Annotated in this window: 54 protein-coding genes, 1 tRNA gene and 1 pseudogene (1 of these 56 running past the window's edge); 39 read left to right on the top strand and 17 right to left on the bottom strand. The window is 62.4% G+C overall.

Features of this window, described 5'->3' with window-relative positions; all coding sequences use genetic code 11:
* Positions 1 to 54 precede the first annotated feature (54 nt).
* The 4 genes from KBX18_RS05505 to KBX18_RS05520 all read right to left on the bottom strand — a co-directional run bounded on the left by KBX18_RS05505 (position 55) and on the right by KBX18_RS05520 (position 3,106).
* On the bottom strand, positions 55 to 297 hold the full coding sequence (locus KBX18_RS05505; RefSeq protein WP_255995149.1) for a hypothetical protein: 243 nt from the start codon (positions 295 to 297) through the stop codon (positions 55 to 57).
* Positions 294 to 1,211, bottom strand: a complete 918-nt coding sequence (locus tag KBX18_RS05510; RefSeq protein ID WP_255995150.1) for an ABC transporter ATP-binding protein — start codon at positions 1,209 to 1,211, stop codon at positions 294 to 296. The genes KBX18_RS05505 and KBX18_RS05510 overlap by 4 nt, the downstream gene beginning before the upstream one ends.
* Before the next feature lie 81 nt (positions 1,212 to 1,292).
* Positions 1,293 to 1,979: a response regulator transcription factor gene (locus KBX18_RS05515; RefSeq protein WP_255995151.1), complete on the bottom strand. Its 687-nt coding sequence runs from the start codon at positions 1,977 to 1,979 to the stop codon at positions 1,293 to 1,295.
* Positions 1,979 to 3,106 (bottom strand): sensor histidine kinase, encoded by a 1,128-nt coding sequence (locus KBX18_RS05520; RefSeq protein WP_255995152.1) that lies wholly within the window; start codon positions 3,104 to 3,106, stop codon positions 1,979 to 1,981. The genes KBX18_RS05515 and KBX18_RS05520 overlap by 1 nt, the downstream gene beginning before the upstream one ends.
* A gap of 107 nt (positions 3,107 to 3,213) precedes the next feature.
* Between KBX18_RS05520 and mnmA the strand changes: the two genes are divergently transcribed.
* The 4 genes from mnmA (at position 3,214) to KBX18_RS05540 (ending at position 6,215) form a co-directional block, all read left to right on the top strand.
* Positions 3,214 to 4,299, top strand: coding sequence for a tRNA 2-thiouridine(34) synthase MnmA (mnmA, locus tag KBX18_RS05525; RefSeq protein ID WP_255995153.1), 1,086 nt, complete (start codon positions 3,214 to 3,216; stop codon positions 4,297 to 4,299).
* 38 nt (positions 4,300 to 4,337) lie between these two features.
* On the top strand, positions 4,338 to 4,835 hold the full coding sequence (locus KBX18_RS05530; RefSeq protein ID WP_255995154.1) for a hypothetical protein: 498 nt from the start codon (positions 4,338 to 4,340) through the stop codon (positions 4,833 to 4,835).
* Entirely contained in the window at positions 4,828 to 5,718 is an 891-nt protein-coding gene (locus KBX18_RS05535) for a methionine synthase (RefSeq protein WP_255995155.1), read from the top strand. Before KBX18_RS05530 ends, KBX18_RS05535 begins: the two co-directional genes overlap by 8 nt.
* A gap of 110 nt (positions 5,719 to 5,828) precedes the next feature.
* Positions 5,829 to 6,215, top strand: coding sequence for a hypothetical protein (locus KBX18_RS05540; protein ID WP_255995156.1), 387 nt, complete (start codon positions 5,829 to 5,831; stop codon positions 6,213 to 6,215).
* Here KBX18_RS05540 and KBX18_RS05545 read toward each other — a convergent pair.
* Positions 6,212 to 6,892, bottom strand: coding sequence for a 3'-5' exonuclease (locus KBX18_RS05545; RefSeq protein WP_040424511.1), 681 nt, complete (start codon positions 6,890 to 6,892; stop codon positions 6,212 to 6,214). The two genes, KBX18_RS05540 and KBX18_RS05545, sit on opposite strands and share 4 nt — an antisense overlap.
* A gap of 71 nt (positions 6,893 to 6,963) precedes the next feature.
* On the opposite strand from KBX18_RS05545, the gene KBX18_RS05550 reads away from it, so the two are divergent.
* The 6 genes from KBX18_RS05550 (at position 6,964) to KBX18_RS05575 (ending at position 11,691) form a co-directional block, all read left to right on the top strand.
* A complete protein-coding gene (locus tag KBX18_RS05550; RefSeq protein ID WP_005290490.1) occupies positions 6,964 to 7,722 on the top strand; it encodes a MerR family transcriptional regulator in 759 nt (252 codons plus the stop codon).
* Between the two features lie 22 nt (positions 7,723 to 7,744).
* On the top strand, positions 7,745 to 9,769 hold the full coding sequence (ligA, locus tag KBX18_RS05555; protein ID WP_255995157.1) for an NAD-dependent DNA ligase LigA: 2,025 nt from the start codon (positions 7,745 to 7,747) through the stop codon (positions 9,767 to 9,769).
* A 72-nt stretch (positions 9,770 to 9,841) separates the two neighbouring features.
* Positions 9,842 to 10,240: a hypothetical protein gene (locus KBX18_RS05560; RefSeq protein ID WP_156774838.1), complete on the top strand. Its 399-nt coding sequence runs from the start codon at positions 9,842 to 9,844 to the stop codon at positions 10,238 to 10,240.
* A gap of 198 nt (positions 10,241 to 10,438) precedes the next feature.
* The gene (locus tag KBX18_RS05565; protein WP_255995158.1) at positions 10,439 to 10,918 is read left to right on the top strand and encodes a hypothetical protein; all 480 of its coding nucleotides are present in this window, start codon (positions 10,439 to 10,441) and stop codon (positions 10,916 to 10,918) included.
* Between the two features lie 328 nt (positions 10,919 to 11,246).
* A complete protein-coding gene (locus tag KBX18_RS05570; RefSeq protein WP_156774837.1) occupies positions 11,247 to 11,420 on the top strand; it encodes a hypothetical protein in 174 nt (57 codons plus the stop codon).
* Positions 11,398 to 11,691 carry a hypothetical protein gene (locus tag KBX18_RS05575; RefSeq protein ID WP_255995159.1) on the top strand — a complete coding sequence of 98 codons (294 nt, stop codon included), beginning with the start codon at positions 11,398 to 11,400 and terminating at the stop codon, positions 11,689 to 11,691. Before KBX18_RS05570 ends, KBX18_RS05575 begins: the two co-directional genes overlap by 23 nt.
* Positions 11,692 to 11,703: 12 nt before the next feature.
* On the opposite strand, the gene KBX18_RS05580 is transcribed toward KBX18_RS05575, so the two are convergent.
* Positions 11,704 to 12,378 (bottom strand): amino acid-binding ACT domain protein, encoded by a 675-nt coding sequence (locus tag KBX18_RS05580; RefSeq protein ID WP_255995160.1) that lies wholly within the window; start codon positions 12,376 to 12,378, stop codon positions 11,704 to 11,706.
* 83 nt (positions 12,379 to 12,461) lie between these two features.
* Here KBX18_RS05580 and KBX18_RS05585 point away from each other — a divergent pair, with 83 nt between their 5' ends.
* The 7 genes from KBX18_RS05585 (at position 12,462) to KBX18_RS05615 (ending at position 19,309) form a co-directional block, all read left to right on the top strand.
* The gene (locus tag KBX18_RS05585; protein ID WP_255995161.1) at positions 12,462 to 13,601 is read left to right on the top strand and encodes a cytochrome P450; all 1,140 of its coding nucleotides are present in this window, start codon (positions 12,462 to 12,464) and stop codon (positions 13,599 to 13,601) included.
* Positions 13,602 to 13,668: 67 nt separating this feature from the next.
* Complete coding sequence (gene gatC, locus KBX18_RS05590) at positions 13,669 to 13,974, top strand: Asp-tRNA(Asn)/Glu-tRNA(Gln) amidotransferase subunit GatC (protein ID WP_255995163.1); 306 nt, start codon at positions 13,669 to 13,671, stop codon at positions 13,972 to 13,974.
* Positions 13,975 to 13,977: 3 nt separating this feature from the next.
* Positions 13,978 to 15,432 (top strand): Asp-tRNA(Asn)/Glu-tRNA(Gln) amidotransferase subunit GatA, encoded by a 1,455-nt coding sequence (gene gatA, locus KBX18_RS05595; protein WP_255995164.1) that lies wholly within the window; start codon positions 13,978 to 13,980, stop codon positions 15,430 to 15,432.
* 5 nt (positions 15,433 to 15,437) lie between these two features.
* Positions 15,438 to 16,739 carry an MFS transporter gene (locus tag KBX18_RS05600; protein ID WP_255995165.1) on the top strand — a complete coding sequence of 434 codons (1,302 nt, stop codon included), beginning with the start codon at positions 15,438 to 15,440 and terminating at the stop codon, positions 16,737 to 16,739.
* Between the two features lie 10 nt (positions 16,740 to 16,749).
* Positions 16,750 to 17,781 (top strand): 6-phosphofructokinase, encoded by a 1,032-nt coding sequence (locus KBX18_RS05605; protein ID WP_255995166.1) that lies wholly within the window; start codon positions 16,750 to 16,752, stop codon positions 17,779 to 17,781.
* Between the two features lie 20 nt (positions 17,782 to 17,801).
* Complete coding sequence (locus KBX18_RS05610) at positions 17,802 to 18,731, top strand: NAD-dependent epimerase/dehydratase family protein (RefSeq protein WP_255995167.1); 930 nt, start codon at positions 17,802 to 17,804, stop codon at positions 18,729 to 18,731.
* The gene (locus tag KBX18_RS05615; RefSeq protein ID WP_005290464.1) at positions 18,728 to 19,309 is read left to right on the top strand and encodes a GNAT family N-acetyltransferase; all 582 of its coding nucleotides are present in this window, start codon (positions 18,728 to 18,730) and stop codon (positions 19,307 to 19,309) included. Before KBX18_RS05610 ends, KBX18_RS05615 begins: the two co-directional genes overlap by 4 nt.
* On the opposite strand, the gene KBX18_RS05620 is transcribed toward KBX18_RS05615, so the two are convergent.
* The 4 genes from KBX18_RS05620 to nadA are packed head-to-tail and all read right to left on the bottom strand — an operon-like array spanning position 19,306 to position 22,629.
* Entirely contained in the window at positions 19,306 to 20,220 is a 915-nt protein-coding gene (locus KBX18_RS05620; protein ID WP_005290463.1) for a PrsW family glutamic-type intramembrane protease, read from the bottom strand. The genes KBX18_RS05615 and KBX18_RS05620 overlap by 4 nt on opposite strands.
* On the bottom strand, positions 20,220 to 20,780 hold the full coding sequence (locus tag KBX18_RS05625; protein WP_156774835.1) for a hypothetical protein: 561 nt from the start codon (positions 20,778 to 20,780) through the stop codon (positions 20,220 to 20,222). The genes KBX18_RS05620 and KBX18_RS05625 overlap by 1 nt, the downstream gene beginning before the upstream one ends.
* 36 nt (positions 20,781 to 20,816) lie before the next feature.
* Positions 20,817 to 21,668, bottom strand: coding sequence for a carboxylating nicotinate-nucleotide diphosphorylase (nadC, locus tag KBX18_RS05630; RefSeq protein WP_005290458.1), 852 nt, complete (start codon positions 21,666 to 21,668; stop codon positions 20,817 to 20,819).
* 7 nt (positions 21,669 to 21,675) lie between these two features.
* Positions 21,676 to 22,629: a quinolinate synthase NadA gene (nadA, locus tag KBX18_RS05635; protein WP_255995169.1), complete on the bottom strand. Its 954-nt coding sequence runs from the start codon at positions 22,627 to 22,629 to the stop codon at positions 21,676 to 21,678.
* A gap of 63 nt (positions 22,630 to 22,692) precedes the next feature.
* Between nadA and KBX18_RS05640 the strand changes: the two genes are divergently transcribed.
* The 4 genes from KBX18_RS05640 to KBX18_RS05655 are packed head-to-tail and all read left to right on the top strand — an operon-like array spanning position 22,693 to position 26,428.
* On the top strand, positions 22,693 to 23,205 hold the full coding sequence (locus KBX18_RS05640; protein WP_005290455.1) for a mismatch-specific DNA-glycosylase: 513 nt from the start codon (positions 22,693 to 22,695) through the stop codon (positions 23,203 to 23,205).
* A gap of 46 nt (positions 23,206 to 23,251) precedes the next feature.
* Positions 23,252 to 24,247 (top strand): bile acid:sodium symporter family protein, encoded by a 996-nt coding sequence (locus tag KBX18_RS05645; RefSeq protein WP_050748818.1) that lies wholly within the window; start codon positions 23,252 to 23,254, stop codon positions 24,245 to 24,247.
* A gap of 49 nt (positions 24,248 to 24,296) precedes the next feature.
* On the top strand, positions 24,297 to 25,796 hold the full coding sequence (gatB, locus tag KBX18_RS05650) for an Asp-tRNA(Asn)/Glu-tRNA(Gln) amidotransferase subunit GatB (RefSeq protein WP_255995170.1): 1,500 nt from the start codon (positions 24,297 to 24,299) through the stop codon (positions 25,794 to 25,796).
* 2 nt (positions 25,797 to 25,798) lie between these two features.
* On the top strand, positions 25,799 to 26,428 hold the full coding sequence (locus KBX18_RS05655) for a DUF6226 family protein (protein ID WP_005290449.1): 630 nt from the start codon (positions 25,799 to 25,801) through the stop codon (positions 26,426 to 26,428).
* Between the two features lie 42 nt (positions 26,429 to 26,470).
* Here the strand turns inward: KBX18_RS05655 and KBX18_RS05660 are convergent, their stop codons facing one another.
* Positions 26,471 to 27,874, bottom strand: coding sequence for a hypothetical protein (locus KBX18_RS05660; protein WP_005290447.1), 1,404 nt, complete (start codon positions 27,872 to 27,874; stop codon positions 26,471 to 26,473).
* Between the two features lie 69 nt (positions 27,875 to 27,943).
* Here KBX18_RS05660 and mgrA point away from each other — a divergent pair, with 69 nt between their 5' ends.
* Together mgrA and KBX18_RS05670 are read left to right on the top strand one after the other, a co-directional pair.
* A complete protein-coding gene (gene mgrA / locus KBX18_RS05665) occupies positions 27,944 to 29,011 on the top strand; it encodes an L-glyceraldehyde 3-phosphate reductase (RefSeq protein WP_005290445.1) in 1,068 nt (355 codons plus the stop codon).
* A 41-nt stretch (positions 29,012 to 29,052) separates the two neighbouring features.
* The gene (locus KBX18_RS05670; protein ID WP_255995171.1) at positions 29,053 to 29,880 is read left to right on the top strand and encodes a DoxX family protein; all 828 of its coding nucleotides are present in this window, start codon (positions 29,053 to 29,055) and stop codon (positions 29,878 to 29,880) included.
* Between the two features lie 264 nt (positions 29,881 to 30,144).
* On the opposite strand, the pseudogene KBX18_RS05675 reads toward KBX18_RS05670, so the two are convergent.
* From KBX18_RS05675 to KBX18_RS05690, 4 genes and pseudogenes are all read right to left on the bottom strand, one after another.
* Positions 30,145 to 30,987 (bottom strand): annotated as a pseudogene (locus KBX18_RS05675) (glycosyltransferase 87 family protein); the annotation flags it as partial.
* Between the two features lies 1 nt (position 30,988).
* Positions 30,989 to 32,842 carry a dihydroxy-acid dehydratase gene (ilvD, locus tag KBX18_RS05680; RefSeq protein WP_005290441.1) on the bottom strand — a complete coding sequence of 618 codons (1,854 nt, stop codon included), beginning with the start codon at positions 32,840 to 32,842 and terminating at the stop codon, positions 30,989 to 30,991.
* Between the two features lie 12 nt (positions 32,843 to 32,854).
* A complete protein-coding gene (locus KBX18_RS05685; RefSeq protein ID WP_255995172.1) occupies positions 32,855 to 33,340 on the bottom strand; it encodes a PH domain-containing protein in 486 nt (161 codons plus the stop codon).
* 64 nt (positions 33,341 to 33,404) lie between these two features.
* Positions 33,405 to 34,883: a mechanosensitive ion channel family protein gene (locus tag KBX18_RS05690; protein WP_005290437.1), complete on the bottom strand. Its 1,479-nt coding sequence runs from the start codon at positions 34,881 to 34,883 to the stop codon at positions 33,405 to 33,407.
* 254 nt (positions 34,884 to 35,137) lie between these two features.
* Between KBX18_RS05690 and KBX18_RS05695 the strand changes: the two genes are divergently transcribed.
* The 3 genes from KBX18_RS05695 (at position 35,138) to ilvC (ending at position 38,539) form a co-directional block, all read left to right on the top strand.
* The gene (locus KBX18_RS05695; protein ID WP_370687226.1) at positions 35,138 to 36,931 is read left to right on the top strand and encodes an acetolactate synthase large subunit; all 1,794 of its coding nucleotides are present in this window, start codon (positions 35,138 to 35,140) and stop codon (positions 36,929 to 36,931) included.
* Between the two features lie 2 nt (positions 36,932 to 36,933).
* Entirely contained in the window at positions 36,934 to 37,461 is a 528-nt protein-coding gene (gene ilvN / locus KBX18_RS05700; protein ID WP_005290434.1) for an acetolactate synthase small subunit, read from the top strand.
* Positions 37,462 to 37,522: 61 nt separating this feature from the next.
* Positions 37,523 to 38,539 carry a ketol-acid reductoisomerase gene (ilvC, locus tag KBX18_RS05705; protein WP_005290432.1) on the top strand — a complete coding sequence of 339 codons (1,017 nt, stop codon included), beginning with the start codon at positions 37,523 to 37,525 and terminating at the stop codon, positions 38,537 to 38,539.
* 129 nt (positions 38,540 to 38,668) lie between these two features.
* Here ilvC and KBX18_RS05710 read toward each other — a convergent pair whose 3' ends face one another.
* A complete protein-coding gene (locus KBX18_RS05710) occupies positions 38,669 to 39,268 on the bottom strand; it encodes a hypothetical protein (RefSeq protein ID WP_255995174.1) in 600 nt (199 codons plus the stop codon).
* Positions 39,269 to 39,540: 272 nt separating this feature from the next.
* On the opposite strand from KBX18_RS05710, the gene KBX18_RS05715 reads away from it, so the two are divergent.
* From KBX18_RS05715 to KBX18_RS05765, 11 genes are all read left to right on the top strand, one after another.
* Positions 39,541 to 40,404: a cation diffusion facilitator family transporter gene (locus KBX18_RS05715; RefSeq protein WP_005290428.1), complete on the top strand. Its 864-nt coding sequence runs from the start codon at positions 39,541 to 39,543 to the stop codon at positions 40,402 to 40,404.
* A gap of 15 nt (positions 40,405 to 40,419) precedes the next feature.
* Complete coding sequence (locus KBX18_RS05720) at positions 40,420 to 42,168, top strand: DUF262 domain-containing protein (protein WP_005290426.1); 1,749 nt, start codon at positions 40,420 to 40,422, stop codon at positions 42,166 to 42,168.
* Positions 42,165 to 43,082, top strand: a complete 918-nt coding sequence (locus KBX18_RS05725) for a hypothetical protein (protein WP_005290424.1) — start codon at positions 42,165 to 42,167, stop codon at positions 43,080 to 43,082. The genes KBX18_RS05720 and KBX18_RS05725 overlap by 4 nt, the downstream gene beginning before the upstream one ends.
* A gap of 41 nt (positions 43,083 to 43,123) precedes the next feature.
* A complete protein-coding gene (gene serA, locus KBX18_RS05730) occupies positions 43,124 to 44,707 on the top strand; it encodes a phosphoglycerate dehydrogenase (RefSeq protein ID WP_255995175.1) in 1,584 nt (527 codons plus the stop codon).
* A 214-nt stretch (positions 44,708 to 44,921) separates the two neighbouring features.
* The gene (locus tag KBX18_RS05735; protein WP_370687227.1) at positions 44,922 to 47,177 is read left to right on the top strand and encodes a carbon starvation CstA family protein; all 2,256 of its coding nucleotides are present in this window, start codon (positions 44,922 to 44,924) and stop codon (positions 47,175 to 47,177) included.
* Positions 47,177 to 47,380: a YbdD/YjiX family protein gene (locus tag KBX18_RS05740; RefSeq protein ID WP_255995177.1), complete on the top strand. Its 204-nt coding sequence runs from the start codon at positions 47,177 to 47,179 to the stop codon at positions 47,378 to 47,380. The genes KBX18_RS05735 and KBX18_RS05740 overlap by 1 nt, the downstream gene beginning before the upstream one ends.
* Before the next feature lie 10 nt (positions 47,381 to 47,390).
* Positions 47,391 to 48,407: a 3-isopropylmalate dehydrogenase gene (locus KBX18_RS05745; RefSeq protein WP_005290415.1), complete on the top strand. Its 1,017-nt coding sequence runs from the start codon at positions 47,391 to 47,393 to the stop codon at positions 48,405 to 48,407.
* A 10-nt stretch (positions 48,408 to 48,417) separates the two neighbouring features.
* Entirely contained in the window at positions 48,418 to 49,917 is a 1,500-nt protein-coding gene (locus tag KBX18_RS05750; RefSeq protein WP_255995178.1) for a cell wall-binding repeat-containing protein, read from the top strand.
* 46 nt (positions 49,918 to 49,963) lie between these two features.
* Positions 49,964 to 51,814 (top strand): DUF294 nucleotidyltransferase-like domain-containing protein, encoded by a 1,851-nt coding sequence (locus tag KBX18_RS05755; RefSeq protein ID WP_255995179.1) that lies wholly within the window; start codon positions 49,964 to 49,966, stop codon positions 51,812 to 51,814.
* Positions 51,815 to 52,399: an exonuclease domain-containing protein gene (locus tag KBX18_RS05760; protein WP_005290409.1), complete on the top strand. Its 585-nt coding sequence runs from the start codon at positions 51,815 to 51,817 to the stop codon at positions 52,397 to 52,399.
* A gap of 34 nt (positions 52,400 to 52,433) precedes the next feature.
* Complete coding sequence (locus KBX18_RS05765) at positions 52,434 to 53,225, top strand: fumarylacetoacetate hydrolase family protein (RefSeq protein WP_255995180.1); 792 nt, start codon at positions 52,434 to 52,436, stop codon at positions 53,223 to 53,225.
* A gap of 16 nt (positions 53,226 to 53,241) precedes the next feature.
* On the opposite strand, the gene KBX18_RS05770 is transcribed toward KBX18_RS05765, so the two are convergent.
* Complete coding sequence (locus KBX18_RS05770) at positions 53,242 to 54,357, bottom strand: isochorismate synthase MenF (protein ID WP_255995181.1); 1,116 nt, start codon at positions 54,355 to 54,357, stop codon at positions 53,242 to 53,244.
* 249 nt (positions 54,358 to 54,606) lie between these two features.
* Between KBX18_RS05770 and gltX the strand changes: the two genes are divergently transcribed.
* Both gltX and KBX18_RS05780 read left to right on the top strand, forming a co-directional pair.
* Positions 54,607 to 56,094, top strand: coding sequence for a glutamate--tRNA ligase (gene gltX / locus KBX18_RS05775; RefSeq protein ID WP_255995182.1), 1,488 nt, complete (start codon positions 54,607 to 54,609; stop codon positions 56,092 to 56,094).
* Between the two features lie 118 nt (positions 56,095 to 56,212).
* Positions 56,213 to 56,228 (top strand) — tRNA-Gln (locus KBX18_RS05780); it runs 56 nt beyond the window's last position.

The following is a 56,228-nucleotide window of genomic DNA, read 5'->3' on the forward strand; positions in this document are numbered from 1 at the left end:
CACGCTTCCTAACAATGCGCTAGAGTAAAGCCAATAATTTCACCCCCACGGTGTCTACTTTCCGGGGGCCGGGCCCCGGCTGGCAATGAGGGCAAGCTGTAGCGGGGACATCAGCGACAGCGAGATGGCAAGGACGACCAGGTGGCTGCCCCAAGCATTGTCGGGAAAGGCTGAGAAGTAGCCCACGGACTTTTCGGCGAAGAGATTTATGCAGGAGAAGAGCAGGACTGCAATAGATGTCAGCAATCCAAGCAGGATCACTTTCGTGCGTCGCAGTTTCGCGATTTCAACCATCATGCGCTCAACCCCTCCGTTCCGGTTAGTCCAATGAAGACTTCCTCCAAACTGCGGCGTTTACGAACAACTTGGTAAAGCGGCACACCGTTGCTGACAAGCCGGGCGCAGATTTCGGCAACTTGTTGGTCGGTTACCCCGGCGAGTTCAATCCCGTTGTCACCGCGCACCGGTCGGAACGCGGCCAGAAGATCTGCGGCGATGTCCTCGGATGGGGTTTGGATGAAGAGGTCGGGCAGTTGAGCGTTGTAAAGCTGCTCTTGCGAACCTTGGAAGATGAGCCTGCCACGGTCGATGATGGTCAAATTCGTCGCCATCTTTTCTATTTCCGAAAGTAGGTGGCTGGAAACGAGCACCGTGCGGCCTTCATCTCGGGCAAGGCTGACAATGAGTTGACGGATCTCCTCGATGCCGGCGGGGTCGAGACCATTGGTGGGTTCGTCGAGTATGAGAAGCTGCGGGTCCCGAACGAGCGCCATCGCAATTCCGAGACGCTGTTTCATGCCGAGCGAATAGTTCTTCACTAGCTTGTCCATGTGCTTGCCCAGACGCACGAGTTCGATTGCACGCTGCGTGTGAACTGGATCGGCCTCGAACAGGCGGGTGGCGATCTGGATGTTCTCACCGCCTGTGAGGTGCGGATACGCCGAGGGCGCCTCAATTAGAGAGCCGACACCGCGGAGAACCTGCTGCTGCGTTTGTCGATTCATCGGCTGTCCGTGGATCTTGATTTCACCGCTAGTTGGAGTGACAAGTCCGAGAAGCATCTTCATGGTCGTGGATTTGCCGGAGCCATTCGGGCCAAGCAGACCGTGCACGGTGCCAGCTGTCACGTTGAGATTGAGGGAGTCAACGACAGTCGTGGAACCGTAGGTCTTTGTTAACCCCTGTGTTGCAATGATCGATGATGTATCCATGCCCTCAAGGCTTCCGCAGGACAGGGGCTGTGCGCGTCGGCGCGGGGCACGATCTTCTGCGTGATACCCGGGTATGAGGGCTTAGGAATCTAGCAAATCGGAGCGCGAGACCAACCCGGTCCGGTAGGCAAAGAGTGCGGCATGCACGCGGTCACGCGAATGCGTCTTCATTAAGACACGGCCAACGTGCGTTTTCACCGTCGGCATGGAGATGAACAGTCTTTCTGCGATTTCCGTGTTGGTCCATCCGCGTCCCACCGCGATGAGGATCTCGTGCTCCCGCTCGGTCAACTCCTCAATGGCGTGACGGTCGGCTGTGGAGAGCGGAATGTTTTCAGCTGGGGCTTCGCTAAGCTTCGCGACGATCCGGTTGGTCGCCCGCGGCGAAATCACAGCATCACCTGTGGCGACGGTGCGTATGGCGTCGAGAAGTGTTTCGGGCTCCGCATCCTTGAGCAGAAAACCGCTGGCGCCGGCGGCGAGTCCGCCCATGACATAATCCTCATCGTCGAAGGTGGTGAGGATAATGACCTTGGCACCGGGAAAGCGTTTCAAAAGCTGGCGGGTCCCAGAAATGCCGTCGAGAACAGGCATCTGCACATCCATGAGCACGATGTCCACCGGACGTTCGCTCATCGCGGCCAGCGCTTCCTCGCCGTTACCGGCGATCCATTGGACATCCATGTCTGGTTGCGAGTTCACGACATTGCGGATGCCATGGAGGAACAGTGCTTGGTCATCGACGAGGCCAATGGAATGAATCTTCATCAGCGCACCTCGCTGGTGATGCTCAGAGGCAGTCGAGCGTTCATCACCCACGTGTTGCCACCGGCAGGGGCGGAACTGAGGGAGCCGTTGATTAATGACGCGCGTTCGCGCATGCCAGGCAAGCCATGCCCGGGGCCGGGTCGCGCTCCCGGCGCGAACCGGTTGTCCACGCGAATGTCCACCTCGTCAGCGGCCCATGACACAGTCAGGTGTGCGTGCCCGTCGCCGTGTTTGAGCGCATTGGTCAGCGCTTCTTGCACGATGCGGTGCACCGTCAGTGAAGTAGCGGGATCGAGTCGAGTGGGTTGTTCGCCACTGACATTCACGCTGACGTCGAGGCCGCCGGCGCGGCTGGTTGTGACGAGTTCATCGATGTCGAGCTTCGTCGATAACGGCGTAAGCGGGCGGGGATCTGGATCGCGCAACAGCCCCACTACTCCGCGCATCTGACGCAGTGACTCGCGACTGACAGTGCTGATAGTGCGCAGCGCACCGTCCCGGTCGGAACCGTAGAGTGCGCCGTCGGCTTGCGCCACAATGACGGTGAGTGAATGGGTCACAACGTCGTGGATCTCCCGGGCGAGGTGAGCGCGCTGCTCCGCTGAGGCGCGTTCGAATTCATCGCGCTGGCGTTCGAGCTGGAACTGCATGTCCTTTTCTGCGGTCTCTATCGCGCGGCGTCGGAGCTCGCCCATGAGTAGTCCGACGACCAGTAGAGTCACGCTCCATGCGATGTAGGGCAGGCGCTGCGAGAATGGCATCGCGACGAGTGGTGCGGAGATGAACGTCGTAGCTATAACTACCCCGCTAAGCAGAGCCACCGTGGCGAAGTCGCGAAGGGGCGAAGATGGGTGGCGACGTGCGATATAAGCCGTGAAGACTACAACCGACACTGTTCCAATCGGCAGTTCGGGTTGGAATGCGCACGCTGCGAGCAAGATGATCGCGACACCAATTGTGAGCAGAGGCCACCGCCATCGTGTAAACGGTGCGGTCGCCGCGCACACAGCGAGCGCACCATCGATGATGCTCGGGCCGTTAGTAAGAGGGCCTATCTGGCCGAAGGTGACAAGCAGTAAAGCCAGCCCGACATCGCGCAGGCTCACATGGCTCGACTGGATCTTCATGACTTACCACCGTAACTTCCGTCTGCGCCGAATACGTCGTACCCGGGCACCACTTCGCCGATTCAGCCGTTTCGTCTCCACGACGTGGGGGACTACACTCTCGCACCGTGCGAGTTTTGGCAGCAATGAGCGGCGGCGTCGATTCCTCTGTGGCGGCGGCGCGGCTTGTCGACGCCGGACACGATGTCGTCGGTGTCCACCTTGCGCTGTCGAAGGATGCGCAGCAGACCCGTGAGTCCGCCCGGGGATGCTGCTCGCTGGAGGACTCTGCCGATGCGCGCCGCGTGTGCGACAAGCTGGGCATCCCGTTCTACGTGTGGGATTTCTCCGACCGCTTCAAAGAAGACGTCATCGACGACTTCGTCGACAGCTACGCCCGCGGCGAGACACCGAACCCGTGTCTGCGCTGCAACGAGAAGATCAAGTTCGCGGCCCTGCTTGAGCGCGCTGTGCAGCTCGGCTTCGACGCGATCGCGACAGGGCACTACGCACTCATTGACGATGCCGGGAACCTGCGCCGGTCCATCGATCCCCAGAAGGACCAGTCCTACGTCCTCGGCGTGATGACACGCGACGAGCTAGACCGCTGCATCTTCCCGGTCGGCGACACCGAGAAGCCCCAGATCCGCGAGGAAGCGGCCGCCCACGGCTTTTCGACGGCGGCAAAGCCCGACTCCTACGACATCTGCTTCATCCCCGACGGAAACACCCAGGCCTTCCTCGGCCGATCCATTGGCATGCGCCCCGGCATGATCGTCGACGAGTCGGGTGCGGAACTCAAGGAGCACGACGGCGCTTTCCAGTACACGATTGGCCAGCGCAAGGGCCTGAACATCCGCGTTCCCGCTGCCGATGGCCAGCCGCGCTACGTCACTGATATCGACGCCGCGACCGGCACAGTCACTGTCGGCCCGCGTGCCGCGCTCGACGTGCGCACGATTCACGCCGACCGACTGAAAATCCTGCACGAGGCGATGGCCGGCACCTTCGAGGCACTCGTGCAGATCCGCGCGCATGGGGGAGTCGTGTCCTGCACCGCCCATGTTGACCTGGACGCTGACACGATGACCCTCGAGCTGGCCGAGCCGCTCTCTGGCGTGGCACGCGGCCAGGCCGCCGTGCTCTATCTGCCGGATCCCGACGGCGAGGGCGATGTCGTGCTCGGGTCCGGCACGATCTGCGGTACCGAGTAGGTCCGGGGCTGCTCTTCAGCTCCGCTATCCTCACTAACGTGGACAAGCACCTCATCTGGATCAACCCCCTTTCTCTTCCGTGGCGCCTGGGCCTGCTGGGGGCACTCGTGCTCATCGCGGGCGGGGTCATCGGACTCATGGCGACGCAGGGGTTACCAACGGTCATCGGTATCCTCCTTTTGCTTGTCATCGCCGTGGTCACCACGGTGGTGCATCGCATCGGCACCTTCCTCCACGTTGACGGGGACGTGCTGCGGTTCGGCCGTTACCCGCGCCCCCAGGACGAGATTCCGCTCACCCGCATCAAGGGCGCACGAGTAGAAGACCTCCCCGCAGATGAACGAGTGACCAGGCCGTGGGGGACTCTCGCGCCCGACGCGTCGACGACGCTTGTCGACGTCAACCGCTCCACCCGCGCCGTCGTGCTTTCCCTTCGTGATGGGCGCACCGTCAAGATCGGTGTCGGCAGCCACAGCCCCAGCGCCGAAGATTTCGTAGCTGGCTTGCGGGAGCAGAACAGGAGCATCCATGGCTGATCATGCCGATGCCGCTCCCACAGCCTTCGGACTGGGCCCTGTCCCCGGCACCGACCTCGTCGCCGCGGCAGACGTGGTGCTGTCCGAAAGCCCGCTGCCGCACATTCCCCACCTCCCGGAGCGCGGAGCCGGATCTGATGTCATCGGCCGTACTGCCGCGTTGCTTCCCCTCAACGTCGACATTGGTCCGCGCAGTTGGCAGATTCACGCCCGCCCGCAGATTGCGACCATGCGCGCCCGCGACCAGTGGAAGCGCGATCTCGACCTGCTTGAGGAACTGTGGGCGGGCAAAGTGCCGGAGCTCAAAATCCAGCTGGTTGGCCCATGGTCGCTTGCCGCTGAGATTGAGATGCCGAACGGGCATCGCATGATCACGGATCACGGGGCTCTCCGCGACATCACTGACGCGCTGGTGGAGGCTGTGGGGGAGCACAGACGGGACGTCGAAAAGCGCATGGGTGCAACGACTGTCTTGCAGCTCGATGAGCCGAAGCTCGACGCGGTGGTGCGCGGTGCGTTGCAGGGAACGACGGACTATGAGGACATCCCGCCGGTGAGTGAAGACGACGTCCTCGAACGCTTGGGGGTGTTCGGTCCGCACCTGCTCAACGCGTCGCGGCCAATGTACGGCGCGGATTGGTTCACCGTTGGGCGTGCGGTGGATGCGGACGGGCTGGGCGAAGCGCTCGACCGCGGCGCCCGGACTGCGTTCCCGGTGATGGAACCGAACGACGTCTTCGCGCTCTTCGACCGGATGCAGCTCGACCCAGTGCAGCACGGGTTCGACGTGTACGCCGAGCCTGCCCCAACCTTGCTGGCCACTGCCCACAACTATCGCGCTGCGGTGGAGATGGTGGAGGCTCTGGCCCCAAGATCTAGTTGACGTAGGTGCCGCGGAAACGTCGTAAAAGACCAGGTCATAGTTGCATGACGTGGCAATGATGCAATCTAGATCTCGGGCAGGTTCCGTCGTTGACCGGTAGTCTGACTTCCATGAGCGAGGCAAAGCTTTCGTGGGAAAAGAGCCAGAATCACATGTGGGTGCTCGCGCTTATGGCGGTGCCGCTATTTTTCGTCTTCGGGGAGTTGCTTGATAGCTACATCATTGCTTTTCCCATCGCAATGGGTTTTGCGTTGCCGTTCTTCTTCTTGGGTTCTACCCGTTATGCGCGGCTCGATGCCACAACCTTGAGCTACAGCAACGGTAGCGAGGAGAAGACCCGTCCGGTGGAGGACATCGCCCGGATCACCCAGGAACCGATGTCTGGGTCGCTGGTTTTCGAGTTCACTGACGGCACGAGCGACTACGTCGAAAACGGCGGTGACGAACAGGGCGTCAGTGAGTTCGTCGGTAAGGCGCAGCAGTACCTAGGCACCTAGCTGAGCATCGGCCACGCTGTGGTGATGCCCTTGGTGTCCCGCCCGCGCGATTCGCAGAATTTGCGGAACTCGGTCTGGATTTCGAAGTGCTGCACGGCCTGGAATTCCATGAGTTCGTCGAGTTCCATCTGGGACAGCTGCGGCCAGACCTTGTTCACCTGTTTCCACGCGATGCGCGCGGCAGCGGTAGCATCCGACGTCGCCTCGTGCGCGTTGTCTAAGCGCACCCCGTAGAACTCCGACAACGCACCCAAGTTTCGCTTACCGCCCTTGCGGTAACGGTCCATCGCGCGGTCAATGAGCAGTGGGTCGAACACCGGCCCCGTCACCGTGAAATCGCCGGTGAGCGCGCGCAGCACGGACAGGTCATAGGGCGCATTGAAGACGACCAAGGTCAAGCCTTCATCCCACGCTTGCTTGATCGCGGCTACCGTCTCCTGGAGCACGTCGTCATGGGGCCGCCCCTCAGCGCGTGCTTTTTCCGTGGTGATGCCGTGGATGCGCGCCGCCTGCTCCGGGATGTCTACACCTGGGTCGGCGAGGGTCTCGGTGGCGGTCATGGAAGAGCCGTCGATACGCACCAGCGCTGAGGTGACAATTCTCGCTTCGCGCGGGTTCGCGGACGTGGTCTCCAAATCAAAGGAGAGCATGCGCGAGGCGTTGAAGGTGGCAGCCATGCCCATCATTCTAATGAGCATATGGACAACCCCATTGACCTTGCCCCAAGGTCAAGGTTCACACTTGTCGTATGAGCTACTCCATCAGCGAAGTCGCAGACATTGTGGGCGTGAGCGCGAAGGCCTTGCGCCACTGGGAGAGCCTCGGACTGCTCGCTCCAGAGCGCACGAGTGCCGGCTACCGCGAGTACTCCGACGCGGACATCGAACGCGCGGCCGCAATCGCGCTCTACCGCGGTGTCGGCATCGCGCTCGAGAGCATCGCAATGCTTATCGACGCCCCCGCCCACACCCTTCACACTGCGCTCCTGAAACATCGTGACGTGCTGGGTGGGCAGCTCAGCGCCATGCGTGAGCAGATCGCTGCAGTGGACAAGTTGATTGCGCAATCTGAGAACGGGACCGTCGACATGGACGCCATCAAGGCGTACCTCGGGGAGAAAATGCCCGAGTACCAGGAGGAGGCAGAGCAGCGCTGGGGTGACACGGCCGAGTGGGCTCAGTCCCAGGAGGTGTTGGCCGGCATGGGGGAGGAGGACTTCGCCCGTCTGCAGCGCGAGCAGGAAGAATTCGCAGCTGACCTTGTCGCCGCCCGCGATGGCGGGGTCGCGCCGGGATCCGCGCAAGCGCGGCAGATCGTCGACCGACACCGGGCAATGATCGGCCAGTGGTACGAGGCGACACCGTCGCGCCAACTCATCCTCGCGCGGATGTACGTGGCCGACGCACGCTTCCACGACGCCTACGCAGGCGCGCAGGACTTTCTTCTCGAGCTGGTCGAGGCGCAGGCTGCTGCGGAAGGCGTTGACGTTAACGACCCTCAGTGGTGAGTCATCTCTACACTTGAATTCCGTGACTGAAGCTCAAGTTAGTGAAGACCTGCTGCGCCAGTGGAACGAGCTGGCGAAGGAGGTCCGCCACCACCGCGATCTCTACTACAACGGCGACCCCGTGATCACGGACGCGGAGTTCGACGAGATGTTCCGCCGGCTGCAGCAGCTGGAGGAGGATCACCCGGAGCTCGCTGTGCCTGACTCGCCGACAAAGGAAGTCGGCGCGGCACCCACGAGCACGGCATTCGAGGATGTCGAGCACCTTGAGCCGATGATGAGCTTGGACAATGTGTTCTCCGCTGAGGAATTGGCCGACTGGTTGACCAAGACCCCAGGGCCGTATCTCACTGAGCTGAAGATCGACGGTGTGTCCATTGACTTGGTCTACGAAAACGGCCAACTCACCCGTGCTGCCACTCGCGGCGATGGCCGGGTGGGGGAGAACATCACCGCTAACGCCCGCGTCATCGACGACATTCCGCACGAGCTCACCGGTGACTTCCCGGCATTGTTGGAGGTCCGCGGTGAGGTGTTCATCCGCCCGGAGGACTTCCCGGAGCTCAACGAGCTGCGCCAGAAAGAGGGCGGCAAGCCTTTTGCCAACCCCCGCAACACGGCAGCCGGCGGCCTGCGGCAGAAGGATCCGGAGAAGGTCCGCAACCGTAAGCTGCGCATGATCTGCCACGGCATCGGCGCCCGCGAGGGGGTTGAGTTCTCCTCGCAGCATGATGCCTACGAGAAGCTCGCGGCGTGGGGTTTGCCCGTCAGTGAGTACACCAAGCGCGCAGAGTCTGCCGAGGAAGTGCAGAAAACTGTCGAGTACTGGGCCGATCACCGCCACGACGCGATCCACGAGATGGACGGCTTGGTGATCAAGGTCGACGATCTAGCTGCGCAGCGCCAGCTCGGCTTTACTTCCCGCGCCCCGCGCTGGGCGATCGCCTACAAGTACCCGCCGGAAGAGGTGACCACAAAACTCAAGGACATCGCCGTGTCCGTTGGCCGCACCGGCCGCGCTACGCCGTTCGCGGTGCTCGAGCCGGTGTTTGTGTCCGGATCGACGGTATCCATGGCCACGCTGCACAACCAGCACGAGGTCAAGCGCAAGGGCGTGCTGATCGGCGACACCGTCGTCGTCCGCAAGGCTGGGGAGATCATCCCGGAGGTCCTTGGCCCTGTCGCTGACCTGCGTGACGGCACTGAGAAGGAGTTCGTCTTCCCGGAGAATTGCCCGGTGTGTGGCACGAAGCTTGCTCCCGCCAAGGAAGGCGATGCTGACTGGCGCTGCCCGAACACCCGCTCGTGTCCCGCTCAGCTCGGCCAACGCTTGGAGTACCTCGCGTCCCGCGGCGCGTTCGACATTGAGGCTCTCGGCGAGAAGGGTGCGCAAGACCTCATCGCTTCGGGCGTGCTTATCGACGAAGGCGACCTTTTCACCCTCACCGAATCCGACCTTGAGAAGTCCTCGGTGTACACCACCAAGGCCGGCACAGTGAACGCTTCCGGCAAGAAGCTGCTGGCCAATCTCGAGCAGGCCAAGGAAAAAGAGCTGTGGCGTGTCCTCGTCGCGTTGTCGATCCGCCACGTCGGTCCGACAGCTGCCCGGGCGCTCGCATCGCGCTACGGAAGCATGGAAAAGCTTTTCGACGCTTCCGTCGACGACCTCGCCGACACGGACGGCGTGGGCAGCATCATCGCCGAGTCCTTCAAGGAATGGTTCGAGGTCGACTGGCACTGCGACATTGTGCGCAAGTGGGAGGCCGCCGGAGTGAACATGGAGGACGAAGCCTCCGATCTCGAGCAGACTCTCGAGGGGTTGACGGTTGTGGTGACTGGATCGCTGGAGAACTTCAGTCGCGACGGTGCGAAAGAAGCGATCCTCTCGCGCGGCGGCAAGGCGGCCGGCTCCGTGTCGAAGAAGACTGACTACGTAGTGGTCGGGGAGAACGCGGGGTCCAAGGAGACAAAGGCGCGGGACCTTGGCATCACAATCCTCGACGAAGATCAGTTCCGGACACTCCTTGAGACCGGTGATGCAGAATAGCAAGGAGTAAATAATTGTGGCGAATAAGTGTTTCTGTTGTTGAAGTGACAAGTGTCTGGTAATTTCATGGGCATGAAGAAGAAGTTGCTTTCCCTTGTCATTGCTGGATCTCTCGCGACTGGAGCAGCGGTCTCGGTTCCGGAAGCCGATGCCCAAGCTCAAAGTAGCCTCGGTATCGCCCTCGCTGTCATTGCCGGAACTGCCGCAGTCGTCGGATTGGGAGTCGCTGCCTCGTCCGCCATGGATAACACTGCGGTGCCGCCGCAGCCAGAGCCCGAGCAGCCTCCGGTGCCGGAGGAACCGGTCGAGGAACAGCCTGCCGTTGAGCAACCCGCTGTCGGGCAGCCCGTTGTCGAGCAGCCTGTCGCCCCCGCTCAGCCTGCGGCGCCAATTGAAACTCCGCGTCAGCCCGTGCAGTCTGTTCAATCTGGCGCGACCGAGAAGACCCCCTTGGTTCCCGCCTACATCTAAACCGTATCGAGGTTAGTTAAAGGGCCCGGCTCCGGACTATCCGTACCTGGCCTTTCTGGCGCACTCGACGCACTCTGGCGAAATCTTGCAAATCGCTGAGTAAATGTTGATGAGCTGTTGACCGTCTGATAGATTCTGGATCGTTTAAAAGGAAACCTTCCACATCACGCACGCCCGATTAAGGGATTAAGGAATGAGATGAGAAATAAACTCGTTGCCGCCACCGTCGCTTGCACTTTGTGTCTGGGTAGCGTCGCAAACGTCGCTGCTGCTCCAGAGAGTCACGCCGACTCTCGCCGCATTGGTGTAATCATTGGTATCACCGCCGGCGCCCTGGCTCTCGCTGGATCCAGCTTCGCCGCGGGTGCCGCTTTGAGCTCTGAAGGTGGCTTCGAGCCGCCGCAGCCGCCTCAGCTGCCGCAACCGCCTCAGCTGCCGCAGCCAGCACCGGCCCCTGCGCCCGAGGAGGTGCCCGCACCCGCTCCGGAGCAGGCCCCGGCGCCTGCTCCGGAAGATGCCCCAGCGCCCGCGCCTGCGGATGCGCTTCAGCCGGCACAGCCTGTACAGCATCCCGCAGAAGCGCCGGCTCCGGCACAGGCGGAGGCACCCCGGCAGGAAATCGCATCCGTGAAGTCCGGTGCGACGGAACTTGCGCCGGGTATCGCCCGCTTCATCTAAGGCATTACCCAAAGGGGGATCGGGGCGGACGTGCTCGTTCGCCCCGGTGGTTTTCTGTCCGCCGCAGTTCCAAGCGCGCTTCGGCGCGCTTTTTGTTTATTTGCTGATTGTTACGCGACGATTCCTTACTTGTCGAGTGTGGAACATCAAAATTCTGACAGATCGGAAACGGATTCTATTGGCGTGGAACGCCGAGAACCGAGGGATCGTTTAGAGGCAGTCGAAACACGCGTCGCCGCGTTCGAATCAGTTGCGCCCCGTCACACGTCCTCCGGAGACTTCTGGGGCGTGGACGGCATCGAGTCCTTGAACCGGTCCAACGCGCCAAATGAAACGAGCCTCGGTTCCGTCGTCTTTGGGGGTTCTGTATGTCTTGGGCCGCGAGTGCTCCTACCAGTGGGAGCGCGGCGCTGACTCACTCATCGGTCACGGTTGGGACGAATCTGTCGAACGCATCGCCGCCATTACGCATCCCGTCCGTGGTGCGATCCTGCGTCGTTAGTTCCGCCGGTGCCGGCTACCACCACGTCGGCTCGCTTCATGACACTGGCTGGATCGCAAAGCTTGACGGTCGCTACGAAGTCCGCCGCTCCCGCGTTATCTCCCTGCTGACCATGAGCAACGTCATTCTCGTCGTCTGTCTTTTGGCGCGAAGAGCGAGCTGGAATGGCGATGTCCCAGTGTTCATTTGGTGGTTGCTGGCTGCGTGGTCCGCTGTACTCGTCGGCATACAAGCTTCGCGATGGGGTAAGGCGGGCGTCTGCCTTAAGTAGACGTAGCTTGCGCTAGCGGACGAGTGCCCCCACAATCGCCCCGAGGTCCCCAATGTGTGTCACCTCGGAGGCGAGGAAGTCCGGCCCGCCAGTGCGGCCGATGACAAGGAAAAGGCCCGACGATGCCAGCGGCGTGATTGCCAAGGTGGAGTCCAGCAGCCACCAGGATTCGGGTACCCACGTGTCGATGTCGTCGCGGAGGATGCGGGCCTCGGGTGCGTCGATAAGCGCAGGCACAGAGCCGTCGTCCCCGGGAGCTGCCTGAGAGCCGGCAACGCGCTCTATTCCGTCCTCGGTCTCGCGCAGCACGACGGCCCACGAAGACGTCAACGCCTGCGGCATGACGGAAACGAGTTCCTCCATGGCTTGCGGGAGGTTGTGGACTTGTCCTGCGACGCGCGCGAGCATTTCCACCTGACCGCGGCGATCGACGCGTCCCGTGAATGGGCGAATGGAATCGACCTCAACGCCGTCGAGAGCAGCTGCGGCAGTAATGATCGAGTCGACCATGCCGCCGGTGGGAAGATCTACGACGATATCGTCGGTGACCACCGGCTGGCCGTCCGCGTAGGTGGACTCCACGATATCCACGGATTTGATGTTCGCATCGGCCATGCCGAAAGCCTCTGCCAGCTCGCCGAGGCTGCCAGGGGTATCGGGGAGGACGACGCGGATTAGGTAGGACATGGCCTCATTTATATCAACTCGCAAAATCGTGGGCGGGCGTACGATCGAGATTGAGACACACTCAACCGCATGAGAGGTACAAGATGCAGCCCCACGAACTGCACGAATCGACGCTTGCAGGAACCGAACCCCGACAATATGCAGACGCCCTCCACAGTGCTGGGAACAAATTGGCGAAGGACGGCGATGAGGTCGTTGTCGCCGGCCACGACCTCGCCCGCGAAGTCGCTGAGAATCCCGAACATTACTCATCCGCAGTGTCGCGCTTCATGCAGCTGCCCAACGGGCTCGACGGCGAGCAGCACGCTAAAGTCCGCGCAATGATCGAGCGCTACCTGGATGCCCCTGCAGTCGAAGGGCTCGAACCCGTTCTGCGGGAGATCGCACGCGAGATCATCAATGATGCGCTCGCGCACGGCACTGCAGATGCGGTAGGAGACCTGGGCACGCAGTACGCAGTGCGCGCGATGACGGCCTGGCTTGGATGGCCTTCTGCAGTCAACGACGAGCTCGTCGTATGGGTGGCAGATAACAACGCTGCCACCCGCTCCGGGCAACTCGAGCGCACGGCCGAAGTCGCACGGCGTTTCGATGACATTATTCGTTCCGTCGTCGAACCGTTGCGAGAGAATCCCGATGATTCTGTGACCTCACGCCTTGTTCACGACGAGAGTTTGGGGCGCCCGCTGGAGTTCGAGGAGGTCGTCTCCGTGCTCCGCAACTGGACGGCTGGCGATCTGAGCTCTATGGCCTACTGCATAGGGGTTATCGTGGAGGCCCTCCTCGCCCGCCCAAAGTTGCAGGAGCGTCTGCGTCAGGGTGTTTCTCGCGTCGAGTTCACCGCGATGGTCGATGAGATGCTTCGCGCAGACTCCCCGTTTGTGAGCAACCGCCGCGTCACCACGTGCCCGGTCTCCCTTGGCGGGGTCGATCTTCCTGAGGGGCAGCGCGTGCGCATTCACTGGACTGCCGCGAACCGCGACCCCGAGACTTTCTCTGACGTTGACGGCTTCGACCCCGAGGCGAACGCGGGGGAGAATCTGGTGTGGGGTGCTGGACCGCACGCCTGCCCCGGCAAGGAGCTTTCGGTGGTGGAGCTACAGGCGTTGATTGAGGAGCTGTGCGCCACGGCGGAGCTTTCGCCAGCAGGCGAGGGGGAGCGGGAGGTTCACCCGGTGGGCGGATGGGCATCGCTTCAGGTGCGGCTTACCGCTCGCGGATGATGAACCCAGCTTGACGTAAGATGAGGCGCGTTAACCACAACCCGAAGATTGAAGAAGGTGGGACAACGTGGCTGAAGCCTCAGGAATTTCCCGCGACGAGGTCGCAGGCATCGCGCGTCTGGCACGCATCGCCGTGAGCGAGGAAGAACTGGATCAGCTAGCAGGCCAGCTGGACACCATTGTGGAAGCCGTGTCAGCAGTGCAGGCCGTGGACACTGAGGGCGTGGAGCCGATGAGCCACCCGCACTCCATCGACGCGGGCATGCGCCCCGACATTGTGCGCCCCACCCTGACTCAAGAGCAGGCACTCGACCAGGCGCCAGAGGTCGAAGAAGACCGCTTCATGGTTCCGCAGATTCTGGGGGAGGAGTAAACAATGGCGAACTGGACCGAACTGTCCGCACACGAACTGGCAGAAAAGATCCAAGCTGGTGAGGTGACCTCCCACGAGATCACGCAAGCGTTCCTGGACAAGATCGCTCAGACTGACGGCGACATCGGCGCCTTCCTGCACATCGGGGCAGAAGAAGCATTGCAGGTCGCTGATGAGGTCGACGCGCAGGTCGCCGCCGGTAAAGAACCTGCCTCCCCGCTGGCTGGCGTGCCGCTGGCGCTGAAAGACCTGTTTGTCACCACCGACGCTCCCACAACTGCGGCCTCGAAGATGCTCGAGGGCTACATGAGCCCGTACGACGCCACGATCGTGACCAAGATCCGCGAGGCAAAGATCCCGATCCTGGGCAAGACGAACCTCGACGAGTTCGCCATGGGCTCCTCGACCGAGAACTCCGCGTACAAGATCACCCGCAACCCGCACGATTTGGAGCGTACTCCGGGCGGTTCCGGTGGTGGCACGGCTGCGGCTCTGGCCGCCAACCAGGCTCCGCTGGGCATCGGCACCGACACCGGCGGCTCGATCCGCCAGCCGGCATCGCTGACCGGCACAGTGGGCGTGAAGCCTACCTACGGTGCTGTGTCCCGTTACGGCATGATTGCTAACGCTTCCTCCCTGGACCAGTGCGGCCCATGCGCCAACTCTGTTCTCGATGCCGCGCTGCTGCACGAGGTCATTGCTGGCCACGACGAGTATGACGCGACCAGCGTGGACAAGGACGTGGCCTCCGTGGTCGAGGCTGCCCGTGAGGGCGCATCCGGCGACCTGTCTGGTGTCAAGGTTGGCCGTGTCAAGCAATTCGGCGGCGAGGGGACTCAGACTGGTGTCGTCGAGGCTATTGACGCTGCGTTCGCTCAACTGGAGAAGCAGGGCGCGGAGATCATTGAGGTTGATTGCCCGAACTTCGAGCACGTCATGGGCGCGTACTACATCATCCAGACCTCCGAGGTCTCGTCGAACCTGGCACGTTTCGACGGCATGCGGTACGGCCAGCGCAAGGGTGAAGGATCCGCCGAGGAGGTCATGGCGCGCACCCGCGGCGACGGCTTCGGCGACGAGGTCAAGCGCCGTATCATTCTGGGCACCTACGCACTGTCGGTCGGTTACTACGATGCCTACTACCTGCAGGCCCAGCGCATTCGCACGCTTGTTGCGCAGGATTTCCAGAAGGCCTTCGAACAGGTCGACGTGATTGCCGGCCCGGCCACCCCGACGACAGCTTTCAAGCTCGGTGACAAAGTGGATGACCCGCTGGCGATGTACAACTTCGACCTGTTCACTTTGCCGCTCAACCTCGCGGGCCTGCCCGGCATGAGCGTGCCTGCCGGCACCGCCTCCGACACCGGCCTGCCGGTGGGCCTCCAGCTCATTGCGCCGGCCTTCGCCGATGAGCGCCTCTACCGCGTCGGCGCCGCTTTTGAGGCCGGCAGGGCGTAGGTTTCTTGCACGGTTCGCGGCCCTGGTTCGCGCTGTCGGCGCTGACGATCGGGTACTTCCTGATCATGTTCGATCAGGGCCTCATGCCGGTGATCACACCGCACCTTCCGGCTGAAGTGTCCGGCGCGGTGTGGCTCACCAGCATCTACCTGTTGTGCACGGTCGTGCCGATGCCGGTGACTGGCAGGCTGGGGGATAAGTACGGCCAGCGCACTGTCTACCTCGCCGGGTTGGGCACGTTCGCGGCCAGTCTGGTGCTCGCAGCGGTGTCATGGTCGTGGCCGGTCATTGTGATCGCCCGTGCGCTGCAAGGCCTTGGTTCCGCGATCTTCCTGCCACAGGCATTCGGCTTGATCAATCGCATTTTCCCTTCCGACGGTAGGGGCAAGGCGTTCGGGTTTTGGGGCGTTGTCGGCTCGGTCGGATCGCTGCTTGGCCCTATTGTTGGCGGAGTTTTCGTAGGCAGTTTCGGTTGGCGCTCAACCTTCATCCTGCAGGCCGGCATTGCCGGGGTTGGCCTCGTCCTAGCCGCCTTCTGGCTTCCGCGTCTCGCTCCAACTTCCGTACTCATTCCCGTCGGTGCCGCGGCGATGTCCTTTGTCGGCCTTGGCGCGTTGGTGTACGGCATCCAGTTCGGTTCGTGGATCCCGCTGGTCGGCGGTGCGATCGTGGTGCTTTTGCTGGTGCGAACATCGTCATTTGTTCCCCGTGAGCTCTACCGCGACCGCAACTTCGTCCTGGGCACCTCTGCCATTGTCGCCATGGGTTTCGCGGTCGCGGCGATGTTCATCCCGGTCATGTACTGGCTGCAAACCGTCGCAGGTGTCAGTGCACAGACCGCCGGCCTACTCACGGCCCCGATGTCGGTGGTGGCCATGCTGCTCACCCCGTGGGCCGGAGCGCTGTCAGACAAAATCAGCGCCAGACTTTTGTGCACTGCGGGCTTTGCGACGATGGTGGCCGCTCTCATCATCGCCTGGTCCATCACAGTTTCTGCTGCCGACTACCGTTGGTTCGCGCTTGTGACCGCGCTGTTGGGACTTGGCAGCGCCTTCGTCTGGGCGCCCAATGCCACCACGACGATGCGCAATGTGCCGGATTACGCCGCCGGGGCGGCCAGCGGGGTGTACAACACGCTGCGCCAGATCGGCAGCGTCGTCGGCGTGGCGTTGACCGGCGCAGTCCTTGCCTCCGGCCAGGTCGCTTCTACCGCTGGACCTGCGATCTTGCTGTCGGCGATCGTGCTGGCCATCGGGGCGGCCGCGTCGGTCTTTCTTCGTACGGACATCCCCGCGCAATCGCGCTAGTGTGGAGCGCATGCGCCTAGCCACTCTCACCTCCGGCGGCGACTGCCCCGGCCTCAATGCTGTCATCCGTGCCATCGTCCGTACCGCCAGCTCAGAATTCGGGTCCACGGTCGTCGGTTACCAGGACGGCTGGGTGGGTCTCATGGACGACCTGCGCACGGACTTGTACGACGACGCGTTCATCGACTCTATCCTGCTGCGCGGCGGCACGATCCTGGGCACCGGCCGCCTCCACCCGGACAAGTTCAAGGCGGGTATCGATCAGATCAAGGCGAACCTCGACGACGCGGGCATCGACGCGCTGATCCCGATCGGCGGCGAAGGCACGCTCAAGGGTGCCAAGTGGCTCTCCGACAACGGCATTCCGGTGGTGGGCGTGCCGAAGACGATCGATAACGACGTCAACGCCACCGACTACACCTTCGGCTTCGACACCGCGGTGTCGGTGGCCACGGACGCGATCGACCGTCTGCACACCACGGCGGAATCGCACAACCGCATCCTCATCGTCGAGGTGATGGGCCGCCACGTCGGCTGGATCGCCCTGCACGCGGGTATGGCCGGCGGCGCGCACTACACGGTGATTCCTGAGGACCCCTTCGATATCGAGGACATCTGCAAGGCGATGGAGCGCCGCTTCCAGATGGGGGAGAAATACGGCATCATCGTCGTCGCCGAGGGCGCCGTGCCGAAGGAAGGCACGATGGACGCGGGACTTGGCGAAGAAGACGAATTCGGCCACAAGACATTCACTGGCATGGGCCAGATCATCGGCGACGAGATCCACCGCCGCCTGGGCTACGACGTGCGCACGACGGTGCTCGGCCACACGCAGCGCGGCGGCACGCCGACGGCCTACGACCGGGTGCTGGCGACACGTTACGGCGTGCACGCCGCGCGCGCGGCGCACGAGGGCAATTTCGGCACGACGGTCGCGCTGCGCGGCGAGGACATCACGCTCGTCCCGCTCGGCGATGCGGTGGAGAACCTCAAGCGCGTGCCGGAGCGCCGTATCCGCACGGCGCGGTCCATGTTCGGATAGCCGTCAGTTAGAATCACCGCGTGCGAACTCTCGTCACCGGCGGTGCCGGCTTCATTGGATCTCATCTCGTCGATCAGCTCGTCATGGCAGGCCACGAGGTCGCCGTGCTGGACAATTTGAGCAGCGGTCGGCTCGAAAACATCAGCCACCAGACTGCAGTCGAGCTCGTCGAGGGGGACGTGGGGGATAAGGGGCTAGCAGATGTCGTCGATAAGCTTGCTCCTGAAGTGATCTTCCACCTCGCCGCGCAGATCGACGTGCGCAAATCCGTCGAAGACCCGATCCTCGATGCGCAGGCGAATATTCTGGGCACGATCAATGTCGCGGAAGCCGCGCGGAAGGCTGGCGTGCGCAAGATCGTGCACACCTCGTCGGGCGGCTCGATTTACGGCACACCCAGCGAGTTTCCCGTCGACGAGTCCTTCCCGGTCGACCCGCACTCGCCGTATGCCGCGTCGAAGCTCGCTGGTGAGCAATACCTGGGCATTTATCGCCATCTGTACGGGATGCAAGCGAGTTTCATCGCGCCGGCGAATGTGTACGGCCCGCGGCAGAACCCGCACGGCGAAGCCGGGGTCGTGGCGATTTTCTCGGAGAACCTCTTGCATGGCCGTCCGACGAAGATTTTCGGCGGCGGCACGAACACGCGCGACTATGTTTACGTGGGCGATGTCGCGCGCGCATTCGTCCTCGCGGCGGGTGAGCGCGGCGACGGGGTGCGCTTCAATATCGGCACCTCTGTGGAGACGACTGACCGCGAATTGCACACGTTGGTAGCCAAACATGCGGGCGCGCCCGATGCGCCCCAGAATTTCCCGCCGCGGCTTGGCGACGTCCCCCGCTCCGCCCTCTCCGCCGCCCGCGCGAAGGAGATACTCGGGTGGGAGCCCACCGTCAGCCTCGACGAAGGCGTGGCACGGACCGTCGACTATTTCCGGAGGACGCAGTGAATTTTTGCGACAACCCCACCCTGAGCAACCAGTGGGTCACTCTCGAACCGTTGAGCCTCGATCATGCGGCGGCTCTGGCGTTAGCCGTCGGGGACTTGTGTGACCTGTGGTACCAGGACCACATTCCCACGCCTGGCGGCGTGCCGGAATACATCGAGAAGAACCTCGCCGATCAGGAGCGCGGCGAGCGCGCCCCGTGGGCGATCGTCGACCCGGCCGGCAACGCCATCGGCGTGACCACGTTCCTGCACCCGGATCCCGTGAACCGAAGCATCGAGATCGGGTCGACGTGGATCACTAAAGACGCTCAGGGTGCGCCGTTCAATAAAGCGGCGAAGCTCCTCATGCTGCAGCGCGCGTTCGAGGACCTGGGGTGCCTGCGCGTGGAGATCCGCACGCACTTCATGAACCGGCAGTCGCGCGCCGCGATCGAGAGCCTCGGTGCCAAGCTCGACGGGGTACTACGTCGCCACAAGATCCTCAAAAGCGGCCTCGTGCGCGACACGTGCGTCTACTCCATCTTGGACACCGAGTGGCCCGAGGTTAAGACCGCGCTTCAGGCGCGGCTGCGCGCTTAAGACCGCTGCCTGGCTTCTCGGGCTGAAACTTCCTCAACAGTCGCTGCGGAAGCTCCATGCGAGGCGGATTCAGTCCCCTCAGTCGTCTCCGCGATGTCTCGGCGGCCGATCTTGCGGGTGTGTAGGTAGAGCCAGATTCCGCCGATCCAGGTGAACGCAATGACCGCGATCAACGCCACCAGCGGGACGATCTCGCCGGGTAGCTCGGTTGAGGCGTTGAAGATCGAGTGAATGGCGAATCCGAGGAAGTACCAGATGACCAGTTGGCCGATGCGCCAGCCGAGAGATTTGTCCGTGCGGCACAAGAAGACGCCGAGGCCCCATGCCGAGAGACCGAGGTAGAGCGAGTGGCCCCATGGTCCAGGGACGGTCCGGGCGGCATACCCCATGAGCGAGCCCTCGACATCGGAGTTGAGGTTGTCGAGCGCCGCTTTCAAGATGTAGGTGGCGTTCTCCAGCGCCGCGAAGCCGAAACCGACGGCAATCGCGATGGTCACGGCCTCAATGGGGCGGCGGATGCGGAAGATCATGGTGCTCAGGATGAACACCGTGGCGAATTTGAATAACTCCTCGGCTGTGGGGCTCAGCAGAGCGAATCCCAAACTGCCCAAGCCCAGCCAATCCTTGAAGGCGATGATGGATTCATTCGTGGTCACTGAAGGGGCGCACAGAGCCATACCTGAGACGAACCCCGCGAAGATGAAGGCGGGAGAGGAATGAACAGGGCGACCCGGGTGGTTGCGCAGCAGAAGCCACGCCAGCAGTAACCACAGCGCCGCGAGCAATGCGCTCATTGCCGCGATCGTTGCGTTGAAGGGGAGCTGGCTGAAGTAGATAACCGACCAGACAGCGGAGGCGAGGAGGATCAGGATTCCTGCGATGCGGAGGATGAGGTTCATTTTGTCGGTCACTAGTCGCCCTCCGTTTCCTCGGAATCGTCAGCGGAACTATCAGTGTTCACGTCAGCGGAGTCGATCAAACGTTGGGCGAGCTCTTCTGCGTCGTCCCCGCCGAAAGAGAAGTAGCGGGTGGTCTGCCCGTCGGCAATGGAGACGGCCACGAGATGGCGTTCGGCGTCTGCCTCGGTGCGCTTCACATGCACGCCTTCACGCGGGGACCCGACGTTGCCGGTTTCCACGTTCCGGTCGAGTGTCACTCTGCGGTAGAAGCGGGCGAGGGCTTTCTCTGCGTTGTTGGGTGCCGGTTCGGAGCGGCCAAGAATGCGCGTCGAATCGCAATCCCACGCCTTCGTGCTTTCCGCGAAGCCCGCCGGGTTGCTGCACACAAGCTGCCCGCCGTTCTCGTCGGGCACGCCAATGCTGCCCAACTCCACAGGGTTGTCGGGCACCTGGGACTCTTCGGGTGTCGTGGTGGCGTCGACAACGCGCGGAAAGGCCAGCGCGGCGGCGACGAGGAATAAAAGAATAAGCCCGAGCACGATCGGTGCCCGGGAGGATTTCAAATCATTCATAACGCCGATCATGATACATAACGGCGGCTATCACTGCTATACGGCGTCCAGTCCGATGTCGAGGATGGCAACCGAGTGCGTGAGCGCGCCGACCGCGAGAAAATCCACGCCGGTCTCCGCGTAGGCGCGGGCTCGGTCGAGCGTCAATCCGCCCGAGGATTCCAGCTTCGTCCCGGGGGACAGGGCATCGCGCTTATCGACGGCTTCCCGTGTCGCCTCCACGCCGAAATTATCCAGCATGACCAGATCTGGTGTGAATGCCAGGACTGCTTCAAGCTGGCCGAGGTCGTCGACTTCAACTTCGCGGGGCAGGTCCGGGAAGGCGGCGGTGGTGCGCCGGTACGCTTCTGCCACGGTTCCGACGCTGGCAACGTGATTGTCCTTGATGAGAACGGCGTCGCCCAGGCTCATTCGGTGGTTGACTCCGCCGCCGCACCGCACCGCGTATTTAGCTAGGTCGCGGTATCCGGGCAAGGTCTTGCGGGAATCGCGGACTCTGGTGCCGGTTCCTGCGAGCTGTCGGGTCCACTCGTGCGTGCGGGTAGCGATGCCGCTGGCGTAGGTGAGCAGATTCAGTGCCGTGCGTTCAGCAGAGAGGATCGACCGCGCGGGGCCGGAGACTGTCGCGAGACGGTCGCCTGGCGCGACTAGGTCGCCGTCGGCCGCGTGGACCGCCACGTCGATGTCTGGGCTGACTTCGTGCATGGTCCACGCGACGGTGTCCAGGCCCGCGACCACGCCGGGTGTGCGTGGGACGACGATGGCGGTGAGGTGGGCGTCGGCGTCGACAGTCGCCTCGGTCGTGGCGTCGGGGCCGTGCGTGAAATCTTCCTCGAGGCCGAGGCGGATGAGGCGCAGCGCGGCGTCTTTATTCAGTGGTGCACTCATCCGCGGGTCACTCTCCGCTGCCCGGGTTGCCGATGGCGATCATGCGCTCCAGCGACTGGCGCGCCTTCGCGGCGGTCTCCTCGGGCACAGTGACTTCGTCGCGCATGTCCCGAAGGCTGGCCACGAGTTTCTCCGGGGTGATCATTTTCATGTATTTGCAGGAGGCCTGGGGGTTGACGGGCTGGAAGTCCGCCAGCGGGGATTTCTTCTGCAGTTGGTGGAGCATGCCCACCTCGGTAGCCACGAGGACTGTGCCTTCAGTGTCCCGGTCCGCCTGGTCCAGCATGCCGCCGGTGGAGAGCATGTGCACGCGCTCCGGGGCGATGACGCCCTCGCTGGCGAGATAGATCGCTGAATTCGCGCAACCGCACTCCGGGTGGATGTACAGGGGAGCATCCGGGTGCGCGGCTGCCTGGTCGGCGAGCTCCTTGCCGTTGATGCCGGCGTGCACGTGGCATTCGCCGGCCCAGATGCGGATATTCTCGCGGCCGGTTTGCCGTTTGACGTGCGCGCCGAGGAATTGATCCGGACAGAAGAGGATCTCTGCGTCGGGGTCGATGGAATTGACCACGTCGACGGCATTGGAGGACGTGCAGCACACATCGGTGAGGGCCTTCACATCCGCTGTGGTGTTGACGTAGCTGACCACCACGGCGCCCGGGTGCTCGGCCTTCCACTCGCGCAGCTGCTCGGCGGTGATCGAATCGGCGAGGGAACAACCGGCGGCTTCGTCCGGGATGAGCACGGTCTTGTCGGGGCTGAGGATCTTCGCGCTTTCCGCCATGAAGTGCACGCCGCAGAAGACGATGACATCGGCGTCCGTGTCGGCCGCAATCCGGGACAGCGCTAGGGAATCGCCGGTGAAATCCGCGATGTCCTGGATCTCCGGGATCTGGTAGTTATGCGCCAGAATAACGGCGTTTCGTTCCTTCTTGAGTTTTTGCACTTCATCGGTCCACATATGTTCAATGTAGCGCTCATGGCCGCAGTGAAATAACGGAATGCCGCACTAAGGTCGGAAAACATGCATGACCGGATTCCCAATCCTTGCCGTCTGCTCATCGTGGGCATCAATCCCGGAACGCTGTCCGAGGAAGTGGACGCGCCGTTCGCACACCCGGGCAACCGCTTCTGGCCTGCGCTCGACAAAGCGGGCATCACCCCGTACCGGGTGTACGCCAGCGAGGGGTTGTCGGAACAGGACGCAAAGATGCTCGCAGAGCGGGGGATCGGCTTCACCAACCTCGTTGCCCGTATGACACCGAAAGCGTCCGACCTGGCCACAGAAGAGTTGGTGGAGGGAGGGGAGAGGCTTGAGGCTGTCGTCGATAAGCATCGCCCTGGCGCCGTGATGTTCGCGGGCATCGGTGCGTACCGCGGCGCATTCGGGAGGAGGAAAGCGCAGCGCGGGTTGCAAAGCGGGATGATCGCGGGCGTGCCCGTGTGGGTGGTGGGGAATCCGAGCGGGCTGAACGCGCATGAGACCGTCGAATCGCTTGCGGCGAGCTACCGCGAGGTGTGGGAGGCAACGGCTTGACCCCCTGTTGCAGGAATCCCGCTATATGGACGCTATAGTCCACAGTATGGAATCTATGAATCTTGCCCAGAGCCGGCGCGCGGAAGAGCGCTCGGCGTTCGTCGCCACCCTCGGCTTCCCGTTGCTGGTGATCGCCGGCGGCGTGATCGGCTTCGCCGCGCCCGGGGTCGTTGAACCGATTTCCGGGTGGACGACGTGGCTGCTCGGCGTGGTCATGTTCGGCATGGGTCTGACGCTGACGGGCAACGACTTCGTGTTCGTGGCCAAGAAGCCTCTGCCGGTCGTGATCGGCGTGGTGGCGCAGTTCGTGATCATGCCGCTTGCTGCTGTCGCGCTGACGTGGGCGCTGCGCCTGCCGCCGGAGATCGCCGCGGGCGTGATCCTGGTCGGCTGCGCGCCGGGCGGAACCTCGTCGAATGTGGTCTCCTACCTGGCGCGCGGCGATGTCGCGTTGTCGGTGACCATGACATCGGTGTCGACGCTGCTCGCGCCGATCTTCACGCCGCTGCTCACCCTGTGGTTGGCGGGCGAGCACATGGATGTCAGCGCTGGGCCGATGGCGTGGTCGATCGTGAAGATGGTCATCCTGCCGGTCGGTCTCGGCCTGCTCGTCCGTTTGCTGGCACCGCGATTTGTCGCGGCGGTCTTGCCGGCGCTGCCGTGGGTCTCCGTGTTGGCGATCGCGGCGATCGTGGCCATCGTCGTGGCGGGCTCCCGCGACAAGCTCGCGCAGGCGGGGCTCATCGTGCTTCTCGCCGTCGTGCTGCACAACGGTCTCGGCTACATCCTCGGCTATGTCACCGGCAAGGTGACGGGCCAGCCGGAGGCATCCTCGCGCACGATGGCCGTGGAGGTCGGCATGCAGAATTCGGGTATGGCGGCCACCCTCGCCGCGGCGTATCTCAGCCCGCTGGCCGCGCTGCCGGGCGCGGTGTTCTCCGTGTGGCACAACATTTCCGGCGCGATCCTGGCGCTGCTTTTCCGCGCAAAGGACAAAAAGGAGCAGTCCGGGCAGCCAGACAAGGCGCAGGTGGAAGCGTAAGAGGAGCTATCGTCTCGGCGAAGGGCTAAGGGCACTACACTTGGCAACCATGACTGCGTACGACCTGATGGATTACAGCGACGTCCTGGAAAAGTACGACCCAGTGATGGGTCTCGAGGTGCACGTGGAGCTGTCCACGGAGACCAAGATGTTCTCCACCTCCTCGGCCCACTTCGGTGCGGAGCCGAATACCAATATCGACCCGGTGTCGCTCGGTCTGCCGGGCGCTCTGCCGGTGGTCAACGCCAAGGGCGTGGAATGGGCCATCAAGATCGGTCTGGCGCTCAATTGCAAGATCGCCGAGTCGTCCCGCTTCGCGCGCAAGAATTACTTCTACCCGGACCAGCCGAAGAACTACCAGATCTCGCAGTACGACGAACCGATCGCGTACGACGGCTACCTCGACGTCGTGCTCGACGACGGCACCGAGTGGCGCGTCGAGATCGAGCGCGCCCACATGGAGGAGGACACCGGCAAGCTGACCCACCTGGGTTCCGCGTCGGGCCGCATCTCCGGCGCGACGGCGTCTTTGGTGGACTGCAACCGCGCGGGCATCCCGCTGATCGAGATCGTGACCAAGCCGATCGTCGGCGCCGGGGAGCGCGCTCCAGAGGTCGCCCGTGCGTACGTCGGTGCGCTGCGCGAGCTGGTCAAGGCGCTCGGCGTGTCCGACGCGCGCATGGACCAGGGCTCGATGCGCTGCGATGCGAACGTCTCCCTGCGCCCCAAGGGCCAGGAGGAATTCGGCACCCGCACCGAGACGAAGAATATTAACTCGCTCAAGTCCGTCGAGCAGGCGGTGCGCTACGAGATGCAGCGCCACGCAGGTGTGCTCGAAGCCGGCGGAGAGATTGTCCAGGAGACCCGCCACTACCAGGAGACTGACGGCTCCACCTCCAAGGGCCGCCCGAAGGAGGAGGCGAGCGAGTACCGCTACTTCAACGACCCGGATCTGCCGCCGGTGATTGCGAAGCCGGAGTGGGTCGAGGAGATCCGGGCGACTCTGCCGGAGCTGCCGTGGGTGCGCCGCGCGCGCATCCAGGAGGAGTGGCAGCTGCCGGAGAAGGAATTCCGCGACCTGGTCAATGCTGGCGCGCTCGATCTCATCGTCGACACCGTCGAGGCAGGTACGACGCCGGACGAAGCCCGCGCATGGTGGGTGTCCTACATCGCCGGTAAGGCCAACGAGGCTGGCCGCGACTTGGACTCCCTCGGTGTCGAGCCCGCCGATGTGGCTCGGGTGGTGCAGCTGGTGAAGGAAGGCAAGCTGACCACCAAGCTTGGCCGTCAAGCCATTGACGGTGTCATTGCGGGTGAAGGCCGCGTGGACGAAGTCGTCGATAAGCGCGGGCTCGAGGTCGTGCGTGACGACGGGGCGATCGAAGCCGCAGTCGACGAAGCTCTCGCAGCGAACCCGGACATCGTGGAAAAGTACAAGGCCGGCAACACGAAGGTCACCGGCGCCATTGTGGGTGCGGTCATGAAGGCCACCCAGGGCAAAGCAGACCCCAAGTCAATCAACGAGATCATTGCGAAGAAGCTCGCGTAGCCGTGGAACGCTACCAGCGTCCGTACATCGGGCCTGTCGAGATTCGCGATGAGTCAGGGCGCGTAATTCCCTACGGACGTAGGTGGGAGGGTTCGCCGCCGGATGAATCCTACGAGCTGCTGACGCATCCGGAACGGTTCGCTCCGCTGCACCCTGTCGCTGACGCTCTGGTGGATTACCTCATCGCTCAATACAACGTGGCGGTAGATCACTACCCCCTGCTGGATTCTCTTCATCAACAGCCAGCTCCCACCGTGGTGCGTGCCGTGCGTTTGACACCGTTGGCACCGCAGACCGCGCCGTTGACTTTCGTCTATTCCGGTCTACCGGGCATTCATCTTCACGCCGGCGCGGTTTCCTGCTGGCCTTTCCCGTCCTGCGGTTGCGACGCCTGCGACGAGGTGTGGGACGAGGCAGCTGATCAGCTCGAGGAGATCGTACGAGACGTGGTCAGCGGGCGCTTTGCCGAGCGTTTACGACACCAGGGATCGTCATGGTGGATGGAAAGCACTAACGTCTTTTCTGACGGCGACAGCTGGGCAAGCACCCAGGTCAACCGCGAGACGCTCGCAGATGTGCAGCGCCGTATGGCAGGTGTGCCCGAGAAGTGGCGCCCCTGGCCGCGGCTGTAACTTCGGTGGCACCCAGGGTAAGGCCGACTAAACGTCGACCTCCTACCTCGTGTCGGGTTTGACCGCGGGGAACTCGCCGGTCTTGTACATCTCTTCGTAGGACTTCCAGTGAATTTCATCGCCCGGGGTCTCGGGCGCGCCGTCGTAGGCATCCGATTCCGGGTCGAGAGCGGGGACGTCGGCTAGTGCGAAGTCGCTGGAGTCATCCGCGTCGAGATCAGCTGCGACCTCTTCCTGCACGGACTGCCACAATTCTTGGTCGCCGACATGGGAGTCGGATGCCAGTTCTTCGACCTCGGCCCGTTCCTCGTGCGTGAGGTCGTCCGAGTCCGGGTCGAGCTGTGTTTCCGCTAGCTCGGCGAGGCGCTCGCGGCGCCCAGCCTCATCCTTAATGTTCTGGCGGTCGCGGAACCACGCCACACCCATGATGATCGCCAGGATGAGACCGAGGTACCCCAGGACTGGGTAGACCCATCCGACCAGGTCCGCGAAGCCGATGAAGGACAGGGCGAAACCGATGAGCACGACGATGAAGTAGTAGGGGCGGAACTTCGCCGGTTTGTCGTGGCTGAGGCGACGGCCGAGCGCGTAGAAAAGACCGACGGCAGTGTTGTAAATCATCAGGTAGATGACCACGGAGACCACGGTGCCAACAGTTGGGTGCATGGAGTCGAAGACCTTTAGCAGCGGCAGGTCCGCATCCATGACGTGCTCCATGTTGAAGAAGAGCACGAACACCAAGATCATCAGCAACACAGCGAACATGATTCCGCCGAGCAGGCCGCCCTTGCCGGCCTGCGCCGGGTTGAGGTGGGAACCGGCGAACACCAGCATCATGGAGGCGTCCATGATGAGCACCAGCGTGGCGTAGTTGAGTGCGGTGACAAGCCAGTTACCGAAGGTTCCCGAAGCGTGCTGGTTCTGCTGCGCGAGCTCGTTGATGCTGCTGAGGTTGTCCGGCATGTTCATCACGGTGATCACGAACGCGCCGAGGAGACAGATGATCAGCAGCGGGGTGATGAAGGAGATCACGTTGGTGAGCTTGTCGATGTCCAACAGGCCCGACAGCAAGAGCAAAACCACCATGATCGCGGAACCGACCCAGGTGGGGAAGCCGAACTGCTGCTCCATGTTCGAGCCGGCACCGGCCACCATGACGAAACCGATGCAGAACAAGGTGAACATTGTGGTGATGTCCATGTAGCGCGCCACCCATGGGCGCGAGACGCTGCGGAAGACCGCACTGTGGTCCTCCGCTAGGTAGTAGGACCCGAGCTGGTAGATCCAGGCACTGAAGACGGCGATGGTCACACCGGCTACGGCGGCACCCACGATGCCCCAGTAGCCGAAAGAGAGGAAGTACTGGATGACTTCTTGTCCGGAGGCGAAGCCGGCTCCGACAGTCAGACCGACAAGGGCGAGCGCCATTTTGAATGATTTCTGCATGAAAAGCCTTATTTTGAGGGAGAATTCGAGCGGTCCGAGAGTACCAGATGTCTGGCACAATTGGTGAGCATGAGTTCTTACACAGCAGACCCTGACCGCTATGCCCGCGGAGGCGAGAACTGGTTCAGGCGGTGCGGCAACTCTGGGTTGAAACTGCCGCCTGTGTCGCTGGGGTTCTGGCACAACTTCGGCGATGACAAACCGCTAGAGACGCAGCGTGCCATTATGCGCCGCGCGTTCGACCGCGGTGTGACCCACTTCGATCTGGCCAACAACTACGGTCCGCCGAACGGCTCCGCAGAGATCAACGCCGGCAGGATCCTCCGTGAGGATTTCAGCAGTCACCGCGATGAGTTGATCATCTCGTCGAAAGCTGGCTGGAACATGTGGGACGGTCCCTATGGATTCGGCGGGTCCCGCAAGTACCTCATGTCGTCGCTGGATCAGTCGCTTGAGCGTCTCGGGCTGGATTACGTGGACATCTTCTACCACCACCGCCCGGACCCGGACACGCCGCTGGAGGAGACAATGTACGCGCTGCGCGATATCGTCGCGTCTGGAAAAGCGTTGTACGTCGGCATTTCGTCCTACGGCCCTGAGCTGACAGAGGAAGCCGCTGAGTTGATGGCGGGGGAGGGGTGCCCGCTGCTTATCCATCAGCCGAGCTACAGCATCTTCAACCGCTGGGTGGAGGATGGTTTGCTCGACACGGCCGCCGAGAATGGTTTGGGCGTGATCGCGTTCTCGCCGCTGGCGCAGGGTCTACTCACCGACCGCTACCTCGACGGGATCCCGAAAGATTCCCGAGCGGCTGCGGGCAAATCCATTCGCGATGGAATGCTTTCCGAGTCCAACCTCGAGGCGGTGCGCAAGCTCAACGCTATCGCTGAGAAGCGCGGCCAGACGCTGGCACAAATGGCTATTGCTTGGGTTCTGCGCGACGAAGGCGAACGCAGCGTGACCAGTACGCTCATCGGCGCATCCAGTGTTGCGCAGCTCGACGACAACCTCGACGCGGTGAATAATCTCGCGTTCAGCGATGAGGAGCTTTCGCTTATCGACGGCATCTCCGCGACCGTCGACGGTACTTCCATCAACATCTGGGGTGGCGCTACAGCTTCGCGCACACGCGGTTAGCTTCGCGGGTTTGGGCCCAGTGCTGGCCTAGATTGAAGTGCATGACTGATTCAGGCAGCACCTCCTACCGCAAGAACCTCGAGCCCGTGAACGAGCTGGATGACTTCGGTGACGTTCCCGAGGCTCCCTCTGTGTATGACCGGACGGGCAAGGCCGCGCCCACTGAGGTGTTTCCGTCGGCACCCACGCCGCAGCCGGAAACTGAAGTGGGCGAGCCAGTGGCAGAGCCTCCTGCTGTGGAGGAGTCTGTCAGCACTGGTACCCGCGAGCCGTTGGCTCAGCCGGTCGACGTTGAAGTCAACGGCCCCGCGGCTCCGGTCGGCACGGTGCCTGCAGCTCCAGCGGTTGTAGAACCCGCGGCTGAAGCACCTGTCGGACGCGGAACGATCGATGTCGGTGTGCTGATTCTCCGTCTCGTCCTCGGTGCACTATTGATCATCTCGGGCGTGGAGACCTTCTTCCAGCTGGGCGGCAACCCAGGTCTGCCGGGGCTAGAGGAGCAGTTCGCCGGGTACAGCTATCCGGGCATCCTCGCCATCGCCTTGCCAACGCTGCAGTTGGCGGCGGGCGTGTTCCTGGTACTCGGTCTGCTCACCCCAGTCGCCGCGATGCTTGCCATCGCTGCCACTGGTTTTGAATCCCTCCACCTGATCACGGCGTCGGAGAACGGTGCGAACGCGTTCACCTGGAACCCTGCTGTGTGGCTAGCGATTGGCCTTCTGGGCATGGCTGCGTCCGTCCAGTTCACCGGACCGGGCCTTTTCAGCGTCGACTTCGGCCGCAGCTGGGCACGCCGCCCCATGACCAGTTCCTGGATCTGCGCCGCCTTCGGCGTCGCTGCGGCGTTCCTTATGTGGTGGTTCCTGTAGCGCTACCGCCAAGTAGCAGATGAAGACCGTCAACCCCATCAACCCGATGATGTTGGTGTTGAGCCACAGCGGCCACGCCCACACCTGCGCCTCGCTCTCGTCAATAATCGTGTAGCTCGGCGAGATCAGCGCACCTGCTGCAACCGCGAGTAAGACGCGCATGTTCTTCTCCCGGGCAGCGAAGATGAGCGGGAGGATGAGAATGACGCCCACCCAGTGGTGCGAAACCGCGATCGGTGCGCCCAGCGAAATGCCCAGCACCACGACTAGGAGCGCTTCGACACTGCGGCCGCGCTGCTCGAGGCGGTACGCAATGAAGATCGACAGCAAGGCGAATGTCAGCAGAATGAAAGGCGCGAGCGACTCGACGGTCCCTTCGCTGAGTAAACCGCGCGAGAGCATGCCGCCGACACCCTGGTTGGGCGGGTAGAACACGTCGCCGCCACGATCGGTGGCGAAAAACTGCTCCGTCCAGAAGTAGATGGACTCCTTCGGCCGTAGAGCGAACCCGATCAGCGCCGTGAGAGCGAAGAACCCGGCGGAGCGCGCCACAGACCACCAGTCTTTGCGCACCAGAAAAATGACACCGTACGCGGCCGGGGTGAGCTTGATCCCGGCTGCGATGCCCACGCCAATGCCGCGAATCTTCTTCGGGGTGTACCCGAGCACATCCGCTGCCACCAGCAGGATCAAGAACACATTGATCTGGCCGTAGTAGAGGTTCATGTACACGGTGTCCAGCAGCGTGGACAACCCCGTCAGCCCGATCGCCCACATCCACCATCGCTCCAGTCCGAGGCGGTGGCAGGCCATCCCGATGACGGCGAAGATGGCCAGAATGATCGCGGTGTTCCAGGCAATGTCCATCGCTACTTCGGGCAGCCAGGTCAGCGGCACGAACAGCAACGCGGCAAACGGCGGGTAGATGAAGGCGAAGCCCGAGCGGGTGGGAAAACCGTCGTAAAGCGGATCGCCGTTGACTAACGCATTGCCGGCGTCGCGGAACACACCGACGTCGAGAAGCGTCTCGTTCGCCGCCAGGTAAAAGCTGTGCCCGAGGTTGATTGCGCCGATGAGCGCGCCGAGCAGGACGAAAACTACAGGCATGCTAATCGACGCGCCGAACAGCGCCCTTGTCTGCAGACGTGGCCATCTTGCTGTACGCCCGCAGCGCCTTCGTCACGTGCCGGGTGCGAGTAGGTGTCCACGGGTTCTCCGAAGCCTCCATGGCCTGGCGGCGGCGATCCAGCTCATCCTCGTCAACATCGAGAGTCAGCTTGCGGTCACGCACAGAGATGGAAATCTGGTCACCGTTTTCAATCAAGCCGATCAATCCGCCGTGCGCGGCCTCGGGGGAGATGTGGCCGATGGACAACCCCGACGTGCCGCCGGAGAAGCGGCCGTCGGTGATCAGCGCGCACTTCTTGCCCAAGCCAGCGCCCTTGAGGAAGGACGTCGGGTGGAGCATTTCCTGCATGCCGGGGCCACCCGCCGGACCCTCGTAGCGGATCACCACGACTTCACCCGGCTGAACCTCGCGGGACAGGATCATTGAGACGGCCTGTTCCTGCGAGTCAACGACACGGGCGGGGCCGGAGAACTCCCAGAGTTCCTCCTCCACGCCAGCGGTCTTCAAAACCGCCCCGTCCTCCGCGAGATTGCCGCGCAGGACCACCAGTCCGCCATCAGCGCTGAAGGGGTGGTCGAAGTCGTGGATGACGCCATTGACCGAGTCGGTGTCCAGTTCGTCCCAGCGGTTGGACTGGGAGAACGCTTCGGTGGAGCGCACACCGCCGGGGGCAGCGAGGAAGAGTTCCTTAGCTTCGTCGGTCGCTTTGCCGCCGCGGATATCCCAGTCGTCGAGCCAGTCCTGCAGGTTCTCATAAACGACAGAGCGAACGTCGGTGTGCAATTTGCCGGCGCGGTTGAGCTCACCCAAGATGGCGGGGATGCCGCCTGCACGGTGGACATCTTCCATGTGTGCGGTGCCGTTCGGGGCGACCTTCGAGATGCAGGGAATCTCGTGCGACAACTCGTCGATGTCCTTGAGGTCGAAGTTGACCTCGCCCTCCTGAGCAGCGGCCAAGGTGTGCAGGATGGTGTTGGAGGAGCCACCCATAGCCATGTCCAGTGCCATGGCGTTGCGGAAAGCATCGCGGTTAGCAATGCTGCGCGGCAGCACCGACTCATCGCCCTCGCCGTAGTACTGACGGGTGATGTCCATGATCGTGCGGCCGGCGCGTTCGAAGAGCTGGCGGCGGGCAGTGTGCGTGGCCAAGGTGCTGCCGTTGCCCGGCAGGGACAGGCCGAGAGCCTCGGTCAGGCAGTTCATCGAGTTCGCGGTGAACATGCCCGAACAAGAACCGCAGGTGGGACAAGCGGACTCCACGATGCGGTCCAAGTCCTCATCGGAGATGTCGTCGTTCGCCGAATAGGAGATCGCGTCAACAAGGTTGGTCTTCTTGCCGGACTGCGCCACGCCGTCAATGACGACAGCCTTACCGGCCTCCATCGGGCCGCCGGAGACGAACACGGCGGGTATGTTCAAACGCATGGCGGCGTTGAGCATGCCTGGGGTGATCTTGTCGCAGTTGGAAATGCACACCATCGCATCGACAGTGTGGGCGTTGACCATGTACTCCACGGAGTCGGAGATGATCTCGCGGCTGGGCAGAGAGTAGAGCATGCCGCCGTGGCCCATGGCAATCCCGTCGTCCACCGCGATGGTGTTGAATTCCTTGGGCACACCGCCAGCTTCACGCACGGCCTCCGCGACGATGTCGCCGACGTTCTTCAGGTGCACATGCCCGGGCACAAACTGGGTATAAGAGTTCACAATGGCCACGATGGGGCGGCCGAACTCGTTGTCCTTCGTGCCTGTGGCCTTCCACAGAGCACGGGCACCGGCGGCCTGACGGCCAGCGGTGGTGACCCGAGAACGAAGGGGGATCGCGTGAGACACGTGCTTGCTCCTTTAGCTGTCGTGTGCGTTGTCTCGGCGCTCGTATTCCTCTTTCGAGATGAGCATCGAGTTGCCTTCCTGGTCTGTAACTTCGACCATCCCGTCTGCGGCTTCAGCGGCTTCGGTGATCACGTCGGTGATCCGTCCGCCGGAGGCCTCTGACAGTGCGGGCAGTGAGTTGAACGTTACTCCTGGCATGGCGTACTGGCTGCCGTCGGCCACAGTTGCTTTCGCACCGGCACCTTCGAAACTGACACCCTCCAAATCGTCCCAGTCGATGGAGACGTTCTTCCTGAATAGGTACGTCAACTCCAGCCCGTGGTCACTGACATGAGTCTTGGCGGTGAACACCCACGCCAAGAACAGAATGGGGAAGATGAGCAGCCAGCCCAGGTACTGCGGTGCCCAAGAAATGCCGATGAGAGCGATACCCATGATGAGCCCGACCGCGAGCACGTGGGTGCGTTCGGGTGTGAAGGTGCGGCCTTCGGAAGTCATGGGAGACATGCTATCGAATGCCCCGGACACTCTCTAAAACACAGCCAAGTACCGGTAGGGTCAGCTAGTTTTGCGTCTGCTCGGTCTGCTCTGCCTCTTGCGGAGCGCCCGTCGGCTGGGACGGGGCTTCGCTGGGCTGCTGCTGAGTGGGCTGCTGCGCGGGTGTCGTGGCCGGCTGTTGCTCCGGCTGTTGCTGGTTCTGCCGTTGTTGCTGCTGCTCCGACGTCGGCGCCTGGGTCTGCTCGGTTGCCGGTGTCTGCTCCGTAGTCGGCGGCTGCTTCGTTTCAGTCGGCGTTGTTGATTCTTCCGGCACAGTTGATGTCGGGTTCACCCGTGGCGGGGCGAGAACACCGGATCGCGCTTCGCTATCTTCGGCAGCGGACATGGTCAACCCGCGGAAGATGAGCAGCACGATGAAGGCTGTGATGAGCGCTCCGGTGGACGCGCGGACGCGTCCGCCGAGTGTGCCAAGCGCGTGCCTGCGTTGAGTCTGATCTTGGGCAGCTGGGTCGTTGTCTGCCTCCGGAATCTCCGTGTCACCGGCGGTGATGCCGGTTCGGTTCGCGGGGATCACTGTCGTGTGAGCCTCTTCAGCGCCTTCGAGGCCCCAGTCCGAGGCGTAGCGTTTCGACGCGAATGCGGGTGCGAAGGCGGACGTCTTTGGGTTGTCAGGGTCATCCGTGGTCTCGCCGCTGACGGGGGTAGCTGAACCGTACTCATCGAAGAACTCTTCGAGAACATAGACGTTGATGGCTCGCTCGATGGGGAACTGGTCGCCAGGGGAGCAGCGGATCATATACCGGATGTCCAGTGTCCACGGCATTCCCACAGTCGTGGGAGCGTTCAAGTTCAAACCCGGTTGGGAGAGCAGTTCGCCCCGGATGAGCGGTTCGATCTCCGGGTCGGCGATGGCGCGGCGGGCGGCGCTGTCGGCGCGTGCGATGACTTCCTCGGTGTCGCGCGAACCCAGCAGCGGGACCGGGACGACGACTAGCGCCCGCGACCAGTGGTTGGAATTGTTAATGCACACCTGGGCGGCGGAGTTCGGGATGGTCACCGTGTACTCCTCCAGCGTGCGCACCTGCGTGGAGCGCATGGTGATCTGGATGACGGTGCCCGTGAGATCCACGCCGTTGCCCTGGAAGGTGACGAGGTCGCCCACGCCGTACTGTTTCTCGGACAGGATGAAGAACCCTGCGACGAAGTCGGCGATGATCTGCTGCGAGCCGAAACCGACAGCGGCGGAGATCACGGTGGCGGGGATGGCAGCGCCGGCGAGCGAGAACCCGATCTGCTGCAAGAGGAAAACCAGGATGAGGAAGTAGGCGATGATCTGGATGATGTAAATGCCTACTCCGGCAATTGCCAGCGAGGACTTGCCCTCGTCTTCGTCCTGGGAAGCTTGGATCCGCTTCTCGACGATCCGGTTTGCCAAACGCCCTGCACGCGGCACGAGCATCGCGAGGATGATCAGGAGCGCAAGGTTGATGCCTGTGTCGGCGATCCAGCTCCACACCTGGTTGAAAATTAGTTGAAACGGCATAGCAGTTTTAACCCTATCCCGTTATTGCCTATAGAGACCTGGGAGATGTGTATGATCTAGGCATGTTCACATTCGACCTAGTGGTAGTACCAGCGCGGCGCTCGGCCTACGCGTGAAGTACGTCACTGCCTGAGGTCGGAAACGACAAGCGCCCCCGCTAATCTAAAGCGGGGGTTTTGTTCTGGTAGACACCGCACAACTCATAAAGGAGTTCGAGAAAAGTGGCAGCGTCACAAAGCAAACAGTCGGAGAGGATGACGGGAGCGGAAGCGATCGTCCGCAGTCTCGAAGAGCTCGGCACTGAAGTCATCTTCGGTATCCCGGGCGGAGCAGTGCTGCCGCTGTACGAGGCTTTGTTCTCCGCTGAGAAACTGCGCCACGTTTTGGTGCGGCACGAACAGGGCGCGGGTCACGCCGCAGAAGGTTACGCCTGGGCATCCGGCAAGGTCGGTGTGTGCCTGGCCACGTCAGGACCGGGTGCCACCAACCTCGTCACCGCGCTGGCGGACGCGTACCTGGACTCCGTGCCGCTTGTCGCCATCACCGGTCAGGTCGGTTCCTCGCTGTTGGGCACCGACGCCTTCCAGGAGGCGGACATCCGCGGGATCACCATGCCGATCACCAAGCACAACATCATGGTGAGCCACCCGGACGAGATCCCGGGTGCGCTCGCCGAAGCGTTCCACCTCGCCAGCACCGGCCGCCCGGGCCCGGTCCTGGTCGACTTTCCGAAGGACGTGCAGAACGCGGAGCTCGACTTTGCCTGGCCCCCGGCTGTGGACCTGCCGGGCTACAAGCCCACGACAAAGCCGCACTCGCGCCAGATCACCCAGGCGGCGAAGCTGATCGCCGAGGCGAAGAAGCCGGTGATCTATGCCGGCGGCGGCATCATCAAGGCGGGCGCACACAAGGAGCTGCGCGAATTCGCCGAACTGACCGGCGTCCCGGTTGTCACCACGCTCATGGCTCTCGGGGCTTTCCCGTCCCACCATGAGCTGTTCATGGGAATGCCGGGCATGCACGGCACCGTTCCGGCGGTAGCCGCGCTGCAGAAGGCTGACCTGCTCATCACTATCGGCGCGCGTTTCGACGACCGTGTGACCGGCGACCCGGACCGCTTCGCTCCCGACGCGCAGGTCATCCACGCCGATGTGGACCCGGCCGAAATCGGCAAAATCCGGGCTGTGGACGTGCCTATCGTGGGCGATGCCCGCCAGGTGCTCTCCGAGTTCACGGATGTCTTCAAGAAATCGAAGAAGATTTCCGCTCCGAAGATCGACGAGTGGAAGGGTTACCTGGGCGACATGAAGCAGCGCTTCCCGCGCGGATACGACCCGCAGTCGGACGGGTCTCTGTCCCCGCAGTACGTCATTGAGACTTTGTCCAAGGAAGTCGGGCCCGAAGCCATCTACGTTGCTGGTGTGGGCCAGCACCAGATGTGGGCTGCCCAGTTCATCGACTTCGAGCACCCGCGGACCTGGCTCAACTCCGGTGGCCTGGGCACCATGGGCTTTTCTGTTCCGGCAGCGCTCGGTGCGAAAGCCGCGTGCCCGGACAAGGAAGTCTGGGCGATCGACGGTGACGGTTGTTTCCAGATGACCAACCAGGAGATCACCACTGCGGCGGTGGAGGGCTTCCCGTTCAAGGTCGCCCTGATCAACAACGGCAACCTGGGCATGGTCCGTCAGTGGCAAACGCTGTTCTACGAGGGCCACTACTCCCACACGAAGCTGCACCAGGACACCACGTACGTGCCGGATTTCCTGGGTCTCGCGTCTGCGCTCGGTGCTGAAGCGATCCGTGTGATCACGGAGGATGAGGTGCTGCCCGCGATCCAGCGCGCCCGCGAGATCAATGACCGTCCGGTGGTCATCGACTTTGTGGTGGGCGAGGACGCTCAGGTGTGGCCGATGATTTCCGCCGGTAGCTCGAACTCTGAGATCCAGTACGCGCGTGATCTGCGCCCGCTTTTCGACGAAGAAATCTCCGCCGGTGAATCACCCGCCGACATCCACGAAACCGTGCAAGAAGTGAACGAGGAGAACTAGCAATGACTACCAACGATCTTTATGACGATGTGACCCGCAGCGTCCTGTCTGTGCTGGTTCAGGATGTCGACGGAATCATCACCCGCGTCACCGCCATGTTCACCCGCCGCGGCTTCAACCTGGTCTCCTTGGCCACAGCCAAGACGGAGACTGAGGGGATCAACCGCATCACGGTGGTTGTGGACGCCTCCGAACATGCCGTGGAGCAGATCACGAAGCAGCTGCACAAGCTGATCCACGTGATCAAGGTGATCCGCCTGGAAGAGGACAAGTTCATCGCGCGCTCCCTGATGCTGGTGAAGGTCAACGCGAACAACAGCAACCGACCGCAGGTTGTCGATGCCGCAAATATTTTCCGCGCCCGCGTGGTGGATGTGTCGCCGGATTCGGTGGTCATCGAGGCGACCGGTACGTCGAGCAAGCTGAAGGCTCTGCTTGAGGTGCTCGAGCCCTTCGGTATCCGCGAACTGGTTCAGTCTGGACGTGTTGCGCTCAACCGCGGCGCGAAGACGCTGGCACCCTCTAAGTAAATTTGAAACGCCCCTCCCGTATAGTGGGATAGGCACATATCCCGACGAAAGGTTTCTCACCATGGCTATTGAGGTCTTCTACGACGACGATGCCGATCTGTCCATCATCCAGGGTCGCAAGGTCGCCATCATCGGCTACGGCTCCCAGGGTCACGCGCACGCTCAGAACCTGCGCGAGTCTGGTGTCGAGGTCGTCATCGGTCTGCGCGACGGCTCCAAGTCCGCTGATAAGGCAAAGGAAGCTGGTTTCGAGGTCAAGTCCAACGCGGACGCAGCTGCTTGGGCTGACGTCATCATGCTGCTGGCCCCTGACACCTCCCAGGCTGAGATCTTCAAAAACGACATTGAGCCGAACCTCAATGAGGGTGACGCTTTGTTCTTCGGCCATGGCTTGAACATTCACTTCAAACTCATCGAGCCGGCAGAGAACATCACCATCGGCATGGTCGCGCCGAAGGGCCCGGGTCACCTGGTCCGCCGCACCTTCGTCGACGGCAAGGGCGTGCCCTGCCTGATCGCCGTCGAGCAGGACCCGAACGGCAACGGCCGTGAGCTTGCCCTGTCGTACGCAGCCGCGATTGGTGGCGCACGTGCGGGCGTCATCCCGACCACCTTCGAGGCTGAGACCGTCACCGACCTCTTCGGCGAGCAGGCTGTGCTGTGTGGTGGCCTGGAGGAGCTGATCATGAACGGCTTCGACGTCCTGACCGAGGCTGGCTACGAGCCGGAGATGGCGTACTTCGAGTGCCTGCACGAACTGAAGCTGATCGTTGATCTGATCTACGAAGGCGGCATCGGAAACATGAACTACTCCGTTTCGGACACTGCCGAGTTCGGCGGCTACCTCTCCGGCCCGCGCGTCGTGGACGAGGGGGCTAAGGACCGTATGCGTGAGGTGCTCAAGGACATCCAGTCCGGCGAATTCACCCGCCGCCTTGTCGCCAACGTCGACGGCGGCAATAAGGAGCTCGAGGGCCTGCGCGACCAGATCGCACAGCACCCGATCGAGACGACCGGCGCTAAGCTGCGCGACATGATGAGCTGGGTCAAGAACCCCCTGACAGACACGGCGCAGTAAATCGCTTCTCGACGACAATGAGCTCCCCGGTAGGGGAGCTCATATTTGTTTGTCAGTTTTCTTTGGGTTTCAGATACGACAACGCCCCGCTCCCCAACGACAGGGGAGCGGGGCAGAAGCCTTTCGCGCTTAGTTGGTGGCGTTCTCTACGGCGTCACCGGCAGCGTCCTCAGCCTCATCAGCAGCGTCGCCTGCGGTGTCGGCAGCGTCACCAGCGGCATCGCCAGCGCTATCAGCAGCGTCGCCTGCGGCGTCACCAGCATCGCCGGCAGCGTCCTCAGCACCCTCAGCCGGGCTAGCCTCGCCAGCCGGAGCCTCGGTGGTGGTCTCGTCGACGGTGGTGGTGCCAGCGGTGGTGGTGGACGGGTCAGCGTCGCCCTCGTCGCCGTTGCCGGAAACCAGAGCGTAGATCAGCCAGCCGAGCAGCAGCAGGGCGAGCAGACCCAGCAGCCACTTCCACCAGTTGCCGCCGCCGTTCTCGGTCTCCTGAGCGGCGGTGGAGCCACCGGTCGTGGTCGCCGGACGGTTTGCCGCAGCGGTGGTCTCGGTGCGGGCGGTGTTCTCCTCGTCCGGGACGATGCGGGACTCGCTGACGCGGGTTTCGTCGATCGGCTCGCCGCGGCCGATGCGGTCCTCAGCGTTACCGATGCGCTCGGTCGGCAGGTTGTTCGCGTCGTGCGGCAGCTTGTTCGGGTCGTTCGGGTTCAGGTTCGGGTTCTTGGAGGTCATCTCGACACCTTTCTAAATAACGCATCTCGTAACTTACAAGTAACCAAGGTAACAACTTTTCCGGTGACGTGACGGGAAGGGGTGAAACAAGTTGGGGATGGGTCACCTAGATTCATGAGTTTACTCCCAGGTGAGGCACAGTTTTCGTCGATTTCCAGTTTTCAATAGAGTTTGAATAAGAGCCAAAATGTCATAAAGTGGTGACCGTGAGGGAACACAAGCACGACCATGGACACCATGGGCATGGTCACCAGCACCATGATTCCGCGCCCATGTGGGCGCTTGCGGTCGCGCTTGGGATCACCGCGATTGTGTTCCTCGCGGAACTTGCCGGCGGCTGGCTGTCCGGGTCCATGGCGTTGCTCGCAGACGCGATGCACATGCTGTCGGATGCCACCGGTCTCATCATCGCACTCATCGCAGTGCTGATTGGCCGGCGGAAAGTCTCCGCGTACGCGACCTTCGGATACCGCCGGGTGGAGGTGCTCGCGGCGGCACTGAACGCCGTCACCGTTGTGGTCATCTCCATCGGGATCGTTGTGGGGGCGGTGCGCCGTCTGGGCAGTGGGGAAGAGGTGCACACGGCCACCATGATCACAGTGGCATTCGTGGGTCTGGTGGCCAACATCCTTTCGGCGGCAGTGCTCTATTCCCAGCGGAAGCACTCCATCAACGTGGAGGGTGCGTTCCTTCACGTGATGGTGGACTTGCTCGGATCAGTCGCGGTCATCGTGGCGGGTCTGGTCATTGCCTTCACGGGGTTTCAAGCTGCAGATGTCATTGCGTCCCTTTTGATTGCAGGGATGGTGCTCCCGCGGGCGTGGGAGCTGCTCAAGACGTCGATAAGCGTGCTGCTGGAACGAGTGCCAGCGCACATTGACCCTGCTGAAGTCGAGGCCGCACTGTTGTCGATTGACCATGTGGAGGGCATTCATGACCTGCACCTGTGGTCAATGAGTGGGAACAACGTGCTGTGCACTGTTCACCTCATCACACGCGGCGATCAGGGGGTGCTGCTTGACCGTGCGCAGGCGCGTCTGCGCGAATTCGGGATCGACCACGCCACCATTCAGCTTGAGGGGCCTGAGCACTCAGCTCACGAGGTATTCTGCGCCCCTCATGAACACGCGCAGTGATCTAGAGTTGTGGTCATGGGGTTTACCACGCCGAGCTACTCCTTGACCGACCTGTTTGCGCGCATTGATCGTGGCGAACTGCAGATTCCTGACTTTCAGCACACATATCTGTGGGATGTGGATCGCACGCGCACCTTGATTTCCTCTGTGCTGCGCGGATACCCGGTGGGCACCTTGCTGGCGTTGGATACCCGCAATGAGCCGATGCGCTTCAAACCGCGCACGCTTCCTGGGGCGCCGGAGACAGACAACGAGCCGGGGCTTCTGCTTCTCGACGGCCAACAGCGCCTCGCCTCTCTCTACCTTGCCCTGCAAGGTGACGGTCGTCTGGAGGTGCTGGATTTCCGTCAGCGCCGGATCCATCGCCGCTACTTCGTTGATGTGCGTGCGGCGGTACGGGCTGAGCCAATACCAGAGGAGGCCATTTTCGCCGTGGATGATGAGGGAGTGATTCGCTCCCACTTCGGTCCGGACATTCCCGGCGGCATCACTGACCGCCAGACGATGGTGGACAATTACGTCGTGCCGGTGTCGGCGCTGCTGTGGGAGGAGGGAAATGATCTCCTGTTCGATATGGCGGCCAATGCGGAGGATCCGTCGTTACGCGAAGATGTGAAAGCTTTCCACCGCAGCATTGTCCGTCCGCTGGCCGCTTACGACTTGCCGATGACCCGTCTTGAACGCGGCACATCCCAAATCGGTGTCGGGCAGATTTTCGCGCAGGCGAACTCCCAGGGCGTGTCGATGGACGTGTTCGAGCTGCTCACTGCAGTGTTCGCGCTGGAGAGCCCGGACTTCTCACTGGCAGCTCACTGGGAGGAGTGCGAGGGGGTGCTGCACCAATACCCAGCGCTGCGATCGGTGACGCGCGTGCGTTTCCTGCGCGGTGTTTCGCTGCTGGTATCCGGCATGAACGGTTTCGCGCGCGGTCACCGCGGTGACATTCTCAACCTGAAACTGGATGAGTACCTGTGGGCCTCCCGCGATCTGCTCGCCGCGTTCGAGCGCGCTGCGCAGTTCCTTTCGGACCGTTGCATCTTCAGCGTCGACCAAGTGCCCTATAACGGCCAATTGGTGCCGCTGGCTGTGATTCTCGCGCGCCTGTCCTACGAAGACGGTTGCCTGGACAATCCGGCGACGTGGGACCGCATTAACCAGTGGTACTGGAGCGGGGTGTTCGGAGAACTGTACGGAGCGCACTCGCCGTCGATACGCGCGGGCTCGGACGTGGACCAGGTCACCCCATGGGCGAAGGGCGAGACCGAGGTTGTGCCCAAGACGGTTCAGGATGCAGAGTTCGTCGAATCCCGTCTCATCACCGCTGACGAAGACTCGGGCGTCTACCGCGGTCTTTTCTCACTCCTCATGGCGCGCGGTGCGAGGGACTGGCGCACGGGCAAGCTTTTCGACGGAACCACCGTCGCCGAACTTCAACCTGGCTTCTACCAAGTTTTCCCGCCCGGTTTCTGCCGCGTGCACAATGTCGATCCGCAATTGGCGGCCTCCGTGCTCAACCGCACACCGCTGGGTAAGCGGACAGAAAGCGTCATGGAGGGCAATGACCCGAAGCGTTACCTGTCCCGGCTACAGTCCAAAGCCATCATGGAAGATGACGAATTTGATGCGCTGCTAGCCACCCACGAGATTGAGCCGGAGTACCTGCTCACGTCGAACTGGCAGGCGTTTTTCGCGGACCGCCACGAGCGGTTCCTGGGCATGATCGAGTACGCCATGAACAAGCCGGCGCAGCGAGACCGCGTATGAAGCTACGTCGCAGCCTCGCTGTCTTCGGCTCGTGCATTGTGCTCGCCGGCTGCACATCCGAGAGTCCTGGCCCTGAGGCGGACACGTCCACCGCTGGCAGCACGAGCAGCACAAGCAACACGGCAAACAAGGACCCCGAACTCCAGGAAGCCCGCACTGTGAATTCTTCCCGCCACGTGGCGGAGCAATTTGAGGGCCATCCCGTCGTGCTCGACGATCCGCATGGGTTCGCAGCGACCGAATTGTTCTTCGAATCCTCCGAGATTCTGATTCTCTCGGACGGGGACATGCATTCGCAGCTGCGCGCGGCATCCGTGGCTGCGGTCGCACATGCCCCGATGGTCATTTACGACAGCGACCACCACAATCAGGTCATTCAGGAAATTGAGCGACTCGGCGCGCACACTATCTTCGCGGTGGGTTATGTTCCGGTGCTCAACTACACGGAGGATCTCGTGATCGTGCGTGACCCGGGCGGGCTGGAGGCGCTTGAGCAAGCGACGTCTTTAAAATTCACCGAACACGTCGTGGAATCGCCAGACGATGCCGCTGTGGCGGTGGCGGACCTCAACGCCTCTGAACCCACGTGGCTGCGCGCGGGATTCCCCGGGGAGCAGAAGGTTCCGGAGAACGCGGAAAGCGGGACGGTGCCTCTTCAGTCGCGGCTGGATGCAGAGATGGCGCCGCAGGTCATCGCACTGGACAGCGCTTCTGTTCCGGCGATCGCTACTGCCCGGGCCTACGGAGCAGCGGTGACCGTGGTGCCGGATCCGGATCCCCGGGCCGCACGGGAAACCCTGCTTGCCACAGCCGGTTTGGCGGACAAACCCTTAGTCGCCCTCGGGCGTGACTTTGGAACGGGAGAGGATCTGGCAGACCGCATCGCGGAAGCGGAAGCGGGGGCGCTAAACTAACCAGCGCTGCTGATATCCCGTTTCCAAGGAGAGTACCCACCGTGTCTAAGCCCGTCGTTCTCATCGCCGACAAGCTCGCCCAGTCCACTGTTGATGCCCTCGGAGACGCAGTAGAGGTGCGGTGGGTTGATGGCCCGAACCGTGCGGAACTGCTCGCAGCTGTGCCCGAGGCTGAGGCTCTTCTCGTGCGTTCTGCAACGACTGTGGACCGTGAGGTTCTCGAGGCTGCTCCGAACCTACGCATCGTGGGCCGCGCTGGTGTCGGCCTGGACAACGTCGACGTGCCGACGGCCACGGAGCGCGGCGTGATGGTCGTCAACGCACCGACCTCGAACATTCACTCTGCTTGCGAGCACGCAATCGCGTTGCTGCTGTCCACTGCCCGCCAGATCCCGGCGGCCGACAAGACCCTGCGCGACGGTGAGTGGAAACGTTCTTCCTTCAAGGGCGTGGAGATCTTCGGAAAGACCGTCGGCATCGTCGGCTTCGGCCACATCGGTCAGCTGTTCGCGCAGCGTCTGGCCGCCTTTGACACTGAGATCATTGCGTATGACCCGTACGCGAACCCGACGCGTGCCGCGCAGCTCGGTGTTGAGCTGGTCGAGTTGGATGAGCTGGTCTCCCGTGCAGACTTCGTGACCATTCACCTGCCCAAGACGAAGGAAACGCAGGGCATGTTCAATGCTGAGCTGCTGGCAAAGGCGAAGGAAGGCCAGATCATTGTCAACGCGGCCCGCGGCGGGCTTGTCGACGAGCACGCGCTTGCCGACGCGATCACAAACGGCCCGATTCGCGGTGCAGGTTTCGATGTCTATGCCAGCGAGCCGTGCACCGACTCCCCGCTGTTTGAGCTGGAGGAGGTCGTGGTGACCCCGCACCTGGGAGCGTCGACTGCGGAGGCACAGGACCGCGCTGGCACTGATGTCGCAGACTCTGTGCTCAAGGCTCTCGCGGGCGAATTCGTCCCGGACGCGGTCAACATCATTGGTGGCGCGGTGAACGAAGAAGTGGCTGTGTGGCTCGATCTGTCCCGCAAGCTCGGTCTGCTGGCTGGCAAGCTTCTCGACGACGCACCGGTCTCCCTCAAGGTCACCGCCCGCGGCGAGCTGTCCCACGAGGATCCGGCCACGTTGGCGCTGTCTGCCGAGCGCGGTCTGTTCTCCGGCATCGTTGAAGAGCCCGTGACCTTTGTCAACGCCCCGGCCATTGCGGAGGCCCGTGGCCTGAACGTCGAATCCGGTGTTGCTTCCGAATCCCGCGGCCACCGTTCCTCCCTGGAGGTTCAGCTCGTGTCCGCCTCCGGTGACACCGCCACCGTCGAAGGGGCGCTTACGGGTCTGGAGCACGTGGAAAAGATCGTCCGGATCAACGGCCGCGGTGTGGACATGCGCGCAGAGGGCCGCAACCTGTTCCTGTCCTACACCGACCAGCCGGGCGCCCTGGGCAAGGTCGGTTCCCAGCTGGGCCAGCACGACATCAACATTGAAGCTGCGGCGCTGACACAGTCCGTCAAGGGTGACGGTGCCTTCCTGATCCTGCGTGTGGAGTCCGAGGTGCCTGCTGATCTTGAAGCTTCCGTCGCGAAGTCCATCGAAGCGGACTGCTTCCAGCTGGTGCTCGACTAGCTCATGCGCGTATATATTCGTGGCTGATTAGGTCATCTCGCTCGACCGATATGCTCCAGCGAAAGAAACTTATCCCGGATGTGAATTAATCCGGGATTTTTTCTGCGCCCGTCTCCGCGCATATGCGAGTATTTACGCACTTCATTTTCTTAGCCTAATTAAGGGGGCGAACTTGACCACCGCAGTTGAACGCGACGAGTCGCAAGCGGGCGCAGTGCCGCGCGAAAGGCTCGAAATCACCACGACACCCGACGGGAAAGAGCACGTCGTCGGCGTGACGCCGAAGAAAGCCATCGGCGCCGTCGAGCGTGTCATCATTGGTTTCGCGGCAGTGCTTGCCGCGCTCGGCTGGGGCGCGATCGCGTTGCACCGCGGCGAGACCATCAATTCGGTGTGGCTCGTGCTCGCCGCCATTGGCACATACATCATCGGGTTCAGCCTGTATGCCCGTCTCGTCGAGTACAAGGTGGTCAAGCCGCGGAATACCCGGGCGACACCGGCCGAGTATGTCAATGACGGTTCTGATTTCGTTCCCACCGACCGCCGCGTGCTCTTCGGCCACCACTTCGCCGCGATCGCCGGCGCCGGCCCTCTCGTCGGCCCGGTCATGGCCGCGCAGATGGGGTACCTGCCCAGCACGCTCTGGATCATCATCGGCGTCGTGCTTGCCGGCGCGGTGCAGGACTACCTCGTTCTCGCCGTGTCCCAGCGCCGCCGCGGCCGCTCCCTGGGGCAGATGCTCAAAGAGGAAGTCGGCCAGGTCGGCGGCGTCGCCGGCAGCATCGCCACCATGGTCATCATGGTGATCATCATCGCCGTGCTGGGCCTGGTCGTGGTCAACGCCCTGGCGGAGTCTCCGTGGGGTGTGTTCTCCATCGCGATGACCATCCCGATCGCCTTGTTCATGGGGGTGTACGGCCGTTTCCTTCGTCCGGGCCGTGTTGCGGAGGTCTCCGCCATCGGCGTGGTGCTGCTCATGGCGGCGATTCTCGGCGGCGGGTACGTCGCGGAGACCTCCTGGGGCGCGGAACTGTTCACCCTGTCCAAGGCCACGCTGGCAGTCTGCATCCTGATCTACGGTGTGGTCGCCTCCATCTTGCCGGTGTGGTTGCTGCTCGCCCCGCGCGATTATCTGTCCACCTTCATGAAGATCGGCGTGATTGTCATGCTGGCGCTGGCGATCCTCATCGACAGGCCCGAGGTTCACATGCCGGCGATCACATCCTTCGGCCTAGAGGGCGGCGGCCCGGTATTCTCCGGCAACCTGTTCCCGTTCCTGTTCATCACCATCGCCTGCGGCGCGCTCTCTGGTTTCCACGCACTGATTTCTTCCGGCACCACCCCGAAGCTGCTGGAGAAAGAGACGCACGCACGCGCGATCGGGTACGGCGGCATGCTCATGGAGTCTTTCGTGGCCATCATGGCGCTGATCACCGCTGTGGTGCTCGATCGGCACATCTACTTCGCCATCAACTCCCCGAAGGCAAAAACCGGCGGGGAAGAAGCTACCGCGGCTGAATTCGTTAACAGCCTGAACATCCCGGGGCAGGGAGTCTCCGCAGAGCAGCTGACGGCCCTCGCCGAGGCAGTGGGGGAACCGAGCATCGTGTCCCGCACCGGCGGCGCACCGACCTTCGCCATCGGCATGTCCGAGATCATGACCAATATCTTCAGCCACCCGGGCATGCAGGCATTCTGGTACCACTTCGCCATCATGTTTGAGGGCCTGTTCATCCTTACCGCCATTGATGCCGGCACCCGCGTCGCCCGCTTCATGATGGGCGACATCATCGGCAATGTCTCTGGCCTGGAGAAGTTCAAGGACCCGTCCTGGCGCGTGGGCAGCTGGGTGTCCACCGTTCTCGTCTGCGGTATGTGGGGCGCGATCCTGGTCATGGGTGTGACCGACCCGCTCGGCGGCATCAACGTGCTCTTTCCGCTGTTCGGCATAGCCAACCAGCTGCTGGCGGCGATCGCGCTGTGCCTTGTCACCGCGATCGTGTTCAAGAAGGGGCTGTTCAGGTGGGCGTGGATCCCGATGGTTCCGCTGGTGTGGGACCTGATCATCACCATGACGGCGAGCTGGCAGAAGATCTTCAGCGACGATCCTGCGATCGGCTACTTCGCGCAGCACTCGAAGTACAAGGATGCGCGCAACCAGGGCCTGGAGACATTCCAGGCGGCGGGCAGCCCGGAGGAGATCGACATTGTCGTGCGGAACACGATGATTCAGGGCATTTTGTCCATCTTCTTCGCAGTGTTGGTGATTGTCGTGGTCGTGGCGACGGTGGTGGCGTGCGTGCGTGCGGTGCAGGCCCACAAACGCGGAGAAGAGATCGAGACCAACGAGGAACCCGATGTCTCGTCCACCCTGTTCGCCCCGCGCGGGATGCTCGCCACGGCGGAGGAGAAAGCAGTGGCGAAGGAGTACGGGCTCGAATTGAATTCACCGGCGGAAGCGGGGCATTAATGGGTGCTATCGCACATGGTGCCGTCTCGGCATTCAAGTGGACGAGTTGGTACATCAAGGAGCTGATGGGCGATAACGACTACGCGAAGTATTGTGCGCATCAGCGCGCCCACCACCCGGACGCAGAATTGATGACGGAACGGGAGTTCTGGAAGACGCGGTGGGCACACCAAGAGGCGAATCCGGGGAGCCGTTGTTGTTAAGCTGAGCTGCATGAAAGTTGCGGTTATTGCAGGGGACGGCATTGGTCCCGAGGTGATGGAAGAAGGTCTCAGAGTTCTGCGCGCGGTGCGCGGAGACGTGGAGCTCACCGAGTACGACCTCGGCGCTCTCCGCTACCTGCGCAACGGCGAGCTGCTGACCGATGAGGACTTGGACAGCTTGCGGGAGCACGACGCGATCTTGCTCGGTGCGATTGGCGACCCAGACCGCGTTCCGGCAGGCGTGTTGGAGCGCGGTTTGCTGTTGCCGCTGCGCTTCAAACTGGACCATTTTGTCAACCTTCGCCCATCGAAGCTGTACCCGACGGCGGTGAGCCCGTTGGCTAACCCTGGGGATATCGACTTTGTCGTTGTGCGCGAAGGAACAGAGGGCCTGTACTGCGGAAACGGCGGCACCCTGCGCCAGGGCACCCCCGCGGAGGTTGCCAGCGAGGTCTCCCAAAACACCCGCTACGGTGTGGAGCGCCTTGTCCGCCACGGTTTCGAGACCGCCATGGAGCGACGCAAGAAGCTCACTCTCGTGCACAAGACGAACGTGCTCACCAACGCCGGTGCGCTATGGCAGAACACCGTCAACGATGTCGCCCGCGAGTACCCGGAGGTGAACGTCGATTACAACCACATCGATGCCGCGACGATCTACATGGTCACCGACCCGTCGCGCTATGACGTGATTGTCACCGACAATCTCTTCGGCGATATCCTCACCGATCTTGCTGGTGCTGTCGCCGGTGGTGTTGGTTTGGCGTGCTCGGGCAACATCGATGCTTCCCGCACCAACCCCTCCATGTTCGAGCCGGTCCACGGATCCGCACCGGATATTGCGGGCAAAGGCATCGCGGATCCGACCGCGATGATTCTCTCCGTCGCCATGATGCTGCGCTGGCTTGATGATGAAGATGGAGCCTCCCGTATCGAGGCTGCCGTCGCCAACGACGTGTCTGCACGGGGCGGGGAGGAGATCTCCACGGAGCGCGTCGGCACCCGCATCGCGGAGGCTCTCAAGTAGACTTCGGCCTATGTCTTATAGGCCAGTCACGGCTGCCGTCCTGGTAGCGTCCGCTCTCGTTCTCTCATCCTGCACCGACGACGGCCAGGATGCAGACCCAGAGCTCAGCCGCGAGGAGCAGCTCGCAGCTGATCTTGTTTCGGACGGTTCGGTGGTGATCGCTGATCCGGACGGCACAGGCGCCGAAGTATCCCAGCAGTTCTTTGAATCCTCTGACACCGTCGTGGTGTCTTCTGCGGAGAAGGACGACCAGCTGCAGGCTGCGGCGATCGCCATTGATCTGGGTGCGCCGATGCTGACACAGCAGGAGGAGTCCAGTTCGGCCGTCGACGCTGAGGTGCAGCGCCTGGGGGCGGAGCGTGTGATTGAGGTCGGCACCGGATCCGAGCAGGACGACGAGGATTTACAGGCGATCGAAGACACCGCTGCGCTGACTGCAGAGGACGGCCACGAGGTTGCTGCGGTGGCTGAGGCGGGGGAGCAGACCCACGATGGCGGGAGCAGCACGCCGATCTTCGTCACTGAGCTGACGTCTCGTGCCGCAGCTGCGACCGCAGCAGCGTCAAAGCTTCCGCTTACCGTGCTGCCGTACGCAGATCCCCGGGTGACTAGTGAATCCATCGCGCAGGTCGATGGCCACGACGCGGTCGCGCTGGGCCAACAATTCGGCGACACCGAGCATTTCCGCGACGTGATTTCTCTTGCCGGCAACGGTGAGCTTCCCGGCGGTGGCGGGTTGGTGTTCCCGGGACGCCGGATGATCGCGCTGTACGGCCACCCGTCTGGTCCCGCACTGGGTCAGATGGGTGAGCAGCCGCCCGCGGAATCTGTTGATGTGGTCAACCAGTATGTGGAGGAATACAAAGCGTTCTCCGACGAGCAGGTCATTCCTGCCTTCGAGATCATCGCGACTGTCGCGTCGGAACACCCAGGGGACGACGGCAACTTCACAAACGAGTTCGATCCGGCCGAGCTGGAACCGTACATCGACGCGATCGTGGACGCCGGGGGATATGCAGTCATTGACCTGCAACCGGGTCTGACCACCTTCAAGGAGCAGGCACTTCTCTACGAAGACTTGCTCAAGCGCCCCAACGTCGGCCTGGCGCTCGACGCAGAGTGGAAACTTCAGCCAGGCCAGGCGCCGGCCGCGCAGGTCGGTTCTGCTGACGCGGCGGAGATCAACGAGGTCACCGAGTGGCTCGCTGATCTGACCCGCGAGAATAACCTGCCGCAAAAGGCGCTCATCGTGCACCAATTCCAGGTGGCTATGTTGCCGGACCGTGAAAACATTGACACGTCCCGCCCGGAGCTGTCCTTCATTCTCCATGCGGATGGTCACGGATCCCCGGGCCAGAAGTACGACACCTGGAATGTGTTGCGTGAGGGCTTGGACCCGGGCTTTTTCCTGGCGTGGAAGAACTTCATTGACGAAGATGAGCCGATGTTCACGCCGGAGCAGACCTACAACGAGGTCGATCCACGCCCCTGGTTTGTGAGCTACCAGTAACTCTAAACTGCTTTATCCGGGCTAACTTTCTGGCAACGTTAGCCCCATGACAGTTGAGCTCGACGAAGTCCGCAGCTTCCTTGCCCAGCACGAGCCCTTCTCGCACCTGCCAGAGGAGACCCTGCGTGAGCTGCCGCGGCACATGCAGATCATTTACGTCCGGCGCGGTGAGACGGTTGTTGACTACGGCCAGGTGAACGACAACCTGTACATCATCCGGTCGGGAGCGGTGGATATTCTGGCCGAGGGGGCCGCCCTGATTGACAGGCGCGATTCCGGCCGCAACTTCGGATATTCAACGCTTGTCGATGAGCCTGAGTCCAGATACGCCATGGTCGCCGTCGAGGACAGCATTTTGCTCGTGCTCCCGCGCGCACCGTTCACGCAGCTGATCACTGACAACCCGGACATCAAGCGGTTCTTCGAGTCGCTGTCCCGCCGTGTCGCTGTGCACGCCCACGAGATCAATGACCCCGGCAATTCCGATACCCTGCGCATGACCGTCAGCGACATGATCCGGATGGGGAACCTGGTCACCGCGCGTTTCGATGAGTCTATCCGCGCAACCGCAGTGAAGATGGTTGAGGCGAACGTGTCCAGCATCGTCATCTGCGGCGGCGCGGAAACAGGCATTCTCACCGACCGCGACTTGCGTAAACGTGTGGTAGCGAAAGGTCTGGACACCTCGGTACAGGTGGCGGAGGTGATGACAGCGCCGGTGCGCACGATCGCCCCGGACACGAAGTTGTTTGAAGCCATGCTCATCTTGAGCGAGTTGGGCATTCACCACCTCCCGGTGACCCAAGACGACCAGATCGTCGGTGTGCTGACCAGTTCGGATGTCATGCATCAGCTCCAGTCCGACCCGATCTACCTCGCCGCAGACGTGGCGGGAAGCAGCAGGGAGGAGCTCAAAGATGCTTATCGACGAGCCGCCGCCGTGGCGGCCCGCTTCCTGGACAGGGGCTCGTCGGCACGCGAAGTGCAGCAACTCCTGACCAGCATCGCTGATGCGATCGCACGCAGACTCGCTGAACTGGCGGCTGAAGAGCTCGGTCCCGCGCCCGTGCCGTACGCGTTCGTCGCAGTGGGCTCCCAGGCACGCCGTGAAATGGGCCCAGCGTCGGACCAAGACAACGCTCTGGTGCTGGATAACTCCTACAACGAGGCCGAGCACGGCGACTACTTTCGCCGCTTCACCGAGTTCATCTGCACCGGACTGGCCGAAGCTGGCCAGGCGTTGTGTCCGGGTGAAATGATGGCTTCCCAGCCGCAATGGCGGATGACGGAGGACGTGTGGAACGCGACCTTCCACACGTGGATCACCGCCCCCGAGTCCGAGGCGCTGCTTAACGCGCAGATCTTCTTCGACTTCCGCTGCCTGTTCGGCGACGAGGAGCTGGCGCAGCGCGTCCACGACAACGCAGTGATCGCCGCGCACGGTTCAAAGCGCCTGCACGTGCATCTCGCGGCGCTCGCGACGCGGCGCGAACCCCCGATCGGATTCTTCCGCGGCTTTGTTGTGGAGCGGTCCGGCGAGTACGCCGCCACCCTCGACGTGAAGAAGGGCGGCACTGCGGCGGTGGTGCAGATGGCGCGACTTTATACGATCCTGGCGAGCGCTACCGACGTGGGCACGCAGGAGCGCATCGAGGCATCGGCAGGACAGAGCATCTCTCCGCGGGGCGCCGAAGATCTCTTGCGCGCCTACGACTACATTTCCAACCTCGCGCTGCGGCACCAAGCGAATCAGGTCCGTGCGGGTGACGAACCGAACTACCGCATCGACCCGACCCAGCTGTCCAGTATTGACCGTGACGCCCTGCGTGACTCCTTCCGCATCATCAAGGGACTGCAATCCGCGATGGCGTCGAAATTCCCGGTCAGGTCGATCTAGATGCTCGGTCTGAAAGGCGGCGGCCTGTTCGGTCCGCCCAAGCGAGACATCGTCGACGGCCAGCTGCTGGCGGTGGATGTGGAGACTACCGGGCTGAAACCGGATAAGCACCACCTCGTCTCCATCGGGTGGGTGCCGGTGACGGACCGAGTGATTGATCTCTCCGGTGCCGGCTATTTCGTGTTGGCGGGGGCGTCGGTAGGCGACTCTGCAACGGTGCACGGGGTCACTGACGACGACATCGCGCGCGAGGGTGTGGATGCGCAGGTCGCTCTCGATGCTTTCCTGCAGGCTATCGAGGGGCGCGCGCTGCTGGCGCATTTCGCGCAAATGGAGACTGGCTTCATTGATGCACTGCACAAGAGGGTGTATGGAAAGCGCTTCCGGCTTCGTGAGGACGAAGTCGAAGACACTCTCTCCCTCGAACGCCGCCATATGGAGCGCATGGCCACCTATCCACGCGGGGAGGATCTGCGTCTCGCTCGCGTGCGCAGCCGGTATAACCTGCCCGATTACGGTAACCACAACGCGTTGACTGACGCGCTCGCCTGCGCGGAACTCTATCTGGCGCTGACAGCCAAATAGCCCTGAATATTTTTCGTCGCGTATGCTCAACCCCATGCGTTTTGGACGAATTGCGACACCCGAGGGAATGACTTTCGCAGTCATCGACGATGCCGGCACGACCGCCAAGCAGATCGCCGGTACTCCGTTCACTGAGCCGGAATACACGGGCAAGGAGTGGGCGCTTGAAGACGTACGCCTTCTCGCCCCGATGCTGCCCAGCAAGGTGGTGGCCATTGGCCGCAACTACGCCGACCACGTCGCCGAGGTGTTCAAACAGTCCGCAGAGCACTTGCCTCCCACTCTTTTTCTGAAGCCGCCGACAGCCGTGATCGGACCGGAGGCGGCCATCAAGATTCCCGAGTTCGCCACCCACGTCGAGTTCGAGGGCGAGCTCGCATTGGTCATCGGAACACCGTGCAAGAATGTCAAGGCTGAAGACTGGAAGTCCGTCGTCCGCGGCGTCACGATCGTCAATGACGTTTCCTCCCGCGATCTGCAATTCGCTGACGGCCAGTGGGCGCGCGCCAAGGGCATCGACACTTTCTGCCCGCTGGGCCCGTGGATCGAGACAGACCTGGACAAGTTCGACTTCGACGACCTGTCCATCAAGGCACACCTGACGCACGACGGTGAGACCGAGACCAAGCAGGATTCCAACTCCAACCAAATGATCTGGAAGCTGGGCAAGATCATCGAGTTCATCACCTCCGCTTACACGCTGCTCCCGGGCGACGTCATTTGCACCGGCTCCCCAGCAGGAACTGCTGAAATGGTTCCGGGCGACCGGATTGAGGTGGAAATTGCCGGAGTCGGCTCGCTGGCCAACCCGGTTGAGCGCGCGTAACAAGCGCTATCGCTGACTAGAGGCCCAGCGCACGCTGGATGGTGAGGAGCTTCGCGGTTGTTTCCGCGAGCTCCTCTTCTGGTTTCGAGGCTGCCACTAGGCCGCCGCCGGCCCACGCGCGGGCAGCAGTACCGTCACCATTGACCTCGGCGCAGCGGATGGACACCATGTATTCACCGTCACCGTGGGAATCGCACCAGCCAACCGTCCCTGCGTAGAACGATCGGTCCGTCTCCGCGGTGGTGATCAACGCTTCCGCAGCGTACTGCGGGGATCCGCAGACAGCGGGAGTGGGGTAGAGGCGGGTGGCTAGGTCGAGTGCGCTGGGGGCGGGGTCGTAGAGCACGCCTTTGATCGGTGTGGCAAGGTGCCACATCTCGTTCGTGCGGTCGAGAACGGGCCGGTCCGGAATGGTCAGCTCCCGGCACAGCGGAGTGAGAATGTCTCGAATGTGCTCGACGACGTAGGAGTGCTCGTCGAGATCCTTTGTAGAGTTGTACAGCTTCTCGCCTGCTGCACGGTCAGCATCCTCATCGTCGAAAATGCGGGGTGCGGAACCGGCAAGGGGATATGAGGTGATCTCCAGCCCCTGCTTGCGTATGAGGAGCTCGGGGGAGGAGCCGACAATCATGTGTCCGGGCTTTCCAGCGGGAGTCAGGTCGGCGATGAACCCGTCGCGGGTGGAGGAAAGTTCAATCAATCGCGCTGCAACAAGGCGTGGGTCGACAGGGGGATCGAAGACGAAGTCGACGGACCGGGCCAGTACTACCTTGTCCAGGATCGAGTTGCAGATTGTGTCCACCGCCGCCTCCACACGGCGTAGGTGTTCGTGGGGTTCTGGGTCATACCCGGCAACCGCCGCGTGGAGTTGAGCTCCCGGCCCTTCGCGGTAGTACGAGTGCGGCTGCAAGGTTCCCGCCTCAGTAATGAGCTGCTCTGGCACAGTGAGGGCGGCTGGCGCATCCCGGTCGAACGGGAGTGCTCCCACCACCATGTTCACCTCTCGACGCTGCAGAGCAGCTACCGCATCCCACGGTTCGATGAATGTCGAGGTGGTTCCCTGAGTGCGCACGGAACCGCTGGCCCGCGACAACAGGAAGTCGGGCGCAGTTTCAGGGCGGGGTGAGGGCATGAGCAACGATTTTAGCGTCCCCGGCAAGCACCGCATCCGCCGGGTTGACAGGCAATTTGGGTTCCGCGTTGAGCAAATTAGTGCGTGCTACTCAAGTGGCATGTGTGTCCCGCGGGATGCTCCAAGCCGACGCAGAGAGTCAAGGTGCAAGGCTCCGGCCACAACTGGTGGTACGACCCGTCGGCAGCTAACGACATGTGGGCGGTGCTCTCGCGCGTGCACAAGTAGCCGCCCGCTACAGTTGGGGGCATGACTGATGCCCCTGTGAGAGTTCGTTTTTGCCCGTCGCCGACCGGAACGCCCCACGTGGGAATGGTCCGGACGGCGCTTTTCAATTGGGCGCACGCCCGCCACACCGGCGGCAAGCTCGTTTTCCGCATTGAGGACACTGACGCAGCCCGTGACTCGGAGGAGTCCTACCAGGCCATCATCGATTCTCTGACCTGGCTGGGTTTGGATTGGGACGAAGGCGTGGTCACTGGTGGCCCGCACGAGCCGTACCGTCAGTCGCAGCGCATGGACATCTACAAAGAAGTTCTGGACAAGCTGATTGATGCCGGTGAAGTGTACCCGGCGTACTCCACAGCAGAGGAAGTCAAGGAGCGTCACATCGCGGCCGGCCGCGACCCGCAGTTGGGATACGACAACTTCGACCGCGAGCTCACCGAAGAGCAGGTCGCGGCCTACAAGGCAGAGGGACGCGAGCCGGTGTGGCGCCTGCGCATGCCGGAGAAGGACTGGGCGTGGAACGACCTCGTCCGCGGAGAGATGGAGTTCAAGGCCGCGACGCAGCCAGACTACGTTGTCGCCCGCTCTACCGGTGCGCCGCTGTACACCCTGGTCAACCCTGTCGATGACGCGCTCATGGGCATCACGCACGTGTTGCGCGGTGAGGACCTGCTCTCGTCGACCCCGCGCCAAATCGCTCTCTACGAGGCACTGCAGCGCATTGGTGTCGCTGAAATCACTCCGGAGTTCGGTCACCTGCCGTTCGTCATGGGGCAGGGCAACAAGAAGCTGTCCAAGCGCGACCCCGAGTCGAACCTGTTTAACCACCGCGACAACGGCATCATCCCCGAGGGAATGATCAACTACCTCGCGCTGCTGGGGTGGTCCTTGTCCGCAGACCAGGATGTGTTCTCCGTCGATGAGTTCATCAAAGCCTTCGATATCAATGACGTGCTATCAAACCCTGCGCGTTTTGACGAGAAGAAGCTCGAAGCCATCAACGCTGACCACATTCGCATGCTGGAGCCTGAGGATTTCAAGAACCGCCTGCGTGACTACCTCACCGAGTACACGGACTTCCCGGCCGACTACCCCGAAGATAAGTTCGCTATCGCTGCGGATCTTGTGCAGACGCGCATCAAGGTGCTTGGTGACGCATACGGTCTGCTCAAGTTCTTGGTCACACCGGATGGAGAATTGGAGCTCGACGAGAAAGCTGCGAAGAAGAACCTCAAGGAAGATGCCGCGGAGCCGCTCGACGCCGGCCTTGCGGCACTTGAAGCAGTTGGGGAGTGGACCACCGCGAACATCGAAGCGGCCTTGAGCAAGGCGCTTATCGACGATCTCGGCCTCAAACCCCGCAAAGCCTACGGGGCCTTGCGAGTGGGCATCTCGGGTGAAGCTATCTCCCCGCCGCTGTTTGAGTCTATGGAGCTCCTCGGACGTGAATCGACCATGGCGCGTTTGCGTGCAGCGCGCGAGCAGACCCCGTTTGCTGCCGGGCAATAGCAAATGACAGCGCCGTAATTTGCTGGCATCACCAGCGGATTTGGTGCTCATTGCGCACCGTGGTTATAGTTATCGACGTTGTTCAGTGCGGCTGACAAGCAGCCGCACAGTATGACGATGGCCTATGGTGTAAT

It is taken from the genome of Corynebacterium sp. CCUG 69979 (assembly GCF_024454095.1).
Lineage (GTDB): Bacteria > Actinomycetota > Actinomycetes > Mycobacteriales > Mycobacteriaceae > Corynebacterium > Corynebacterium genitalium.

Bases quoted from the DNA above. Each gene is read 5' to 3' on its own strand.
- KBX18_RS05505 (WP_255995149.1), bottom strand. From the start codon at position 297: ATGATGGTTGAAATCGCGAAACTGCGACGCACGAAAGTGATCCTGCTT.
- KBX18_RS05510 (WP_255995150.1), bottom strand. From the start codon at position 1,211: ATGGATACATCATCGATCATTGCAACACAGGGGTTAACAAAGACCTAC.
- KBX18_RS05515 (WP_255995151.1), bottom strand. From the start codon at position 1,979: ATGAAGATTCATTCCATTGGCCTCGTCGATGACCAAGCACTGTTCCTC.
- KBX18_RS05520 (WP_255995152.1), bottom strand. From the start codon at position 3,106: ATGAAGATCCAGTCGAGCCATGTGAGCCTGCGCGATGTCGGGCTGGCT.
- KBX18_RS05535 (WP_255995155.1), top strand. From the start codon at position 4,828: ATGGCTGATCATGCCGATGCCGCTCCCACAGCCTTCGGACTGGGCCCT.
- KBX18_RS05540 (WP_255995156.1), top strand. From the start codon at position 5,829: ATGAGCGAGGCAAAGCTTTCGTGGGAAAAGAGCCAGAATCACATGTGG.
- KBX18_RS05545 (WP_040424511.1), bottom strand. From the start codon at position 6,892: ATGGCTGCCACCTTCAACGCCTCGCGCATGCTCTCCTTTGATTTGGAG.
- KBX18_RS05550 (WP_005290490.1), top strand. From the start codon at position 6,964: ATGAGCTACTCCATCAGCGAAGTCGCAGACATTGTGGGCGTGAGCGCG.
- KBX18_RS05560 (WP_156774838.1), top strand. From the start codon at position 9,842: ATGAAGAAGAAGTTGCTTTCCCTTGTCATTGCTGGATCTCTCGCGACT.
- KBX18_RS05565 (WP_255995158.1), top strand. From the start codon at position 10,439: ATGAGAAATAAACTCGTTGCCGCCACCGTCGCTTGCACTTTGTGTCTG.
- KBX18_RS05570 (WP_156774837.1), top strand. From the start codon at position 11,247: ATGAAACGAGCCTCGGTTCCGTCGTCTTTGGGGGTTCTGTATGTCTTG.
- KBX18_RS05580 (WP_255995160.1), bottom strand. From the start codon at position 12,378: ATGTCCTACCTAATCCGCGTCGTCCTCCCCGATACCCCTGGCAGCCTC.
- KBX18_RS05585 (WP_255995161.1), top strand. From the start codon at position 12,462: ATGCAGCCCCACGAACTGCACGAATCGACGCTTGCAGGAACCGAACCC.
- gatA (WP_255995164.1), top strand. From the start codon at position 13,978: ATGGCGAACTGGACCGAACTGTCCGCACACGAACTGGCAGAAAAGATC.
- KBX18_RS05605 (WP_255995166.1), top strand. From the start codon at position 16,750: ATGCGCCTAGCCACTCTCACCTCCGGCGGCGACTGCCCCGGCCTCAAT.
- KBX18_RS05625 (WP_156774835.1), bottom strand. From the start codon at position 20,780: ATGAATGATTTGAAATCCTCCCGGGCACCGATCGTGCTCGGGCTTATT.
- nadC (WP_005290458.1), bottom strand. From the start codon at position 21,668: ATGAGTGCACCACTGAATAAAGACGCCGCGCTGCGCCTCATCCGCCTC.
- nadA (WP_255995169.1), bottom strand. From the start codon at position 22,629: ATGTGGACCGATGAAGTGCAAAAACTCAAGAAGGAACGAAACGCCGTT.
- KBX18_RS05640 (WP_005290455.1), top strand. From the start codon at position 22,693: ATGCATGACCGGATTCCCAATCCTTGCCGTCTGCTCATCGTGGGCATC.
- KBX18_RS05645 (WP_050748818.1), top strand. From the start codon at position 23,252: ATGGAATCTATGAATCTTGCCCAGAGCCGGCGCGCGGAAGAGCGCTCG.
- gatB (WP_255995170.1), top strand. From the start codon at position 24,297: ATGACTGCGTACGACCTGATGGATTACAGCGACGTCCTGGAAAAGTAC.
- KBX18_RS05660 (WP_005290447.1), bottom strand. From the start codon at position 27,874: ATGCAGAAATCATTCAAAATGGCGCTCGCCCTTGTCGGTCTGACTGTC.
- mgrA (WP_005290445.1), top strand. From the start codon at position 27,944: ATGAGTTCTTACACAGCAGACCCTGACCGCTATGCCCGCGGAGGCGAG.
- KBX18_RS05670 (WP_255995171.1), top strand. From the start codon at position 29,053: ATGACTGATTCAGGCAGCACCTCCTACCGCAAGAACCTCGAGCCCGTG.
- KBX18_RS05685 (WP_255995172.1), bottom strand. From the start codon at position 33,340: ATGACTTCCGAAGGCCGCACCTTCACACCCGAACGCACCCACGTGCTC.
- KBX18_RS05690 (WP_005290437.1), bottom strand. From the start codon at position 34,883: ATGCCGTTTCAACTAATTTTCAACCAGGTGTGGAGCTGGATCGCCGAC.
- KBX18_RS05695 (WP_370687226.1), top strand. From the start codon at position 35,138: ATGACGGGAGCGGAAGCGATCGTCCGCAGTCTCGAAGAGCTCGGCACT.
- ilvN (WP_005290434.1), top strand. From the start codon at position 36,934: ATGACTACCAACGATCTTTATGACGATGTGACCCGCAGCGTCCTGTCT.
- ilvC (WP_005290432.1), top strand. From the start codon at position 37,523: ATGGCTATTGAGGTCTTCTACGACGACGATGCCGATCTGTCCATCATC.
- KBX18_RS05710 (WP_255995174.1), bottom strand. From the start codon at position 39,268: ATGACCTCCAAGAACCCGAACCTGAACCCGAACGACCCGAACAAGCTG.
- KBX18_RS05715 (WP_005290428.1), top strand. From the start codon at position 39,541: ATGTGGGCGCTTGCGGTCGCGCTTGGGATCACCGCGATTGTGTTCCTC.
- KBX18_RS05720 (WP_005290426.1), top strand. From the start codon at position 40,420: ATGGGGTTTACCACGCCGAGCTACTCCTTGACCGACCTGTTTGCGCGC.
- KBX18_RS05725 (WP_005290424.1), top strand. From the start codon at position 42,165: ATGAAGCTACGTCGCAGCCTCGCTGTCTTCGGCTCGTGCATTGTGCTC.
- KBX18_RS05740 (WP_255995177.1), top strand. From the start codon at position 47,177: ATGGGTGCTATCGCACATGGTGCCGTCTCGGCATTCAAGTGGACGAGT.
- KBX18_RS05745 (WP_005290415.1), top strand. From the start codon at position 47,391: ATGAAAGTTGCGGTTATTGCAGGGGACGGCATTGGTCCCGAGGTGATG.
- KBX18_RS05750 (WP_255995178.1), top strand. From the start codon at position 48,418: ATGTCTTATAGGCCAGTCACGGCTGCCGTCCTGGTAGCGTCCGCTCTC.
- KBX18_RS05755 (WP_255995179.1), top strand. From the start codon at position 49,964: ATGACAGTTGAGCTCGACGAAGTCCGCAGCTTCCTTGCCCAGCACGAG.
- KBX18_RS05760 (WP_005290409.1), top strand. From the start codon at position 51,815: ATGCTCGGTCTGAAAGGCGGCGGCCTGTTCGGTCCGCCCAAGCGAGAC.
- KBX18_RS05765 (WP_255995180.1), top strand. From the start codon at position 52,434: ATGCGTTTTGGACGAATTGCGACACCCGAGGGAATGACTTTCGCAGTC.
- KBX18_RS05770 (WP_255995181.1), bottom strand. From the start codon at position 54,357: ATGCCCTCACCCCGCCCTGAAACTGCGCCCGACTTCCTGTTGTCGCGG.
- gltX (WP_255995182.1), top strand. From the start codon at position 54,607: ATGACTGATGCCCCTGTGAGAGTTCGTTTTTGCCCGTCGCCGACCGGA.